This window comes from Breoghania sp., assembly GCF_963674635.1.
GTDB lineage: Bacteria > Pseudomonadota > Alphaproteobacteria > Rhizobiales > Stappiaceae > Breoghania.
This window is the reverse complement of the sequence record NZ_OY771475.1, coordinates 3,094,856-3,151,980: the sequence shown is the minus strand read 5'-3', so window position 1 is coordinate 3,151,980 and position 57,125 is coordinate 3,094,856. Positions and strand designations below refer to the sequence as shown.

The window sequence follows — 57,125 nt, the reverse complement described above, 5'->3', positions numbered from 1 at the left end:
GCGGGTTTTTCCGGCGGATGGCGTGCGCCAGACGTCTCCCAGACAAGGGCTGCGCGAAATCCCGCCCAGGGCCCGAAGCGGGAATGCGCCAGCACCCCGACCGGGCTTGGCGAAAAGCCGCCCGCCCGCATCGCCCACTGCTGAAAAGGCTGAAAGGGGCGTTCGAAGGGAAAGACGGCCCCCATCTCGAAATGGGCGGCGATGGCGGTGATGCAGCGCCGCGTGTAGCGATCCAGCGGATCGCGCGCTCCGTCGCGGGCCTCGGGCGCGGCGGTGAATGCCTCCCACATCGCCCCGCCCGCATTGCCGACAAGGATGAGGAACCCGCTGCCGCCAGTCGGGTCGCAGGCTGGAAGGCCCGCCACGCCGCTTGTCTTCGAGGCATCGAAAGCGAACCCGCCAAGGATCAGGAACCCGTCCCGGCTCAGCGCCTTGCGCAGATCCTCCATGTCGATGCCCGCCATCGCGTCCGTATCCGTGTCCTTGCCGATTCGGTCTTGCCCTTGCCTGTCTGTCACGGGCGTGCTTAATGGGTGTCACCCGAGCGCAACAACACGTGGCAAAACGCCATGAAGTGATTCGCGTTTTCGGTGTCAGGCGGTGTTTCGATTGCGCCAGCTTTCGGAATTGTAGAGAGTATCCGCCAATTCCGGGCAACAATTTGAGGCCAGTGCGGTGATTTATTCCGATTGTATTCACGCGGCGTCTGCCGTGTCTGCGCATTCTGCAAACGCTTCTGTCTCTGCAGGTGCTCCTTCGGGCAAGCGGATCGCCACAGCAGTTCTGGCCCTGGCCCTGCTTTCCGGGGCCTCACCGGCCCTTGCGGCCGACTATTACGGGTCTTCCCCGGTCGATAGCCGCAGCTTCGCGCCCTACAACGAAGTGCGCGGCGGCGTCTATTTCCACGACACGATGGACCGGGAATCCGGTGTCGACATCAACGCCGAGATCCTGATGCGCTGGGGCGCGCTGGCCTTCAAGACGCCGTTCCTTGACACCCAGTCGATGCTGCGTCCGCATATTGGCGGCAATCTGAACACCTCCGGCGACACTTCGATCCTCTATGCGGGCTACACCCTGTCCATCGACCTGACGGATTACCTGTTTGTCGAAGGCTCCTTCGGCGGCATGGTCCATAACGGCAACACCGAGGCGGGTCAGGGCGGTCTGGCGCTGGGCTGCAACGTGATGTTCCACGAATCCGCCTCCGTCGGCTACCGCATCAATCAGGCCTGGAACCTGTCGGCCATCATCGAGCACTCGTCGAACAACGGCTATTGCTCCGACAATGACGGCCTGACCAATGTCGGCGTCCGCCTCGGCTACGCCTTCTGATCCAGCCGGGTTTTCCGGTAAAACTGAAATCGATGGACGCCGCGGATCAGGAGATGCGCGGCGTTTTTGTTTGCGTTGGGGTTGAGCCAAACGCCAACGCCGCCTGTCAGACATCCGAGCCTCAAGGTGCACGATGGTACCCCCTCTCCCATGGGGAGAGGGCTGGGGTGAGGGGTTGGGATCTCTCGTGGATACGGAGACGCTGACACCCCTCACCCGTCGCTTGCGCGCCGACCTCTCCCCATGGGAGAGGTTCTGGGCCGGTGTCTTCTTCGTGGCAGCCCATCGAGGGTCCGCATTTCGCGAAGACACCCGTTTCGACGCCCATCCTCCCCATCCCCCGCGATGCGCTCCCTCTCCCAAGGGGAGAGGGCTGGGGTGAGGGGTTGGGATCTCTCGCGGATACGGAGACGCTGACACCCCTCACCCGTCGCTTGCGCGCCGACCTCTCCCCATGGGAGAGGTTATGGGCCGGTGTCTTCTTCGTGGCAGCCCATCGAGGGTCCGCATTCCGCGAAGACACCCGTTTCAACGCCCATCCTGCGCACCCCCCGCGATGCGCCCCCTCTCCCATGGGGAGAGGGTTGGGGTGAGGGGATGGGATCTCTCGTGGATACGGTGGGCCTGACACCCCTCACCCGTCGCTTGCGCGCCGACCTCTCCCCATGGGAGAGGTTCCGGGCCGGGTTTTTCTTCGTGGCAGTCCATCGAGGATCCGCATTCCGCGAAGACACCCGTTTCAACGGCCACGCCTCCCCATCCCCCGCGATGCGCCCCCTCTCCCATGGGGAGAGGGCTGGGGTGAGGGGTTGGGATCTCTCGGCGAAGCTGCACGGATGCGCGCCTTCTCCGCCCGTCTAGCGCGGCAACAGTTGCCACGTATCGAGATCGAGGATCACGGAGGGATCGTATTTGCCCTCCGCATCCTTGTCGGGGAAATCGGTGCAAGGCCGGTCGACGGTCGCCACCGTGCGGATGCGCAGTGCGCCCACATCGTCGCGGCCCGCGATCACCGATTTGTCGAGCACCTCCGACCAGGCGAACACGGTGCCGCCCGCAAACAGCGGCGCGACGTGGCGTCCGCCATTGATCGCCGCCACATGGAAGGCGGAGGAAAGCCCGTTATAGGAAAGCGCGCGGGCAAGGCTGATGACGTGGCCGCCATAGATCAGTCGCCGCCCGAAGCGGCCCTGACCTTCGGTGTACTGGTTGAAATGGACTTTGGCGGTGTTCTGGTAGAGCCGGGTGGCGAGCATGTGGTCGCTCTCCTCCACGGTCATGCCATCCACGTGGTCGATCTTCTCGCCCACCTTGTAATCGTCGAAGCGGTGCGGGCTGCCTGCCAGATCGGCGTCCCATTCGCCCGTGTCGAGCAGCGGCACCGCATCGCCCAGCGCATCCGCCTCCAGCGCTTCGGGCAATTCGGGAACGACCGGCTCCGGCGCGGGCGAGGCCTCGTCCCGCTTGCGCACCATCACCCAGCGCACATAGTCCAGCACCTCCGTGCCGTCGGACTTGTAGCCGGTGGAGCGCACATAGACGACGCCGGTCTTGCCCGAGGACGTCTCCTTCAGGCCGATGACTTCGGAAACTGATGACAGCGTGTCGCCGGGATAGACGGGGGCCAGGAAGCGCCCGCCCGCATAGCCCAGATTGGCGACCGCGTTGAGCGAGATGTCCGGCACGGTCTTGCCGAAGACGATGTGGAAGACGAGCATGTCGTCGAGCGGCCCTTGCGGGTAGCCGAGGCTCTGCGCGAAGGCATCGGAGGACTGGACCGCGAAGCGGGGCCCGTAAAGCGCGGTGTAGAGCGCGGCATCGCCCGCCGTCACCGTGCGCGGGGTTGCGTGTTTGATGACCTGCCCGAGCCGGAAGTCCTCAAAGAAGTTGCCCGCATTGGTTTTGCCCGCCATTTTTCACTCCCGTTGGCCGGTTTCCTCAAGGGCGATTTAGAGCCTGTGCAGCCAGGTTGCGCAAGGGGACCTTTGTCGAGGCGACAAGGCGTACCGAACGCTGGCTTGCGCGCCTTTCCCCCTGCAATGAAAGGGGCTAGCCTGCCGCGCCAGGACACCATCGAAGAGGGCGTTATGAGCCGTCAGGAAGTGCTCGTCATCGGGCCGATCATGCCGTTTGTCGTGGAAAGGCTGAAGCAGCACCACGATGTGGTGGAATGCGAGAACGAAGCCGACAGCGCGGCGTTTCTCGCCCGCGAGGGCGGCCGGTTCCGGGCGGTTGCGGTGGGCCTTCATGGCCTGTCGGCCAAAACCATCGCCGCGCTGCCGAAGCTTGAGATCATCGCCTCCTTCGGCGTCGGCTATGACGCGGTCGATGTGGCGGCGGCGGCCAGGGCGGGCGTGGTCGTGACCCATACGCCCGGTGTTTTGACAGAAGAGGTCGCCGACACCGCGCTTGGCCTCATGCTGATGACGGTTCGCGAGTTGAGTGCGGCCGAACGTCACCTGCGCGAGGGGCGCTGGCAGAGCGAGGGCAATTACCGGCTGAGTGACGGTTCTCTCACCGGTGCGGTGCTGGGCATTGTCGGGCTGGGCCGCATCGGCAAGGCGATCGCAAAGCGCGCCGAAGCCTGCGGCATGAAGATCCACTATCACGGACGCCATCGTCAGGCCGATACCGCCTATCCCTACCACGAAACGGTGGTCGATCTGGCGCGCGCCGCCGATGTCGTGATGGTGGTTGCCCCGGGAGGGGCGCAAACCCGCCACCTCATCAATGCCGATGTTCTGGCCGCCCTCGGCCCGCACGGCTACCTGATCAATATCGGTCGCGGCTCGGTGGTCGATGAAGCGGCGCTGGTCGCCGCTCTGCGGGAAGGCGTGATCCGGGCGGCCGGGCTCGATGTGTTCGACGACGAACCCAATGTGCCGTCGGACCTGATCGACCTGCCCAATGCGGTGCTGCTGCCCCATGTGGGCTCCGCGTCGCGCGCGACCCGTCAGGCGATGGGCCAGCTTGTCGTCGACAATATCTGCGCCTGGCTGGCGGGCAAGCCGCCGCTGACGCCGGTTCCGGAAACGCCCGTTCCCGATCGAAGCTGAGACGGACCTGCCCTATCGGAATTGGTCAAGAGGCGGCGAACAGGGTAAGACTGTTCTACCCCGCCTGCCGGAATGCTCTCTGCCTGCCTCTGCCGAGGATGGCTCTTACAGGAATGCCCTCTATGAACTGGATAGACCTCGCAACCTTCGCCGCGGCGCTGTTTGTTGCCGCGATTGCTCCCGGACCGGGCATCGCGGCCATTGTCGGCCGCGTTCTGGTGCGTGGGCGCAAGGGGGCGGCGGCCCTGTGCTGCGGCATGATGCTGGGCGATGCGATCTGGTTGTCACTTGCCGTCTTCGGCCTTGCCTTCATCGCGAACACCTTTGCGTCGGTCTTCCTGGTGGTCCGTTATGCGGGCGCGCTGTACCTTCTCTATCTGGGATGGAAAATGTGGACGGCCCCGGTGGGCGTCACCTCCTTGCCCACACCGGCGGCGGAGCGTCCCGGGCGCCTGTTTCTGGGCGGCATCGCCGTCACGCTGGGCAATCCCAAGTCGATTGTCTTCTACCTGGCGCTGATGCCGAACCTGTTCGACCTGAAGCGCATAACGCCGCTGGCCTATACGGAGCTCATCCTCATCATCTTCGTGGTTCTGAGCCTGGTCTTCGGCGGATATGTGCTGCTCGCGCATTGGGCGCGCGGGCTGTTCGCGAGCCCCAAGGCGATCAGCCGTCTCAACCGGTCCGTCGGGGCGATCATGGCGGGGGCTGCGGCAATGATCGCGACGCGCTGAAGCGCGGAAACATTGCGGGCCATGATCGAGGGTCGGGCGCGCTGCACTGGACCGGGCTGAAGAACGCCGCCGCGGCGCTTGCGGCGGTCAGGGGGCCGCTGCTTTCGCTCTCGTGCATTCACAGGGAAAATCCCACGGGTTCTCCTCATGTTGAATGCGCGCGAGAAGCCCTTATAAGCTAACCAAACCACTCAATTTGCAGGTCGCTGATTCGTATGAACGATACTCCGAAGAACGGCAATGGCGCAGAAGAGTACGGCGCAGATTCCATCAAGGTTCTCAAGGGCCTGGATGCCGTGCGCAAGCGTCCTGGAATGTATATCGGCGACACGGACGACGGCTCGGGCCTGCATCACATGGTCTATGAGGTGGTCGACAACGCCATTGACGAGGCGCTCGCGGGCTACGCGGACCTCGTATCGGTGATGTTGAATGCCGATGGATCGGTCACCGTGAAGGACAATGGTCGCGGTATCCCCACCGAAATGCACGAGGAAGGCGTTTCGGCGGCCGAGGTCATCATGACGCAGCTCCATGCGGGCGGTAAGTTCGACCAGAATTCCTACAAGGTCTCCGGCGGTCTGCACGGCGTGGGCGTTTCGGTGGTGAACGCGCTGTCCACCATGCTGAAGCTGCGCATCCATCGCGGCGGCTCCGTCCATGAGATGACGTTTACCCACGGTGTGGCCGATGCGCCGCTCAAGGTTGTGGGCGATGCGGAGGGCAAGACCGGCACCGAGGTCACGTTCTTGCCCTCGCCGGAAACCTTCACCAAGCTGGACTTCGATTTCGCCACGCTGGAGCATCGGTTGCGCGAGCTGGCCTTCCTCAATTCCGGCGTACGCATTCTGCTCTCTGATCGTCGCGGCGTGGAGCCGGTGGATGTCGAGCTGCATTACGAGGGCGGTCTTGAGGCCTTCGTGCGCTATATCGATCGCGCCAAGCATCCGCTGATCGAGAACCCCGTCGTCATGATGACGGAGAAGGACGGCATCACGGTTGAAGCCGCGCTGTGGTGGAACGACAGCTACCACGAGCAGGTTCTGTGCTTCACCAACAACATCCCGCAGCGCGACGGCGGCACCCATCTGGCCGGTTTCCGCGGCGCGCTGACCCGTCAGGTCACGGGCTATGCGGATCGCTCCGGCCTGACCAAGAAGGAAAAGGTCGGCTTGAGCGGCGATGACTGCCGCGAGGGCCTGACCTGCGTTCTGTCCGTCAAGGTGCCGGACCCCAAGTTCTCCTCCCAGACCAAGGACAAGCTGGTCTCCTCCGAGGTGCGCCCGGTGGTGGAGAACGCGGTCAATCAGGCGCTTGCCGAGTGGTTCGAAGAGAACCCGGCTCCCGCCAAGATCATCGTTTCCAAGGTCGTGGAAGCCGCGGCGGCCCGCGAGGCCGCGCGCAAGGCCCGCGACCTGACCCGGCGCAAGGGCGCGCTCGACGTCGCCTCCCTGCCGGGCAAGCTGGCGGACTGTCAGGAACGCGACCCGACAAAGGCCGAACTGTTCCTGGTGGAGGGTGACTCGGCCGGTGGCTCCGCAAAGCAGGGCCGCCACCGTGAAAATCAGGCCGTGCTGCCGCTGCGAGGCAAGATCCTCAACGTGGAGCGCGCGCGCTTCGACAAGATGCTCTCGTCCAATGAAATCGGCACGATGATCACCGCGCTCGGCACGGGCATCGGCAAGGAAGAGTTCAACGTCGAGAAGCTGCGCTACCACAAGATCATCATCATGACGGACGCCGACGTCGACGGCGCCCATATCCGCACGCTTCTGCTCACCTTCTTCTTCCGTCAGATGCCGGATCTGGTGGAACGCGGGCACATCTATATTGCCCAGCCGCCGCTCTACAAGGTCAAGCGCGGCAACTCCGAGCAGTACCTGAAGGACGAGGCCGCACTGGTCGACTTCCTCATCAATTCCGGTCTGGAAGACACCAGCCTGACCCTGCATAGCGGCGAGGTTCGCCTGGGGGCGGATCTGCGCGAGGTCGTGGATACCGCGCGCGCCATCACCAACGTGCTGGACGGTCTGCATGCGCGCTACGATCGCAACGCGGTGGAACAGGCGGCAATTGCGGGCGCGCTGTCGCCGGTCATTCTGGACGATCAGGAAAAGGCCCGCGAGGCAGCCGCCTATATCGCCCGCCGCCTCGACATTCTGGCCGAGGAATTCGAGAAGGGCTGGGAAGGCGAGGCGCGTGAGGACGGGTCTCTGGTCTTCACCCGCACACTGCGCGGCGTGAAGGAAGTGGCGACCATCGACGCCGCTCTTCTGGATTCCGCCGATGCCCGCAAGCTCAATGGGTACCACGCCCATCTGTCGGAAGTGTATGGCAAGGCCGCCATGCTGAAGCGCAAGGACACGGTTACGCCCATTCGGGGCCCGCGCGCGCTGTTCAACTCGCTTCTGGCCTTTGGCCGCAAGGGCCTCTCGCTCCAGCGCTACAAGGGGCTGGGCGAGATGAACCCCGAGCAGCTTTGGGAAACCACGCTCGATCCGAATGTGCGCTCGCTGCTTCAGGTCAAGGTGCGCGAGGCGGATGCCGCCGACGACATCTTCACCAAGCTGATGGGCGACGAGGTGGAGCCACGCCGCGACTTCATCCAGGAAAACGCGCTGAGCGTGGCGAACCTGGACGTGTGATGAGGCTGCGGGTGAGCGCCAGGCCGGACAGAGTCCATCCCGGCCCCCGCCTGCCCGTGCCTTCAGGTTCTTCCGCCCGGCGTGAGAATGGCGAAGGAGGCAAACGCCTTCGCCGCTGGCATCGCTCTGGCGGATCGACAGGCCTTTCAAGGCGCGACCGCTCGCTTGCGCAAAAGCGGTCAACATGGGACAGGCCATGATCCGCGAATTGTCCGCCCCCGTTTCCGGTGGCGCGCCCGATCCGACCATGTCGCGCGTCGGGACCCCTGCATTCAGAGCCGATATCCAGGGCATGCGCGCCATCGCGGCGCTTGCCGTGCTGCTCTTCCATTTCAAGCTCCTGGGGGCGGTGGGCGGCTTTGTCGGGGTTGATGTCTTCTTCGTCCTGTCGGGCTATCTGATCACGCAGATCCTCAGCGCCGGGCGTGGGGGATACGAACAGGGCGGTTTCCCGAAAGGCTATTTCTTCGGCTTCTACGCCAAGCGGTTGCGGCGCATCGTTCCCGCCTATCTGGTCGTCGTCCTCGTGACGCTTGTTGCCGGCGGCTTCATTCTGCTGCCCCATGACTATGCCCGCCTGGGAAGTTCCGGCTTCGCCGCGTTGGGGTTTTGGTCCAACGAGTTCTTCAATGCCGAGGCCGACTATTTCGACACCGCCTCCGCCTTCAAGCCCCTGCTGCACACCTGGTCGCTCAGCGTCGAAATCCAGTTCTACCTCTTGGCTCCGCTCATCATGGCGGCCGGGCTTTCGTTGCCCGCGCGCTTTCGGTTCAAGGCGGCGATCCTCGCGTTTGCGAGTATTTTCATCCTCAGCGCGGTTCTGTCGGTTGGCGATCCGTCCGTTGCCTTCTACAGCGTCTTTTCCCGTCTCTGGCAATTCGCCGCCGGGGCGGGCGCGGCGCTTGTGCAGATGCGCGGTGGTCTCCGGATCCGCTCCGCCGGGGTCTCCCGCTCCCTCGATGGGCTGGCGGTGCTTGCCCTGTTCGCATTGCCGTTTCTGCTCGTGCCCTCCATGACATGGCCGGTGCCGGGCGCGTTGCTTCCCACGGTGGCGGTGGCATGGCTGCTCGCAAACCGGGCCCCGTCGCGTTTGGCCGTCGTCGTCCTCGGCCATCCGGTGTTGCAATGGATCGGGGCGATTTCCTACAGCCTCTATCTGGTTCATTGGCCGCTTCTCGTCCTCTATCGGCATTATGCCTTTCTGGAGCCGGGGCTTTTCGGCCGCGTGGGCCTTTTCGCGCTGTGTTTCCCGCTCGCCTATCTGCTTTATGCTTACGTGGAAGTGCCGTTCCGCCGTCCGTCCGCCGGACGCAGGGAACTGCGCCAGCTGGCAGTGGGCGCCTTCATCCTGTGCGCCACGGGCGCCGGGGCCTGGGCGCTGTCGCATTCCGGCGGGTTTCCCCAGCGCTGGCCGATCGAGACGCAGGGGCTGCTTGCCGCGGACAAGCCGACGCCCGCACGCCTGTCGCATGATCGCGACTGTCCGGCGGGCGAAAGTGCCTGCGCTGCCCGCCCAACGCCCCCGGTCACCGTCGCGCTTTGGGGGGATTCTCATGCAGGCGCGCTGTCGGCGGCGCTGGAGGCTGCGGCCCACAGGCAAGGCCTGGGCTTTCGCAGGTTCATCCAGGATGGTTGCCCGCCCCTGATCAATGTCTTCGTGAAAAACGGGCTCTTGTCCCAGCCAAAGGCGAAGTGTCTTCGCAATGGTCGCCCTGTTCTGGACGCCATATTGGCGGATCCGAAGATCCACACCGTCGTGATGGTCGCGCGCTGGACGATCTATGCCAACGGCACGCGGTTTGGTGAGGAAAGCGGCTCGGATCTCTATCTGACGCAGGAGCGCTGGGGCTGGTTGAGCTTTCAGCAGAACCAAAGGGTGTTTTCGCAGGCGCTGAGCGAGACGGTTTCGGCCCTCACTGCGGCGGGCAAGCGGGTTCTGCTTGTCGGGCAGGTGCCTGAATTCGGGTTCGATGCGAACCGCTGCCAGCTCATGGCGCGCGCCTGGAACCGCTCAAGGGCGGCCTGCGACATCCCCCGCGCGGTCGTGGAGACCCGCCGTGCGGCGAGCGAAGCGATGCTCGCGAGCCGGACGCAAGACGATCCGGGCGTCTCGCTTGTCGATCCGCTGCCGCTTTTCTGCGACGAAACCGGCTGCCATTCCGCCGGAAAGGCGCATATCTACTATCACGATGACGATCACCTCTCGCGCTCCGGGGCGATCCGGCTCGTCGATGCGTTCGAGAAACGCCTGTCGCAGATGCCGTGACAGGCAGACGGCGGCCGGTCCGTCTCAAGGCCCCGTTTTTCGCCGGGCAGGGTGCGTTTGGATTGGCGTTGCCAGTGCCGGGTCAAGTTGCCGCTCTTACATTGCGGATATGCCAGCATATTTACTATCGTGACCGCGCGCGCAGTTGGGCTTAAGCTCTCAGTCTCGCGACGGATCCTGCATGCGCGCCAAAAGGTGCCGCAACGGTATGCGTCGAAGGTCTGCGACAATCCATCGGATGTCGCAAGTGTGTTTCGTGGTCCAGACAGAAAGTCTGGCGCATCCGATCGGGTCTGCGGAGGGGAGTTGCAGGCTTTTGGTGTTCGGATGCTCAAGAGGAGGCATCAACATGCGCGTCGTCTTGCGTAATCCGCTGTTCCGCCTGCTGGCGATCAACTGGCTGGCGGGGCTCGCCGTCACGCTCCTGCTCGTGGGCGGGATCTATCTGACCGATCCGGCGGGGCTCTGGACGCTGATCGCGCGCTCGCAGATGCCTATGGTGCCGATTGCCATGCTGTTCTTCGGCTTCCTCATCACCTTCACCAGCGCCGCTATGGGCACGGCCATCATGTCCATGCCGTCCGACGACAAGCCCGGCGGGGGCCGTCGGATGCGCATCTCCCGCGCCGAGCCGGTGCCGATCCCGGTGCGCGCCAACACCACGCAGCGCCGTCGCCACTGAACAAGGCGCGTTTTCCCGACCTCCCGGGACCCGCGAGGACGGGCGTTCCTGCGAACGCCCGTTTTCTTTTGCTCAAGCCTTGCGCTTCTCAGGGCAGCGCGAAGACGGTTCCGTCAAAGAGCTTGCGCGCCGTGCGCACAATGCCCGAGCGCACCGGCACGGGCACGCCGTTCATCTCCTGCGTCTCGATTTCCACGCCGAGCTTGCCGGTCGGGTGTTCGATATCCGCGCGAAGCGGATTGTCGCCCGTCCCGGTCGCCACCTCCGCCGCCGTGGTGCCCGGAATGAGGGCGGCTGCGGCAATCGTGGCTGCTGCCAGAACGCCGATGGTCTGGTGCACCCGATGCGGAATGAAGGAGCGCGTGGCAATGAGCCCGCCCTCGCGCGCAGGCGAGACAAGGCACATCTTCGGTACGGTCTTCTTCTCCACATCGCCAAGGTTCATCAACGGTCCGCACTGAAGCCGGATCGTCTCAAGCCGCGCCTTCAGCTGCGCATTCTCCTCAAGCTCCGCGACCGTCTCCGCGCCGGAAAGCCCAAGATCTACAGCCTTGATGACGACATTGGGCATGCCGTTGTCGATCATCGTGACCGGCACGCCGTCGATCACATCGACCGCATTGCCGGTGGGCAGCAGCGCCCCGCACTGGGCGCCCGCGGTCTCGAAATAGTTCTGGATGATCGGCGCATGGGTGCCCGGGACACCGTCGATGGCGGCGGACCCTTCATAGGCGACCTCGCCGCCCGGCGTGCACACATCGAGATCGGCGCGGCTGTCGGAGTTCACCATGTAGACGCTGACCGTGGTGACGCCGTCTTGCGGTGCCACCAGCCCGCGCTCGATGGCGAAGGGCCCGATACCGGCAAGGATGTTGCCGCAGTTCTGTGCGTCGGAAACCTCCGGCTTGTCGGGTGTGACCTGCAGGAACAGGTAATCGACATCGATGCCTTCGCGGGTTGAGGGCGAGACGACGGCCACCTTGGAGGTCAGCGGATGCGCGCCGCCGATGCCGTCGATCTGGCGCGGATCGGGCGACCCCATGATTTTCAGCAAAAGCGCATCGCGGGTCTCGCGGTCGTCCGGCAGGTCGGATTTCAGGAAATAGGCCCCCTTGGACGTGCCGCCGCGCAGCAACATGCAGGGAATGGAAATCTGGCTCGTCACTTGAAATGTCCTTCCGAGAAATGCCCGCGCCGGGGACGTGAGGATAGGTCCGGAGCACCCACGAGAGATCCCATCCCCTCACCCCACCCCTCTCCCCATGGGAGAGGGGGTCACATCGTGGTCCTTGCGACCATTTCCGTCACCGCCGGGATGGCGTTCGAGGTGGCGTCATATCCAAAGCCCCTGCCGGCCCCAAACCCGGCCCATCACCTCTCCCTGTTGGGAGAGGTCGGACCGAAGGTCCGGGTGAGGGGGCAGAACCTTCCGTATCCACGAACGCCCGCGCCCCTAAAGCTCTTCCGGCCAGTAGAGCCGCATCGGATTGTCCACCAGCAGCTTCTTCAAAAGCTCCGGTGTCGGCGCGATCTGGCCGACGAGATCGACCAACTGCCCGTCATCCGGCACCCACTTCTTCATGTTGGGATGCGGCCAGTCGGTGCCCCACAGGACCTGATCGGGGAAGGTCTCCACCAGATGCCGGGCCTGCGCCACGCAATCGGCAAAGGGCGGGCCGTCATGGGAAAGCCGCTCGCTGCCCGAAACCTTCACCCAGATGTCCTTGCGCTTCGACAAGAGCCCTTCAAGCAGCTTCATGCCAGGCTGGTCGAGCCCCAGCGCGGGGTCGACCCGGCCCATGTGATCGATCACCACCGGCACCGGCACGGTCTCGATGATGGGTGCAAGGTCGTGGATCTTTTCCGTGTCGAAATAGATGACCACGTGCCAGCCCAAGGCGCCGTAGCGCTTGGAGAGCGTATCCATGGCGGCCAATGCCGCGTCCGAGCCCAGATGCTTGACGAAATTGAAGCGCGAGCCCCGCACGCCTGCGGCGTCCAGACGTTTCAGCTCCTCATCCGTCACATCCGGCTTCACCATGGCGATGCCGCGATAGCGGCCCTTGCCCCATTCCAGCGCATCGACGAGCGCCGCGTTGTCCGTGCCGTGGCAGCTCGCCTGCACGATCACCGCGCGTTCAAAGCCCAGATGGGCCTGAAGCTCCGCCAGCTTCTCCTTCGGCGCATCGACTGGCGTATAGGTTCGTGTCGGCGAGAAGGGGAAGGTGGCCGCGGGCCCGAAGACATGGCAATGGGCATCGACCGCGCCCGCCGGCAGCGTGATGTCCGGCTTTTTGGGATTGGGGTGGAATGCGAGATACTCGGCACTCATGACCGCACGGGCTCCTTGTGGTGGGTTCGGGAGGAAAGCCGGGCGAAGACGACCACCGCGCCGCAAAGTGCCAGGCCGGCCAGGCGGATGGCGAGCGAGCGGGGATCGGTGTCCGGCATGGAGGTGGGCCACAGCAACAGGACCGCGCCAGCGATCAGCATCGCGCGATAGAAAATGTTGAGCGGCACCATCAGCCAGCCGGTGAACGCGGTCGCCAGCGCCGTCACGCCGATGACGGCGGCCGTCGTCTGAAGGATGATGGAAGCGGGCGAGCCGATCAGCAACAGGCCCGGCGAGTAGATGAAGACGAAGGGGATGATCAGCTTCACGAAGCCGAGACGGATCGATTCGAACGCCGTCTCGTTGGCCCCGGCCCCCGCAATGCTCGCCCCCGCATAGGCGGCCAGCGCCACCGGCGGCGTGATGGCGGAAATCAGGCCGTAATAGAAGATGAACATGTGGCCTGCGATGAGCGGCAGGCCGAAGCCTTCAAGCGCGGGCGCGACGAGGATCGCCAACAAGAGGTAGGCGGCCGAGGTCGGCAGACCGAGTCCCAGCACGAAGGAGGCGAACATGGTGAAGATCAGCACCAGGAACATGCTGTCGCCGCCCACATCGAGAATGAGGCTGGAGATCTGGAGTGCCAGGCCCGTCAGCGTCAGAACGCCGATCAGCACGCCCGCGGTGGCAACCGCGGCGACCACCGACAACGTGTTGCGCACGGTCTCCGTGGTGGTGAGCAGCAGGTCCATGGGCGAAATGCGCGTCGCCTTCGTCATCGGCATGATGATGAGCGCGGTCGCGATCGCGAAGACCACCGATTTCATCGGCGTGTAGCCATAGATCAGGAAGCCGACGAGCACGACCAGCGGGGCCAGCATGTAGCCGCGCGAGGTCAGCACGTGGAGGACGGAGGGAACATCCTCGTCCTGCGCGCGCGCCATGTTGAACTTGCCCGCCTCAAGCCGCACCGCGACCAGCAGCGCCAGAACGTAGAGAAGCGCCGGGATCAGCGCCGCCATGGCGATGGTGACATAGGGAATGCCGGTCATCTCCGCCATCAGGAAGGCGGCGGCGCCCATGACGGGCGGCATGATCTGACCGGCGGAAGAGGCCGCCGCCTCAATGGCGCCCGCCGTCTTGGGCCGGTAGCCCGCCCGCTTCATCAGCGGAATGGTGAAGGTGCCGGTGGTCACCACGCCGGCAACGGCAGACCCGTTGATGGAGGAAAACAGCGTGGAGGAGACGACGGCGGTCAGCGCCGGACCGCCCTGCACGCGGCCGGTGAGCGCATGGGCGAGATCGACGAAGGTCTGGCCAAGGCCGGACTTCATCAGGAGAACGCCCAGGAAGGAGAACAGGAAGATATATTGCGCGGCGACGCCCATCGGGATGCCGAAGACGCCTTCGGTGCGCAGGAACAGGTTGGAGGCCAGCCGCCCCGTGGAATAGCCGGAATGGCCGTATTCGCCGGGGATCAGGTAGCCCAGATAGGCATAGGCCAGCGCCAGCACGGAGATCGCCACCATGGTGCGCCCGATATAGGCGCGCGCCAGAACCAGCACGATCACGATGGTGGCGACGAAGAGCGTCTTGTCCATGTCGTTGGCGATCGCGCCGCGGCGGATGATCTGGTGGTAATTCTCGTAGAGATAGGGCCCCGGCAGCATGGCGGCGATCGCCAGCAGATAGAGCACGGCGCGCACAAGCGGCAGGCGCGTGTTGGAGGCGATGACCAGAAGGCCCGCTGCCGCCATCATCGAGAAGAACATCGAGCGCAGAAGCAGCGCGGTCAGTCCCCCGAAATAGGATGTGTAAAGCAGCATCCCCGTGACGGCGAGGCCGAGGACGGCGACCACCAGCGCGACGACGGTCTTTTCGGCGCCGTCAATCCTGGCCTTGGGCAGAACCTGTGAGGCGAATTTTTCCATGTGAGCTCCGCTCGGGCACACGACAGGCGTTTGCGTTGAACCGTCCGGATCGGCGGTCCGCCTGGTGTCGAACATGCTGCCTGCCGACGTCGGCGTCGGAGGGCGAAGACCATGCTCGTGCATTCGATGGGAAAGCGCTTTCGCCGGGCCCCGCCCCGGCGTCTTCCGGGCCGGGCCTCATTCGGGCGAAACGCCTTGATGCAAGCAGAGAGCGGACGGCGGCAACCTCAGGGGCGCCGCCGCCGCCGACAGAAAGCGCGTATCTATTTCGCTTCGTCGAAATAGCGCTTGGCGCCGGGATGCAGCGCGATCGGCGCCTTCGGTCCCTTGGCAACCGAGATCAGCTTGGCCATCGGATGCACGGCCCCCAGCGTTTCCAGATTGTCGAACAGGGTCTTGGTGACCTTGTAGATGACCTCTTCATCCGCATCGTTGGAGGTGAACAGGATCGCCGGGTCCGCCAGCTGCGCGGTATCGCCATCCGTGCCGCGATAGGTGCCGCCGGGCAGCGTGTCGATCGCATAGAAGGGGAACTCCTTCAGCAGATCGGCGAGCTTTTCCTCATCGACGGGAACGAAGGAGACCTCCTCGGAGGTGGCCAGCTCGATCAGTGCGGAGGCCGGGATGCCGGCCAGCACCATCGTCGCATCCAGATTGCCGTCCTTCATCGCGTTGGTCGCTTCCGAGTAGGACAGGTACTGGATGTTGGACGGGTTGTAGGCGTCATAGGCCTTGAGCAGACGCTCGGCGATGACCGAGGCGTTGGAGCCCGGAGGGCCGACGCTGATGCGCTTGTCCTTCAGGTCCGCGACCGATTTCACATCCGCGCTCTTCAGCGCGGCGACCTGCAGCATGGCCGGGTAGAGATAGGCGATCGCGGCCACGTTCTGCTTTTCCTCAAACGGGTCCGACCCGTTGGCGCTCGCAAACAGCACCGAGGCGGAGGAAAAGCCCATCGTCATCTCGCCCATGGAGACGCGGCGAATGTTCTCGATGGAAGCACCGGTCACCTCGGCCTTCGCCGTGATGCCTTCAGCCTTCTTGTTCAAGACGTCGGCCATGCCCGCGCCCACGGCGTAGAACACGCCACCGGTGCCACCGGTGCCGATTGCGACACGGTCCGTCGCATGCGCAGCGCCAACGGCCAGACTTGCGGCCATGAGCGAAGAAAGGATGAGCTTTTTCATTTGGAACCTCCCGGGTTCGACACAGTGTGAACGGGCTTTGGCCCGCGTTATGGTCGCTTCGCTTGCCGATCTCCCGACCGTCCCGAAGGGGCGGCCGGAAGAGCCGGATCAGATGTATTTCAGCCCCTTCTGGGCCAGTCTTTCGCGCATTCCATAGATGTCGAGGCCAAGTTCTCCCGCGGCCAGACGTGCGCGCTTGGACGTTTCATTCGCCTCGCGCTTGCGGGACTTGTCCAGTGCAACTTCAGCATGTTCTCGGGCAACAACGCAAACACCGTCATCATCGGCGACAATGACGTCACCCGGACAGATGGCAGCACCGGCGCAAACGATGGGGATATTTACCGAGCCCAGCGTCTCCTTGACGGTCCCTTGCGCGAAGATCGCGCTGGACCAGACCGGAAAGCCCATTTCGGTGAGATCGCGCACGTCGCGCACACCCGCATCGATGATGAGGCCGCGCACGCCGCGGGCCATCAGCGAGGTGGCGAGAAGGTCGCCGAAATAGCCCGCGTTGGACGGGGAGGTCGGCGCGACGACGAGAATGTCGCCGGGCTGACACTGTTCCACCGCCACATGGATCATCCAGTTGTCGGCGGGCGGAATGGAGACGGTCACGGCCGAGCCCGCAATGCGCGCGCCGGAATAGATCGGGCGCATCCGCGCATCCAGAAGGCCGACACGCCCTTGCGCTTCATGCACGGTCGCCACGCCGCATTCGGCCAGCCCGTCAATCACGGCGGGGTCGGCGCGTTCGATGGTCTGTACGACGACATGTTCGCCGATTTCAGGTCGGTAAGTCGCCATGTGTCAGAGCTCCGAAACCATGCGCGGGAAGATCGACTGGTAGCCCTCGCCATATTCCACGTTCTTGCCGCCTGCCTGACCGCCGGTATTGCGCTTGGCCTGCACACCGCGCTGCTTGGCGACGCGGGTATAGTACTCCCACAGGTGCTCCTGACCCTGCATGCACTGGATCGCGGCGTATTTCCTGTCCCAGACCTCGGTGATGTCGAGGAGCACGTCTGGCTTCCAGCCGCATTGTTCCGTCTGGTGCGGCTCGAACAGATAGACCTGCGGTGCGCCGAGGATCTTCTCGCCCGGATTGTGCCCCCAGGCCTGCGCGATCATCCGGCACTCGATGGTCATCCGGGTCGCTGCCGGGTGGTCGGTGTTGTAGGGGTCTTCCAGCGAATGGGAGAGAATGAATTTCGGCTGCACCTTGCGCATCACGTCGACGAGCCGGAACTTGGCCTCATCGGTGATGCCGAGCGGATAATCGCCGATATCGAAGAACTGGATGTCGGCTGCGCCCAGCGCGCTTGCCGCCGCTTCCGCTTCCTTGCGGCGCTCGGTCTTGACGTGGTCGAGCGTACAGCCTTCCTTCTTCCAAAGCTTGGCGCTCTCGCCGCGTTCGCCATAGGACAGGCACACGATGGTGACGTCATAGCCCTTGGCGGCATGCAGCGCGATGGCGCCGCCGGCGCGCCACACGAAATCGGCGGAATGCGCGCTGACAACAAGGGCGGTTGGTTTCGTCTGGCTCACGGCGTTGATCTCCCTTCCCGATGGACCGGCCCAGATGGCCGGACAGTCCGGTTCTTATTTTACGGGCCTCGTTCTCCGACCCTCGGTGCGCGCCGTCCTATTCACGTTCGACCACACCGAAAACCGGAGCCCGGCGGTTGCCGGATCCCGCATCCTCGCGTGAACCATGCGCCAAGGCGTCGCAGGCGGCCAGTCGGAATCACCTCGCGAATGATAAGTTCTTGCTATAGGCTTCCGATCTCTCTTGTGGCTTCGGACATCCAGCCTTGAGCGAATTGCCGAATATTCATCACCTCAGGGCCTTCGCCCTGGCCGCACGACTGAACTCCGTCCACCGTGCGGCCGCCGCCGCGCATCTGTCGCAGCCAGCCGTGACGCAGGCACTCGCCCGATTGGAAAAGCGTTACGGCTGTCGATTTTTCGAGCGCCGCTCAACCGGCGTTTATCCGACCGAGCTTGGTGAAATCATGCTCGCGCGCGTGGAGCGCGCACTGGACCTGATCGCCGACGCCGCGCGACGGCTGGCGGAGAATGTCCGGCGCACTTCCAGCCGGAAGCCCGGCGCGATCGACCGGCTTGCCACAACGGCCCAGTTGCGCGCTCTGGTGGCCATCGCGCGCACCGGCGGCTATTCGGCGGCCGCGCGCGAACTGGGGCTGGCCCAGCCCTCCGTTCACCGCGCCGCGCGCGACCTGGAACGCATCGCGGATGTGCCACTTTTCGACCGCATCAGCCAGGGCGTGGCGCTCACCGCGCAGGGGCGGATGCTCGCCCTGCGCGCGGCGCTGGCCTTTCGCGAGATCGAGGCGGCCACGGACGATCTTGAGGAGGCCAAGGGCCTCGTGCGCGGTCGGCTGACCATCGGCACCCTGCCCCTCATCCGCACCGAGATCCTGCCCGATGCGGTGACAGAGCTCAGTAAGCTCTATCCGCAGGCCTCCATCCGCATTGATGACGGCTCCTATTCCAGCCAGTTGCAGGCGTTGCGCATGGGCGAGATCGATCTTCTGGTGGGCGCCTTGCGTCAGCCGGCCCCCGCAGATGACGTGGAGGAGGTGGCGCTTTTTGAAGACACGCTCGCCGTCATCGTGCGGGCGGGCCATCCGCTTCACGGCAAGCAGACGATCACGCGCGAGGAGCTGCGGGCCTTTCCGTGGATCGTGCCGCGCGAGGGCACACCGACGCGGGACTATTTCGAAAAGGCGATCGGTCATGACGGGGCCTCCGGCCTTATCGAGACCCCCTCTCTGGTCGCCTTGCGCGGGTTGCTTCTCAAGAGCGATCGCCTCGCCATCGTTTCCCCGCGACAGGTGACCTATGAGGTGCGCGCCGGGCTCTTGACGGCGCTTCCCGTCGATTTCAGCGGCCTTGCCCGCCCCATCGGCCTGACCTTGCGCAAGAACTGGCGGCCGACCGGCCTTCAGGCGGCCTTCGTGAAGATCCTGCGCGGCATGGCCGTCTAGGCCTGGCCGGGCATATTTCCCATTGGCGGCGATGCCGTTACGCTTTGCCGTCGCGGCCTCACCTGCTATATCGCGGCTCAAGAAAGAGCCTGCGAAGAAAGATTGGGAACCGCCATGTCTGATATGCGTCTGGTCGTCGTGGGAGCGGGAGGCCGCATGGGCCGCCAGCTCGTGCGCACCGTCACCGAAATGCCGGGTGTCACCTTGAGTGGCGCGATCGAGCGGGCGGGCTCGGACCTGCTCGGACAGGATGCCGGTGTGCTGGCCGGTGTCGGCGAACTGGGTGTCCCGTTGACCGACGATCCGCTCAAGGCCTTCATCGAAGCCGAAGGCGTGCTGGATTTCACCCTTCCCGACGCCACCGTCGCCTTTGCCGAACTGACCGCGCAGGCGCGCATCGTCCATGTCATCGGCACCACCGGTCTGGATGACGAGAAACAGGCCAAGATCGAGGCCGCCGCCCGCCACGCGGCGATCGTCAAGTCCGGCAACATGAGCCTCGGCGTGAACCTTCTGGCGGAGCTGGTGCGCAGTGCGGCGCGCGCGCTCGATGAGGATTTCGACATCGAGATCGTGGAAATGCACCACCGCCACAAGGTGGATGCGCCCTCCGGCACCGCGCTTCTTCTGGGCGAGGCGGCGGCTGACGGGCGCGAGATCCCGCTTTCCGAGCGTTCGGTGCGTGTGCGCGACGGTCATACCGGCCCGCGCCCCGTCGGCGATATCGGCTTTGCGACCCTGCGCGGCGGTTCCGTCGTCGGCGATCACACGGTGATCATGGCGGGCGAAGGCGAGCGCATCGAACTGACCCACCGGGCGGGGGACCGTGCGATCTTCGCGCGCGGCGCGGTGAAGGCCGCCTTGTGGGCGCGCCGGCAGAAGCCCGGTCTCTACTCCATGGCCGATGTTCTCGGCCTTTGACGTCAACGTCCTGAAGCAATCAGGCAACGGATCAATTCGGAGCGCATGATGGAACGTCTTTTGGTACTGGTCCGCCACGGGCAGAGCGAGTGGAACCTCAAGAACCTCTTCACCGGCTGGAAGGACCCCGACCTGACGGAACAGGGTGTGGAAGAGGCGGTGAAGGCCGGCAAGCGGCTGAAGGAGATGGGGCTGACCTTCGACATCGCCTTCACCTCCGTGCTCACCCGCGCCCAGCACACCGAGGCGCTGATCCTGGAACAGCTCGGCCAGACCGGGCTGACCAGCATTCGCGATCAGGCGCTGAACGAGCGTGATTACGGCGATCTGACGGGGCTTAACAAGGATGACGCGCGCAAGAAATGGGGCGACGAGCAGGTCCACATCTGGCGCCGGTCCTTCGACGTGCCCCCTCCCGGCGGTGAAAGCCTGAAAATGACGGCGGAGCGTGTGCTGCCCTATTTCGACGCCAAGATCATGCCGGAAGTCATGAAGGGCCAGCGCGTTCTGGTGACCGCGCACGGCAATTCGCTGCGCTCGCTCATCATGCAGCTTGAGAACCTGTCGCCGGAAGAGATCCTGAAGCGCGAACTGGGCACGGGCGTGCCCATCGTCTACCGCTTCAACGAGGACGGCTCCATCGCCTCGGTGGAAGATCTCGCCGCCTGAGCCTGGGCGAGAGCTGACGAAAACATTTGCGGCCGCCCTCGGGCGGCCGCTTTCGTATCCGGACAGGCGTTTCCCGCCTCGGTTCAGGCGCCGTCGGTTCAGGCGCCGGCAACACCCGCCGCGCGCAGTTCCACCAAAAGCGCCTCGGCCAGTTTTTCACGCGCCCCCGCCGCGTAAGGCACCGCGTCGCCCGAGCCCCAGACCGGCTTGTCCCAAGCCGCATCGCCCTCAAAGCGCGCAACCACATGAACATGAAGCTGGCGCACCACGTTGCCGAGCGCGCCCACATTGAGCTTGTCGCAACCCGTGACCGCCTGGAGCGCCTTGGAGACGGTCGCGATCTCTTCCATCAGCACGCCGCGCTGCGAGGCCTCCAGATCGATGATCTCGGCGAGATCGGCCTTGCGCGGCACCATCAACACCCACGGGAAACGCGCATCCTTCATCAGGCGCAGCGTACAAAGCGTCAGCTCGGCCAGCGGCACGCTGTCGCCTTCAAGACGGGGATCGAGGACAAAGGCGTCGGACATGATGTCTCCGGTTGTTTTCAGGGGCAGCCGTCAGGTTGCGCCGCGGCGGCACGGCGCGCGCGAGGGCTGATTTCAGCGAAATTGCCGAGGATGCGGCAAGGTTGTCGAGGGTTATGCCCCTGCGATGTGGGTTATCGACGTGTTGCCCCTTGCCAAACCCCGTCCCCATCCTGATATAACGGGCTCGGGAGGTTGGCTAGTGGACGCGCCACTCGCCAACCGGGTCAGGTCCGGAAGGAAGCAGCCCCAACGAGTATCGGCACGGGTCACCGTGTCCAACCTCCCACCCTCATCCCGCGTTTGGCCTGCCGGAACGACGCAAGGCGGTTCCTGGTGTGGCGCGCGGGCTTTGCATTTCTTCGCACGGCGCGCGATCGCTTGCAAAGCCGGCCGCGGTGCCTGCCCGGTACGGATGAAGGCGCGATGGTCAAGTGGATGGCGATTTCGGCCACGTGGATGGCGTTTTGACCAGCGACGGTGAAAACACCCCCGCAGGCCAGCCCGCGCCGCAGGCTTCCGGCGCCTATCGGGTTCTGGCGCGCAAATACCGTCCCAGCAATTTCGACGATCTCATCGGTCAGGAACCGATGGTGCGTACGCTGTCCAATGCGTTCGAGACGGGACGCATCGCGCAGGGCTGGATTCTGACCGGCGTGCGCGGCGTGGGCAAGACCACCACCGCCCGCATTCTCGCCCGTGCGCTGAATTTCGAGATCCCCGGCGAGGTCGACCAACCCTCCATCCACCTTGATCGGCTCGGCACCCATTGTCAGGCCATCATGGAAGGCCGCCATGTCGACGTGATCGAGATGGACGCCGCCTCCCATACCGGCATCGCCGATATTCGCGAGATCACAGACGCTGCGCGCTACCGCCCGGTTTCCGCGCGCTACAAGGTCTACATCATCGACGAAGTGCACATGCTCTCCAACGCGGCCTTCAACGGGCTGCTGAAAACACTGGAAGAGCCGCCCGAGCACGTGAAGTTCATTTTCGCGACCACCGAAATCCGCAAGGTGCCGGTCACGGTCCTGTCGCGCTGCCAGCGGTTCGATTTGCGCCGCATCGAGGCGGGAACGCTCGTCACCCATCTGAAACGCATCGCAGACGCGGAAGATGTCGAGATCGAGGACGCCGCGCTCGCGCTTGTGGCGCGCGCCGCCGAAGGGTCCGTGCGTGATGCCATGTCGCTGCTCGATCAGGCCATGGCGCATGGCGCGGGCAAGATCACGGCGGAAGACCTGCGCTCCATGCTGGGGCTGGCCGATCGCGCTCGTGTGATCGATCTCTTCGAGCACGTCATGAAGGGCGATGCCGCAAACGCGCTGGCCGAATTGCGCGCCCAGTATGATATCGGCGCGGACCCGGCGGTCGTGCTGACGGATTTCGCCGATTTCGTCCATCTGGTGACCCGGCTCAAGATCGTGCCGGATGCCGGTGACGACGCGTCGGTCACCGAAATGGAGCGCCAGCGCGGCGCGGCCTTTGCAAACGATCTCTCCATGCGGGTCCTGAACCGCGCCTGGCAGATGCTTCTGAAGGCGATCCCCGAGGTGCAGAACGCGCCCAAGCCCCTTGCGGCTGCCGACATGGCGCTGGTGCGGCTTTGCTATGCGGCTGACCTTCCCACCCCGGATGAAGCCCTGAAGCGCCTGGCCGAAGGCGGCGTCTCGGCCCCGGCGGCCCCGGCGGGATCCGGGTCTGGCGGCGGGTCTGGCGGCGGCGCTGCGATGGCGCAGGGTGCGGGCGGTTCGGTGAACGCACAGGCAAGCCAGCCCATGCCCGGCGGTGCGCCGGTTCCCACCTCCGGCCCGCGGCTTCATGCGGTCGCTGGCGGTCGCGCCATGATGGAAGCGCAGGCAGAGCCCTATCGACAGGGCATGAGCGAGGCCCCGCAGCCCTTGCAGACGCCGCAAGCGACGCCCGACCAGCAGCCGGGCCCGCACTATGAAAGCGGTCTGCGTTCGCTTGAAGATGTCGCCGCGCTCGCGGCGCGCAATCGCGATCTGACGCTGAAATTCGCCATCGAGCGCCAGATGCGCCTCATCCGCTTCGAGCCGGGCCGCATCGAGGTGGTGATCGATCAGGGCGCGCCGGGCGATCTTGCCGGTCAGCTTGGCCGCAAGCTCGGCGAGTGGACGAACGAGCGCTGGATCGTGGTGGTGGTGCGCTCCGAGAACCCTCCTGAGACGATTTTCGAGCGTCGCGAGGCTGTGCAGGCCCGCATCGTCTCCGACGCCATGGCCGATCCGGCGGTGAGCGCGGTGCTGGAGGCGTTTCCCGGTGCAAAGGTCGTGGACGTGCGCGTCACCGAGGATGCGGCGGTCGACGAGGCCGCGCCACACCCGGACGAGGATCCGACGCTGGCCGCCGAACTTGACGATGACGACGCGGATGACGATCTCTCTTTCTGAGCCGCAGGTCACGTCGCTGCCACAACATCACGCAAGACATGTCCCGACAGGGCATTTCATCGGGAAACGGGAAGGTCAGATACCATGGACATTATGAAGATGATGAAGCAGGCCAAGCAGCTGCAGGCGCAGATGGGCAACCTGCAGGAAGAGATCGGCTCGCTTGAGGTGAGCGGCAGCTCCGGGGGCGGTCTCGTCACCATCGTCATGTCCGGCAAGGGCGAATTGAAGAGCCTCAAGATCGATCCCTCGCTCGTCAAGGAAGACGAAGTGGAGATCCTCGAAGACCTGGTGATCGCCGCCCACAACGATGCCAAGGCCAAGGCCGAGGCCGCCATGCAGGAAAAGACCCAGGAGATGATGTCCGGCATGGGCCTTCCCGCGGGCATGAAGCTGCCGTTCTGAACTGGCGCCGATCCGCGCCGCGCCCCGAAAGAGCATGCCGTCCATGAGCAGCCGCAAAGTCGCCGGTCCTGAAATCGAGACGCTGATCCAGCTTCTGGCGCGCCTGCCGGGGCTGGGCCCGCGGTCCGCGCGCCGTGCGGCCCTTCACCTGATCCAGAAGAAGGACCAGCTCTTCGCCCCGCTGACCAGGGCGATGGAAGTGGCGTTGGAGGAAGTGCGGGTCTGCGGCACCTGCGGCAACATCGATACCAGCGATCCCTGCACCATCTGCGCCGATCCGCGCCGCGAGCCGGGCACCATCGTGGTCGTTGAGGATGTCTCCGACCTGTGGGCGCTGGAGCGCGCCGCCGCCATCAATGCGCGCTATCATGTCCTGGGCGGCACACTCTCGCCGCTGGACGGCGTGACGCCGGAAGACCTCAACATCGCAGGTCTGGTCGACCGCGTGCGCGCTGGCGGCGTCAAGGAGGTCATTCTTGCGGTCAACGCCACCGTGGAAGGCCAGACGACGGCCCATTACGTGACCGACCAGCTCGCCGGCCTCGGCGTCACGGTCACCCGCCTGGCCCATGGTGTGCCGGTCGGCGGTGAGCTCGATTACCTCGACGAAGGTACGCTCACGCAAGCGCTCAAGGCCCGCACGCCTTTCTAGCCTGCCTCGCTCCGCAAGCAGCCGGGAACAGGCGCCCATGTGCGGGGCCGGTTATCGTGTAGGGCCATCGAAGAATGGCAACGGTCTTCGCAGGGTCCTGATCGCGAGCACATAGTAAAAAATACGAATAAATTTTGGCGTCAGCATTGTTGAGAGACATAGTCTCCGCTGATTCACATTATATGAACTATCAATTGTGTATATGTGAATAATACATACATCTGGATATGTATGTCTCGATTGTTCCACGCACTGTCTGACGAGAGCGCGCCAATAATGAATGTGGATCAGAGGCTGACCGTTCTTATCGCAGACGATTCAAGCGTTTTGCGCAAGAAATTGCGCGAATTTCTTGTCGGGATTACGCCGGATATGGAGATCCTGGAGGTCGAAAACGGCAACCTGGCTCTAAAGGCGATCATCGACCATCGGATCGATATCGTTTTTCTCGATATCAATATGCCGGAGCTTTCCGGCCTGCACGCGCTTCATCTGCTCAAGAAGAAGGGCGACAGCATTTTCGTGGTCCTGATGTCGGGAAATGCCGATGAGACGGTGATCCGGGCGGGGAACGAGCTGGGCTCCTATGACTTCCTCGAAAAACCGTTCAGCTCCGACCGGGTGCGCCAGGTCCTGCGCGCCTATTCGAACCTCTCCGCGCGCAAGAAGGTCCTGATTGTCGATGATTCCGCGACCGTGCGAAAGATCATCTACCGGGTTCTCGGCCATTGTCGCTTCGACATGCTGATCAGTGAAGTCAACAGCGGCAAGGAAGCTCTGGCGCTGATGCGCGGCACGCATCCCGACATCATCTTTCTCGACTATCACATGCCAGATCTCAACGGCGTGGAAGCGGCCCATTGCATCCGCGCGGCAAGCCCGCTTGTGAAGATCGTGATGATCTCTTCCAAGGATCTCTCTGGGCAGAAATCGGAATGCCGGGATGCGGGCATCTTCTGTCTGGTCAAGAAGCCCTTCTTTCCTAAGGAGGTCGATTTCATCCTGCATCGACTCTATGGACTGAACATGCCGCAGTCTCTGGAACAGACGCCTAACCTGACCCTCCTCTAGAGGGATCCCTGTGCGCTGAGGCGCGCCAGAAAGAAAACCGAGCTACATATATGTCCGACAAGTCGCCCATCGTCCTTATCACCGATGATTCTCAGACCCTTCGCAAGATCTTGCGCAAGGCCCTTCTTGAGGTGTCTCCGGGCGCGACAGTTTTTGAAGCAAGCGACGGCAAGGAGGCGTTGAGAGCCCTCAGGGAGCATGAGGTCGATATCGTCTTTCTCGACGTGAACATGCCGGAAATGTCTGGCCTCGACGTGCTGGAGCTGCTGCGCAGCAAGGGCAGCAACGTGTTCGTCACGCTGATGTCGACGGAAGCGGATCAGGCCGTGATGAAGGCAGGCAGCGAGCTGGGCTCCTACGATTTTCTCAAGAAGCCCTTCACGTCGGAACAGATCGCCACGATCCTGAGTAGCCACGAAAGCCTGTCGACGCGCAAGAATGTGCTGATCGTCGACGATTCCCCGACCATCCGCCGCATCATCTACAAGGTTCTATCGAATTGCCGGTTCGACATGCTGGTGAGCGAGGTCGAGGGCGGCAAGGAGGCGCTGGAGCTCATGCACGGTACGCGGCCGGACATCGTGTTCCTCGACTACAACATGCCCGGCCTCGATGGCATTCAGGCCGCCCAGCGTCTCAGGGCGGAGAACCCCGGCATCAAGATGGTGATGATCTCCTCGCAGGACCTGTCCGAGCATATCGACGCCTGTCGCAGGTCCGGCATCTTCGCGCTCCTGAAAAAGCCGTTCTTCGCCAACGAGGTCGATTTCGTCCTCCACCGGCTCTACGGCCTCAACATGCCCCAGTCGCTGGAACAGACGCCAAACGTCACGCTCCTGAACGACTAGAGCTGCGAGCGGTCCGCTAGTCCGCGACCACGCCGTCCGGCGCTGTCTCGATGCGGAAGGCGGCCGCCATCAGCGCGCGGGTGTAGTCGGTCTGCGGATGGTCGAAGATCGCCTGCGCCGTACCCGCCTCCACCACCTTGCCCTCGCGCATGACGATCACGTCATTGGCGAGCGCGCGCACCACCTTCAGATCGTGGCTGATGAAGAGATAGGCGAGGTCGTGCTTCTTCTGCAGATTGCGCAAGAGATCGACGACCTGCGCCTGCACACTCATGTCGAGCGCGGAGGTCGGCTCGTCGAGCATCACGAATTTCGGCTCCAGCACCATGGCGCGGGCCACCGAGATGCGCTGGCGCTGCCCGCCGGAAAACTCGTGCGGATAGCGATGGCGTGAGGCGGCATCGAGGCCGACCTCCTCAAGCGCCTGACAGACCCGCCTGTCGCGCTCGCTCGCACTGATGCCGGGGAAGTGGACCAGCAGTCCCTCGCCCACGATATCGGCCACCGACATGCGCGGACTGAGCGAGCCGAAGGGATCCTGGAAGACGATCTGCATGTCGCGCCTCAGTGGACGCATCTCCTGCCACGACTTTTCCTGGATCTCCTTGCCGAGAAACGCGATGCGCCCCCTGGAGGAGATCATGCGCAACAAGGCCAGCCCCAGCGTGGTCTTGCCGGACCCGGATTCGCCCACGACCCCCAGCGTCTGTCCCTCGCGCACGGCGATGTCGATCCCGTCCACCGCCTTGATGTGGCCGACGGTCTTGCGCATCAGCCCGCGCCGGATCGGGAACCACACCTTCAGATCATCCGCCTGCACGACCACCGGTCGGGTCGTGTCCCGCTCGGGCGGCGCGCCTTTCGGCTCGGCGGCGAGCAGATGCCGCGTATAGGGGTGTTCGGGCGTCTCGAAAATCCGCTCCGTCGGCCCCTGTTCCACGATCTCGCCCTCCGTCATCACGCAGACCCGGTCGGAGATCTTGCGCACGATGCCCAGATCATGGGTGATGAACAGCAGCGCCATGCCGCGCTCTTCCTGAAGCTCCTTCAAAAGCTTCAGGATCTGCGCCTGCACGGTGACGTCGAGCGCGGTGGTCGGTTCGTCCGCGATCAGCAGGTCCGGTTCGTTGGCGAGCGCCATGGCGATCATCACGCGCTGGCGCTGGCCGCCGGAAAGCTGGTGCGGATAGCTCTTCAACCGGCTTTCCGGATTGCGGATGCCCACCTGATCGAGCAGCTCCAGCGTGCGCGCCCGGGCCTTGGTGTCGCTCATGCCACTATGCAGCTTGAGCACTTCCATGATCTGCCGTTCCACCTGATGCAGCGGATTGAGCGAGGTCATCGGCTCCTGGAAGATCATCGCCACCCGGTTGCCGCGAATGCCCCGCAACGTCTGGTCGGAGGCGGTGAGCAGGTCCTGCCCCTCGAACAGGATCTCACCGGAGGGGTGCGAAGCTGCCGGATAGCCGAGCAACTTCAGCACCGAAAGCGCGGTCACCGATTTGCCGGATCCGCTCTCGCCCACAAGCGCCAGCGTCTCGCCCGGCGCGATCTCGAACGACACGTTGCGCACCGCATGGGTGACAGTGCCGCCTTGCGCGAAATCGACGGAGAGATCCTTCACCTGAAGCAGCGGGGCCGGATGGTGGGGTGTCATGGTCATGGCTGCCTCACTTGAACGTCTTGCGCGGATCGAAGGCGTCACGCACCGCTTCACCGATGAAGATCAGCAGGCTCAGCATGAGCGAGATGGTGATGAACCCGGAAATGCCAAGCCACGGGGCCTGAAGGTTGTCCTTGCCCTGTTTCAAAAGCTCGCCCAGCGAGGGGGAGCCGGGGGGCAGGCCGAAGCCGAGGAAATCGAGCGACGTCAGCGTGGAGATCGAGCCGTTCAGGATGAAGGGCAGGAAGGTCAGCGTCGCCACCATGGCGTTGGGCAGAAGGTGGCGGAACATGATGGTGCGGTTGGAAACGCCGAGCGCGCGCGCCGCGTTCACATATTCGAAATTGCGCCCGCGCAGGAATTCCGCGCGCACGACACCCACCAGCGCCACCCAGGAGAAGGCCAGCAGGATCCCGCAAAGAACCCAGAAATTCGGCACCAGCACCGAGGAGATGATCAGGATCAGATAAAGCTGCGGCATGGAGGTCCAGATCTCGATCACCCGCTGGAAACCGAGATCGATCCAGCCGCCGTAATAGCCTTGCACGGCGCCGGCCGAGACGCCGATCACGGAGGACAGAAGCGTCAGCACCAGCCCGAAGAGGACCGACAGCCGGAAGCCGTAGATGAGCCGGGCCAGCACGTCGCGGCCCTGATCGTCCGTGCCCAGCCAGTTCCAGTTGCCGAGGGTGCAATTGGGGTCCGCCGCGCCTTGCGGATATTGCTGGCAGCGCGTTTCGGTGTCGAATTTCCAGGAGGGCGGCGCCGGTGCGGGCGTGGGAATGGCTGTGTTCACCGTGCCGTAGGCATAGCGGATCGGCGGCCAGAGCATCCAGCCATTGGCGTTGATCTCTTCCTGGATATAGGGATCGCGATAATCGGTCACCGCGAGGAACCCGCCGAATTTCTCCTCCGGGTAATCGATCAGAACCGGGCTCAGGATCTCGCCCTTGTAGGAAACGAGGATCGGCCGGTCATTGGCGATGACATTGGCAAAGAGCGACAGGATGAAGAGCGTGAGGAAGATCCACAGCGCCCAGAATCCGCGCCGGTTCGCCTTGAAGCTGGCAAGGCGGCGCTGGTTGAGCGGCGACAGCTGAAAGCGCGGCGGCGGCGCATCGGTCGCGGCGGCGGAGGCGTTCCTCGGGTCCTTGTTTTGCTGATCCATGGCTCAGACCTCCCGGCTTTCGAAATCGATGCGCGGATCGATCCACGTATAGGTGAGGTCGGAAATGAGCGTCACGAAGAGGCTCAGCAGCGAGAAGATGTAGAGCGTTGCGAAGACCACCGGATAGTCGCGGGTCAGCACCGCTTCATAGGACAGAAGCCCGATGCCGTTCAGCGAGAAGATCGTCTCGATGAGCAGCGAACCGGCGAAGAAGGACGTGATGAACGCGCCGGGAAAACCTGCGATCACGATCAGCATGGCATTGCGGAAAACGTGCCCGTAAAGCACCCGGCGCTCGGTCAGCCCCTTGGCGCGCGCGGTCACCACATATTGCTTGCGGATCTCGTCGAGGAAGGAATTCTTGGTCAGAAGCGTGGTGGTGGCGAAGGCAGACAGCGCCATGGCGGTCAGGGGCAGCGCCAGATGCCAGAAATAATCCACGATCCGCGCACCCCAGGACAGGCTGTCCCAGTTGTCGGAGGTGAGCCCGCGAAGCGGAAAGATGTCCCAGTAGGAGCCGCCCGCAAACAGCACGATCAGCAGCACCGCGAAGAGAAAGCCCGGAATGGCGTAGCCGACAATGATGACGGCGGAGGTCCAGACATCGAAACGCGAGCCGTCCTTGACCGCCTTGCGCACCCCCAGCGGAATGGAGATGCCATAGGAAAGAAGGGTCATCCAAAGGCCAAGCGAAATGGAGACAGGGAGTTTTTCCTTGATCAGGTCGATGACCGAGATGTCGCGGAAATAGCTCTCGCCGAAATCGAATCTCGCATAGTTCCACAACATCTCGCCGAAACGGGTGAGGGGGGGCTTGTCGAAGCCGAACTGCTTTTCAAGACTGGCGATGAATTCCGGGTCGAGCCCCTGGGCGCCGCGATAGCCGGAATTGGCCGCTTCCCCGCCCCCGGCTGCTTGCGGCTGCTGGCCACCGAAATCGCCGCCGCCGCCGGAAATACGCGCTGTCGCGGAAACGTCGGTCCCCTGAAGCTTGGCGATGATCTGCTCCACCGGTCCGCCGGGGGCGAACTGGATGATGGCGAAATTGATCGCCATGATCCCGATGATGGTCGGGATCATCAGGAGCAGACGTCGAAGAATATAGGCGCCCATCGCGATGAATCTCGTCTGGTGCTCGGGTCCGGAACATGCGGACCCACGTTTCGTGAAAAGCCTGAGGCGGAACGTTCGGCGCGCTCAGTCCGATCTGCCGATTCGTTTTGCCTTTTCAGGGTCGTACCACCATGTGGTCTCGACCGGAAAATCATATGCCGGGATCGGTTCCGCATATCCGAATTGATCCCAATAGGCGACCGTGTGGGTCGACTTGAACCAGTTCGGCACCCAGTAGTGGCCCGCCCGCAGCACGCGGTCGAGCGCGCGCGCGGCGGTGGTCATCGCCTCGCGGCTCTCGGCATGAATCACCTTCTCGATCAGCGCATCGACGGCCGGGCTGGCAATGCCCGCGAGATTGGCGCTTCCCTCTGTCTTGGCCGCGCGACTGCCCCAGAACTGGCGAATGCCCTCGCCCGGCGTGGACGCCATCGCATAACGCCGCGCCGTCACGTCGAAATCGAACGTGTTGAGGCGTGCCTGAAATTGCGAGGAATCGACCTGCCGGAACTGCGCATCAATGCCGAGCAGCGCCAGCCTGTTGGCATAGGGCTGGATCACCCGCCCGAAAATCGGTCCATTGGCGAGAAACTCGATCGTCAGCGGCTCGCCGTCCGCCGAGACAAGCCTTTTGCCGTCCCGTATCCATCCGGCTTCCTTCAAAAGATCATGCGCCTTGCGCAACGCGGCGCGGTCGCGGCCCGACCCGTCGGTCTTCGGCGATACCCACACCTCCTCAAAGACCTCATCGGGAACCTGTCCGCGGAAAAGCTCAAGAAGGCGCAATTCGTCCGGCGAGGGTTTTCCCGTCGCCATCATGTCGGAGTTCTGGAAGTAGGATTGGGTTCGCTCATAGAGCCCATAGAACAGGTTTTCGTTGGTCCATTCGAAGTCGAAGGCGAGCCCGACGGCCTGGCGGGTCCGCGGATCGGAGAACTTCTTGCGCCGTGTGTTGAAGAACCAGCCCTGTGTGCCCGCAAGGCGATTGTCGGGGAAGGTCGCCCTGATGACACGTCCCTGGCGGATGGCAGGAAAATCGTAGCCCGTTGCCCATGTCTTGGAGGTGAATTCCTCGCGGAAGGTGATCTTGCCCTTCTTGAAGGCCTCGAACGCGATGTCGCGCTCGCGGAAGAACTCCAGGCGGAGCGTGTCGAAATTGAAGGCCCCGCGCGAGACCGGCAGGTCCTTTGCCCACCAGTCGGACACGCGCTCATATTCGATGGAACGCCCCGCATCGACCTCGCCCACCCGGTAAGGTCCGGAGCCAAGCGGCGGGGCCAGCGTCGACTGGGTGAAGTCGTTCACCGTGTAAAAGGCCTTGGAAAGGATCGGCAGGCCAGCCACGATCAGCGGAAGCTGGCGGCTATGTGTGCCTGAAAAGCGCACCTGGAGCGTGTGCGCGTCCACCGCGGCAGCGCTTTCCAGCTCGCGGATCGTCTGCGTGATCGCCGGATGGCCTTTTTCCTTCAGGAGCATCAGCGAGAAGGCGACGTCGTCCGCCGTCAGCGGCGATCCGTCATGAAACCGCGCTTCTGGCCGCAGCCGGAAGGTATAGACATTGCGGTCCTCGGAGATGGCGACGCTTTCCGCCACCAGCCCGTACATGGCGTCCGGCTCGTCGAGCGCGCGCACCATCAGCGTGTCGAAACACAGCTCCATGCGCGGCGGGGCGTTTCCCTTCAAAATGAAGGTGTTGAGCGTGTCGAAGGTCAGCGGGTTCTGGTTATAGGCCCAGGACGGCGCATTGAACACCATCCTGCCGCCTTTCGGCGCGTCCGGATCGAGATAGTCGAAATGGCTGAAGTCGGGTCCGTATTTCAGATCGCCGAAGACAGACAAGCCATGTCGCGGTCCGGTATCGGTGTCGGCAGCAGCCCCGGGTGCGGTCTGTGCGAGCGCCTTCGGCAGGCGCAGCAGCGGGCTGAGGGCTGCGCCGGCCCCCCAGGCCAGCACGTCACGTCGGTTGACGCCGCCGCTCATGGCTGCTCCCCCGTCTTGGCGGCCTTCGCCGCGTCCCACCACCAGATCTGGGGAAAGCCGTGGGTGTATTGGGGCATGTTCTGCGGATGCGAGAACCGGTCCCAGCGCGCCGTGCGGAAGAGATCGACATACCACTGCGGCACCACATAATAATGGGCGAGCAGCACCCGGTCGAGCGCCTTGGTGGCGGCGATCAGGTCCTCGCGGGTATCTGCGAAGATCACCTTGTCGATCAGCGCATCGACGCCCTTGTCACGAATGCCGGCATAGTTGCGAGACTGATTGCGTCCGGCAGCTTCCGAGCCCCAGAAGTCGCGCTGTTCGTTGCCGGGAGAGAGCGATTGGCCCCAGGCCAGCGTCGTCATCTCGAAATCGCGGTTGCGGATACGGTTGATATATTGCGGCGTGTCCAGAACCCGGAAGGACATCTCGATGCCGATGCGCTTGAGGTTGTTGGCAAACGGCAGGACGAAACGTTCAGAATTCGGATCGTGGTCGATGAAGTCGATGGTCAGCGGCTCGCCCGTTTTCAGGTTCACCATCTGGCGGCCCTTCAGGCCGTAGCCCGCTTCCTTTAGAAGGTTCACCGCCTTTTTCAGGTTGGCGCGCATGGCGCCGGTGCTGCCGCCCACGGGGTTTTCGTAAGGCGTGGTGAACACGGAGGCCGGGACCAGGTCGCGCACGGATTCCAGGATTTCCAGTTCCTTGCCCTGCGGCAAGCCGGAGGAAGCGAGCTCCGTGCCCGCGAAGTAGCTCGCGATGCGCTTGTACTGGCCATAAAAGGTGGTGCGATTGACGGTCTCGAAATCGAAGGCGTAATTCAGCGCCTCGCGCACACGCTCATCGGAGAACTTCGGCAACCGCAGGTTCATGACGAAGGCCTGCATCCGCCCGACCGCCTTGTCCGGGAAGGTCTCCAGAATCACCTTGCCTTCGGAGCGAGCCGGGAAATCGTAGCCCGTCGCCCAATTCTTGGCGCTGTTCTCGGAGCGGAAATCATACTGGTCGCCCTTGAAGGCCTCCAGAACCACGGTGGAATCGCGATAGGAATCGTAGCGGATCGTGTCGAAATTGTTGGTGCCCTTGCGCACCGGAAGGTCGGCCGCCCAGTAGTCCTTCACCCGCTCATAGGTGATGGAGCGGTTAACATCGAAGGAGGCGATCCGGTAAGGGCCGGAGCCGAGCGGCGGTTCCAGTGTGCCCTTTGAAATGTCGCGTTTCTCGCCCTTGTCGTTCGTGCCCTCCCACCAGTGTTTCGGCAGGATCGGGAGTTGACCCATGATGTGGGGCAGCTCGCGGTTGTTCTTCACATCGAAGGAAAAGCGCACCACGTCGTCGCCCGTCTTCTCCGCCTTGACCACGTTGCGATAGTAGAAACGCTGGGAAGGGTTGATCTCCACCAGCTTCTCGAAGCTCCAGATCACGTCATCCGCCGTGATCGGTTCCCCGTCATGCCAGCGCGCGGCCGGGTTAAGGCGGAATTCGACCCACGAATCATCTGCCGGATGGCGTGTGGCCTCCGCGATCAGCCCGTATTCGGCCGAAATGTTCAACTCGTCGAGCGAACTTTCCATCAGCTGATCGAGCGTGTTTCCGATGCCCGGCGCCGGGTTGCCGCGCGGCAGGATCGGGTTGAACGTGTCGAAACCGCCCTGCGAGGACAGCCGCACCGAGCCGCCCTTGGGGGCATCGGGGTTCACATAGTCGAAATGGTCGTCATCGGGGCCGTATTTCGGTGTTCCGGTCAGCGCGGTGGCGTATTGCCACTGCGGCTCCTCCTTGGCGGACATGTCGGATTGCGCCTGTCCCTGCGCCTGCGCGCCGAGGACGAGGGTGGGCGCGATTATGAGCGCGGCAATGAAAGAGCGGATGAACGGTCCAGACATCGAGCCTCGTCAGCTTTGAAGATGGTGCGTGGCGAACAACATGAACGACATACTAGGCCACGGTTCGCCAGATACCGCAAATTACGATCATTTCATCATTTGGCCGGGGGGTGGATATCGGCCCGGATGTGCCGGAGCGCGGGCGGCCTTGCCCCCGCATTCGCGAAGCCGCCCGTCCATGCCGGATACGAAAAAGCCGGGCGCGATGGCCCGGCTTTCGGATCTCTTGGTGCAAGGGCCGCGCTACTGGGCCGGGGCTTCCGCCGGGGCCGCTTCGGCAGGCGCGTCCGCCGGGGCTGCGTCCGCAGGCGCTTCCGCGCTTTCCGCGGCGGCTTCCGGTTCCGGCAGCGGCAGCGGGTTGTCGGACAGCGAGTGCAGGTAGACGATCAGGTTCGCGCGGTCATCCGGCTTGGAAAGGCCGGCAAAGGCCATGGCGGTGCCGGGAATGTGGTCCTTCGGCTTCGTGACGAATTCGTCCAGCTGCTCGTAGGTCCATTCCGGGTGCTCTTCGGCGAAGGCCAGCATGGCGTTGGAGTACTTGAAGCCTTCATGCGCGCCGGGCTTGCGGCCAACCACGTCCCACAGATTGGGGCCGACCTTGTTGGCGCCGCCATTGTCGAAGGTGTGGCAGGCCACGCACTTCTTGGTGACCTTTTCGCCCGCTCCGATATCGGCCTCGGCAAGCCGCACAGCAAGCGGAACCACCTTTTCCGCTTCGGCAGCCGCGCCTTCCGCTGCGCCATCCGCGGTGGCCACCGCAATCGGATAGCCCGGCGTTTCCGGCGCTTCATGGTCGAAGATGATGTCGGAGGACACTCCGAGCGCCATGAGGACGAGAAGGGCGAGCAAGACCGCACCGGCGATCTTGTTCAGCTCGAAGCTATTCATGTCGGCCATTCCTCCATTCGACCCGCTGCGGGCAAGCGACCGGAAGCAACCCTCCCCGGCGCTGTCAGCATTTTTGTCCAAAGTCGCCGGAAACTACAAACTTTTTGACGTCGCTGTCCATAGGTATAAAACATCGAGTTCCTGCGTTCCCGGTCAACGCGCCGATCCGCGTGCAAGCCTCCGGCTTTTGCCGCTCCGGCCCAATGCCCGTTACGCCCAGACGCCGGAGCGCCCGCCGCGGCCGCCCTCCTTTTCGGAAGCGGCCCCGGGGCTCCATGACCCTTGACCCCGATCGACGGGGAGCCGGCCTCCATGGCCGCCCTCCGGTCGATTTCCGGTGCCGACCCGGGAGCCTGTGCCTGATGCCCGCCTATTCTGACTCTTCAAACCGCCGCTCCCGCGTTCTTGTGGTCATTCCGGCGCGTATGGAATCGACCCGGCTTCCCGGCAAGCCGCTGGCCGATATCGACGGCAAGCCGATGATCGTGCAGGTTCTGGAGCGCGCCCGCGAGGCCGATATCGGCCCCGTGGTGGTCGCCGCCGACGATGCCCGCATCATCACCGTGGTGGAAGCCGCAGGCGGACGCGCCGTCATGACCCGCAAGGACCACGCCTCCGGCTCCGACCGGGTGCGCGAGGCGGTGCAGATCGCCGATCCCGATTGCGATCTCATCCTCAACCTGCAGGGCGACGTGCCGCTGATCGATCCGTTGTCCTTGCGGGCGGCGATCGACCCGCTCAAGGACAGAAACGTCGATATCGGAACGATCATGACCGAAATTCGCGACGAGGAAGGCCGCGTCGATCCCGGTTTCGTCAAGGCGGTCACCACGCCGCTGGGCGGAGATCGTCACCGCGCGCTCTATTTCACGCGCGCCACCGCGCCCTATGGCGACGGCCCGCTCTATCAGCATATCGGCGTCTATGCGTGGCGTCGCGCGGCGCTGGAAAAGTTCGTCGCCCTGCCCTCGTCGACGTTGGAAAAGCGCGAGAAGCTGGAGCAGCTTCGTGCGCTTGAAGCGGGCATGCGCATAGATGTGAGCCTCGTTCCGGCAACGCCGATGGATGTGAACACGCCCGTGGATCTTGAACGTGTGCGTGCCGCCTTCGCCAGGATGGCGCATGAAGCCGAAAAAGCCTGACCCGCAACCGTATCAAGACGTTTTCCAGGACCAAGCCGAGTATGTCGAATATGAAGAAGATCGTGTTTCAGGGCGAGCCGGGTGCGAATTCGCACATGGCGTGTCGCGATGTTTATCCCGATTACGAATCGGTGCCCTGCGCCACGTTCGAAGACTGCTTTCATGCGCTTGAGTCCGGCGAAGCCGAACTGGGCATGATCCCGGTTGAGAACTCGGTCGCCGGTCGCGTGGCCGATATCCACCATCTCCTGCCGCGTTCCAACCTGCATATCATCGGCGAATATTTCATGCCGATCCGCTTCCAGCTGATGGCGCCTCCCGGCGCCACCATCGAGGGGCTGACGAGCGTGCAGAGCCATATCATGGCGCTCGGCCAGTGCCGCAAGATGATCCGCCGCCTCGGCCTGAATGCGGTTGTCGGCGCGGATACCGCCGGTTCCGCCCGCCAGATCGCCGAGCGCGGTGACCTGACCGCCGCGGCGCTTGCCCCCGATCTCGCCGCGGAGGCCTATGGTCTTGAGATCCTCGCCCGCGACGTGGAGGATGCCGCGCACAACACCACGCGCTTCCTCATCCTGTCGCGCGAGGCGCTGAGTGCCGCCGACAATGGCCAGCCGGTCATCACCACCATGGTCTTCCGGGTGCGCAACGTGCCCGCCGCGCTCTACAAGGCGCTGGGCGGTTTCGCGACCAACAATGTCAACATGACCAAGCTGGAATCCTACCAGCTGGAGGGCCAGTTCTTCGCCTCCATGTTCTATGCCGATGTGGAAGGCCATCCGGACGAGCCGAATGTCGCGCTGGCGCTTGAGGAACTGAAATTCTTCTGCGCCGAATACAAGATGCTGGGCGTTTATCGCGCCAGCCCCTTCCGCGAGAAGATCAAAGAGCCGGAGGCGAACCGCGCCTTGCGGCCGACCCCCGGGATCTGAAGATCCGGCCTGTGATATCGGGTCCCTCCCGACAGGCCGACCCGGCGCGCGGATCCCGATCCGCGCGTCCAAAAAGACTGCCGACAAAACTTCGACTTTCCGAAATCGAACCAACGGACCTTTGAATGACCGATCTGACCTATGACGTTCTTGGCATCGGCAACGCCATTGCCGATGTCTTCGCCCATGTGGAGGACGATTTCCTCGTCAACGAGAAGCTGGTGAAGGGGTCCATGCGCCTCGTTGATACGCAGGAGGCGGAACGTCTCTACGGAAAGATGGGGTCGGCGGTGCGCATGTCCGGCGGCAGCGCGGGCAACACCATTGCGGGGCTCTCCTCGCTGGGCGGTGTCGCGGCCTATATCGGCAAGGTCGCCGACGATGAACTCGGCAAGGCCTATGCGCATGACATGCGTGGCATCGGGGCGCATTTCGACACCGCGCCGCTTGTCGGCGGCAATCCCACCGCGCGCTCCATGATCCTGATCACGCCGGATGGCGAGCGCACCATGAACACCTATCTGGGTGCTTGCACCGAGCTTGGGCCTGACGATATCGACGCCGATGTCGTGACCCGCTCCGCCATCACCTACATGGAAGGCTATCTGTGGGATCCCCCGGCTGCGAAGGAAGCCTTCCGCCGCGCCATGAAGCTTGCCCACGATGCGGACCGCAAGACCGCGCTGACGCTTTCCGACAGCTTCTGCGTCGACCGGTACCGCGAGGAATTTCGCGAGCTGATCCGCACCGGTGCCGTTGATATCGTGTTCGCCAACGAGCATGAGATCAAGGCGCTCTATGAGACCTCCGACATCCAGACCGCGGTCGATGCGGTGCGCCAGGACGCGAAGCTCGCCACCATCACGCTGTCGGAAAAGGGCGCGCTGACGGTCACCCGCGAAGAGAGCTTCCAGGTGCGCGCGAACCCGGTTGACGAAGTGGTGGACCTGACGGGCGCGGGCGATCTCTATGCCGCCGGTTTCCTGTTCGGTCTGGCGCGCAACTATCCGCTGGCGCGCTGCGCGGAACTGGGCTGCATGGCAGCGGCGGAAGTGATCGGGCATGTCGGCGCGCGGCCCGAGACCACCTTGAAGAACCTCGCGGCCCAGAACGGTTTCGACGTCTGAGCACGACTGCGAGGCCCGAAACGGTCTGAAATCACCTCAATGATTTGAAATCAAACCGGGGGCCTTCCTCTTTCAAAGGCCCCCGGTTGCCAACCGGAGCACCCGACCCGATGTCCGCCGACCGCCCACCCGCCTATTGCGACAATGCGCTTGATCGCGCCGCCGAGCGCCGCGACGATGTTGCTTGGCTGGCGGAGCAGAAAGCGCGCAAGGATGCGGTCTTCATCCTGCTGGCCGGGGACAGGCCGGTCGTCGCCATTGATGGCGAGGCGCTCAGGATCCGCCATGGCGCGGGGCTGGCGAAAAGCCTTGGCGCCTCTGAAGAGACCATGCTGCTCGGTCTTGAACGGGCCGAGGAGGGAACGCGCCCGGTCTTTTGTGCGCAGGTGTCCGCGGCGGTCGAAGAGATCGAGGCCGACATCGAGGCGGCGAGTTCATCCGCGCTGAAGCTCATAGATCTGCGCTCGCTGGCCATGCAGGGCACGTTGCCGGATGGCGATACCGGGCTTCTGGCGCAGGCCCGCTCGCTCTCCCACTGGCACGCAACCCATCGTTTCTGCTCGCGCTGCGGGCATGAAACCACCATGGCGCAGGCCGGGTATCGTCGCGATTGCCCCGCCTGTTCGGCCCCCCATTTTCCGCGCACCGACCCGGTCGTCATCATGCTGATCGCGGAAGGTGACATGGCGCTTCTGGGCCGCCCGCACCGGCTGGCGGAAGGCGTCTACACCACGCTTGCCGGGTTCATGGAGCCGGGCGAGACCATCGAGCAGGCGGTGCGGCGCGAGGTGAAGGAGGAAGCGGGTGTTGCGGTTGGTCCCGTGCGCCTCCTCGCCAACCAGCCCTGGCCCTTCCCCGCCTCCCTGATGCTGGGCTGCGAAGGCGAGGCGGCAAGCCGCGAGATCCGGCTCGGCGATGACGAACTGGAAGATTGCCGCTGGTTTGCGCGCGAAGAGGTTCGCCAGATGCTGGAAGGCCGCCATCCGGGCGGACTGAGGGTTCCTCCGCCCATTTCCATCGCCCACTGGCTTATCCGCCGCTGGGTCCATGATGGCGCGCCGTCGGCCACCGATTGATGCCGGGTTTGATCCCCGCCCTGTGCGCCCGGCGCCCAGTGTATCGGCGCGCGGCTGGAACGGCTTGTTCCGGCGGGCGCTCCTGCGCTAGATAGCACGCCTCACATATTCCGAGCCGGGCTGCGCTGTCGCGAGCGGTCGCGCGGGGCGCCGGGCGATGCAGATCCAGGACACATCCCCCGATGAGCCAGAACACTTCGCGCGTCACGCCTGAAGCCGCCACCCGCTATTGCGTTGACCTTTTGCTTCACGCGGGCCTGCCGGAGGCGGATGCGCACACGGTTGCGCGTTGTCTCGTCCATGCGGATCTGCGCGGCGTTCATACCCATGGCATCACGCGGATGCAGGTTTACATGGAGCGTCTTGCGGACGGCCTCATCAATCCGCGCCCGGACATGGTCGTCACGAAGCCGACCCCGGTTGCCGCCCATGTGGATGGCGACAATGCGCTCGGTTTCGTCAGCGCCACCCGCGCCATGGACGAGGCGATCGCCATGGCTGGCGAATTTGGCCTCGCGCTGGTCGCCGTCAACCATTCCAATCACTATGGCATGGCCGCGTCCTACATCATTCAGGCAGCCGAAGCGGGCTTCATGTCGTTTGCCTTCTCCAATGCGCCCTCCGCCATGCCCGCATGGGGCGGACGCGAGCCGCTCTTGGGCACCTCGCCGTTTGCCGCGGGTGCGCCAATCGGCGAAGGCGTCGCGCCTTTCGTTCTGGATTTCACCCCTGCAATCACCACCCGCGGCGCGCTGCGCCGGGCGGTCCATCTAGGCAAGCCGATCCCGGAAGGTCTCGCGCTCGACAAGGAAGGCCGCCCGACCACCGATCCCAAGGCCGCCTTCGAGGGCGTGGTGCTGCCCATGGGCGGGCCGAAGGGCTCCGGCCTCGCCATGCTGATGGATGTGATGGCGGGGGTCTTTTCCGGTGCGGGCCATGCCGGGGGCGTGGCGGACCTTTACGGCGGCACACGCCCGCAGGATGTGGGCCACATGTTCATGGTCATCCGTCCGGGTCTCTTCATGACCACGGAAGATTTCCTTGCCCGCATGGATGTCTTGAAAAAGGCCGTCCACGACTTGCCGCGCGCCGAAGGTTTCGACGAGGTGCTGATGCCGGGGGAACGTGGCGCGCGCACAGAGGCGCGCTACCGCTCCGAGGGCATTCCCTTCACCGAAGAGGACATCGCCTTCCTCAACAAGACGGCGGCCCAGTTCGGCACGTCGGACATCGAGCTTCAGGGCTGAGAAACAAAGGCTGGCTGGCGGCCCTCAGGCCGCCCCGGAGGTTGAACCAAAAAGCTGGCGTCCCTCAGGCCGCCCCGGAGGCTGAACAAAGAACTGGCGGCCCTCAGGCCGCCAGATCCGCCACCACTGCATCCAGCACGAAGAAACCGTCGCGGGTGGCGCGCACGCGCGATCCCTCCATCTTCTCCACCATGCCGTGGGAGATGAGATCATTGAGGCGGCGCGGGTCGAGGCGGCGGCCGGAAAGCTTCTCGTAGCGATCCAGATCGACACCCTCCACAAGCCGCAGGCCCATGATCAGGTATTCGTCGCCCTGCTCTTCCATGGTCAGGACCTGATCCTCGATCATGCCATGGCCGTGTTCTTCCACGCGGGCAAGCCATGTCTCGGGGTGAAGCTCGGTCGCGGTCGCCCGCTTGCCGTTGCCCCCCGTCAGACGGCCATGGGCCCCCGGTCCCACGCCCACATAGTCGCCATAGCGCCAGTAGACGAGGTTGTGGCGGCATTCCGCACCGGGAACCGCGTGGTTGGAAATCTCGTAGGCCGGCATGCCATGGGCTTCGCAGGTCGACAGCGTCACCTCATAGAGATCGGCGGCCGCATCCGGGTCCGGCGGCACGAGCTTGCCCGCCTCGTAGAGCTTGAAGAAGGGCGTGTCGTGCTCGATGGTGAGCTGGTAGAGCGACAGGTGATCGGCGGCGAGAGCGATGGCGCGTTCCAGCTCCGCGCTCCACGCCTCGGGCGTCTGTCCGGGGCGCGCATAGATCAGGTCGAAGGAAAGCCGCGGGAAAGTCTCGCGCGCCATCTCGATGGCCTTGAGCGCGGTGTCCACATCGTGCAGGCGGCCCAGAAAACGCAGATCCGCATCGTTGAGCGCCTGAACGCCGAGCGAGACCCGGTTGACGCCCGCCGCCCGGTAACCCCGGAAGCGTTCGGCCTCCACGCTGGAGGGATTGGCCTCCATGGAGATTTCCACGTCCGGCGCAATCGACCAGTTCTTCGCCACCGATCCGAGGATCGCTTCCACCGTTTCCGGCTTCATCAGCGAGGGCGTGCCGCCGCCGAAAAAGATGGAGGTGACCGTGCGGCCCTTGGTTTGCTGGGCAAACAGCGCAAGTTCGCTCGCAAAGGCGCGCGCAAAGCGCTCCTGATCGATCGCCTGATGGCGAACATGGGAATTGAAGTCGCAATAGGGGCACTTGGCCGCGCAGAACGGCCAATGGATATAGATGCCAAATCCCGGATCAACTTGCGTCATGAGGCGCGCGGGGGCTCCAGACAGGTGTCGGCGAAAAGCTTGAAGGCGCGGGCGCGATGCGACAGCGGATTGTTGTCGCCCGACGTCCAGCCGTGCTTTTCCTCCGCACTCATTTCACCGAATGTGCGCGCGTGGCCTTCCGGCTGGAAGGCGGGATCGTAGCCGAACCCCTGCTCGCCGCGCGGCGGCCACACCATCGTGCCCGCGATCTCGCCGCGAAAGGTCTCCACATGACCGTCGGGCCAGGCAAGGCACAGCGCGCAGACAAAGCGCGCGGTGCGGTCGTCATTGCCCTTGGCCGCGGCTTGCGTGAGTTTGTCTTCCACGTCGCGCATGGCCTTGGCGAAATCCTTGTCCGGCCCCGCCCAGCGGGCGGAATAGATGCCCGGATCGCCGCCCAGCGCATCGACGGAAAGCCCGGAATCGTCGGCCAGAGCCGGCAATCCGGACGCTTCGGCCGAAGCCCGTGCCTTCAGTTCGGAATTGGCTTCAAACGTCGTGCCCGTTTCCTCCGGCTCCGGCAGGCCCAGTTCGGAGGCGGAAACCACCTCCATCCCGAAGGGCTCCACCAGCGCGCGGATTTCCCTCAGCTTGCCCGCATTGTGGCTGGCAAGCACGAGGCGTCCGGGGCTGAGCGTACGGCGGGTCATTGAACAGGCCTCAAAGGATCGCCATCTTCTGAAGGTCGACCAGACGGCCGATGCCGCCCTGTGCGAGGCCCAGAAGCTGGTTGAATTCATCGACGGAGAAGGGCGAGCCTTCCGCCGTGCCCTGGATTTCGACGAGACCGCCGGACCCGGTCATGACGAAATTGGCGTCCGTGTCCGCGTCGCTGTCCTCAAGGTAATCGAGGTCGAGCACCGGCGTGCCGGAATAGATGCCGCAGGAAATGGCGGCGACGTGGTCCTTCAGGACCGGCTTGGTGATCATGTCGCGCGCGCGCATCCACTCGATGCAGTCGTTGAGCGCGACCCATGCCCCGGTGATGGAGGCCGTGCGCGTGCCGCCATCGGCCTGGATGACGTCGCAATCAACGGAGATCTGGCGCTCGCCGAGGGCTTCCAGATCGACAACGGCGCGCAGCGAGCGGCCGATGAGACGCTGGATTTCCTGCGTGCGGCCGGACTGCTTGCCGGCAGAGGCCTCGCGGCGCATGCGCTCGCCGGTGGCGCGCGGCAGCATGCCGTATTCGGCGGTCACCCAGCCGCGGTTCTGGCCGCGCAGCCAGGGCGGAACGCGCTCTTCGAGGCTCGCCGTGCACAGCACGTGCGTGTCGCCGAATTTGACCAGGCACGAGCCTTCAGCGTGCTTGGAGACACGGCGTTCGAGGGTCACCGGCCGCAACTCGTCGGCAGCGCGTTTGGAAGGTCGCATGAATGGTCTCCGTCTGGGCCCGCGCCGATCTTCGGCATTCGTGGTCGGTCACGTCTGGCATCTGGCGACAGGCGGCGTCCGGTCGACGGCCTGTCCAACAGGCAGCCTTGTAGCCGCGCGAGACGAGGCGCGTAAAGGGCTCTTGCCCACTTGTCGGTGTTTGGGCCTAAATATCCTTGAACCGGCAAAGGCTGGAACAGGATCGATTCGAACCGGAACGAAGAATGCAGGACGTGAACAAGCCTTCCATCGCGATCTCGAGCCTCGGCGGAAGCCTGCGCGATCTGGATGACCGCTCGCGCGAGATCTTCCGCTCCATCGTGGAATCCTATCTTGAAACGGGCGAGCCGGTGGGCTCGCGCAACGTCTCGCGCCTGTTGCCGATCAACCTGTCGGCGGCCTCGGTGCGCAATGTCATGTCGGACCTGGAGCATCTGGGCCTGATCTTTGCCCCCCACACCTCCGCCGGGCGCCTGCCCACCGAACTGGGCCTGCGCTTCTTCGTCGATGCGCTTCTGGAAGTGGGCGACGTGACGCGCGACGAGCGCGAGGCGATCGAGGCGCGGGTCAAGGCGTCGGGCGACATGCGCGGCGTGGAACAGGTGCTCACCGAGGCGAGCCAGATGCTCTCCGGCCTGTCCCATGGCGCGGGCGTGGTGCTGACCCACAAGTCCGACACCCGCATGAAGCACATCGAATTCGTCCGCCTTGAACCGACCAAGGCACTGGTCGTGCTGGTGGCGGAGGATGGCACGGTCGAAAACCGCATCATCGATCTGCCCGACGGGCTTCCGGCTTCCGCGCTCATGGAGGCGTCCAATTATCTGAACGCCCATATTCGCGGTCGCACGCTGGCGGAATCGCGCCGCACCATGGAAAAGGCCAAGGAGGAAAGCCAGGCGGAGATCGACGAGCTGACCCGCAAGCTGGTCGATGCCGGGCTTGCCACATGGGCGGGCAGCGAAACGGGCAGCCGTGACACGCTGATCGTGCGCGGGCGCTCCAACCTGCTCGATGCCGCCGCTTCGGAAGACATGGAACGCATCCGCATGCTGTTCGATGATCTTGAGAGCAAGCGCGAGCTGATCCAGCTTCTGGGGGCCGCGGAGCGGGGCGACGGTGTGCGCATCTTCATCGGATCGGAAAACAAGCTCTTTTCCATGTCCGGCTCCTCGCTGATCGTCTCGCCCTACCGCGACAAGGAGCAGCGTATCGTCGGCGTGCTGGGTGTCATAGGACCGACCCGGGTGAACTACGCGCGGGTGATTCCCATGGTCGACTACACCGCCAGGGTGGTCTCCCGGCTGCTCGGATAGGACATGTCATGACAGGCACTTGTGAAAGGCCTGCCGGCGGCAAGCTGGCAGGCGAAGAGCTGGAACGCTATGCGCGTCACATTGTGCTGCGCGATGTCGGCGGGCCGGGGCAACAGCGCCTGAAGGCGGCGCGTGTACTGATCGTGGGCGCGGGCGGGCTCGGTGCGCCGCTGATCCAGTATCTGGCCGCCGCCGGTGTCGGCACCATCGGCGTCGTCGATGACGACACCGTTTCGCTGTCAAACCTTCAGCGCCAGATCATCCACGATACCGCAGCGGTGGGCATGCCCAAGGTGGAAAGCGCGCAAGCCTCCGTGGCCCGGCTCAATCCGCATGTGACGGTGGAGACGCACAACATACGCATCACGCCGGAAAATGCGGTGGAGCTGATTTCCGCCTATGACATCGTCGCCGACGGCTCGGACAATTTCGCCACCCGCTACGGCGTCTCGGATGCCTGTTTCCACGCGAAACGCACATTGGTGACGGCGGCCATCGGCCAGTTCGACGGCTCCCTCACCACGCTGAAACCGCATCTGACGGATGCGGATGGCAATCCCAACCCGACCTATCGCTGCCTGTTCCCGAACCAGCCGCCGGAGGGCCTTCTGCCCACCTGTGCGCAAGCCGGTGTTCTCGGCGCGCTTCCCGGCATCATCGGCACCATGCAGGCCATGGAAGTGATCAAGGAGATCGTCGGCTTCGGTGAAGATCTGGTGGGCCGTCTCGTTCTCTACGATGCGCGCTCCACGCGCATGGAGACGATCCGCTACAAGTGGTCGGCGAAAAACCCGCTCAATGGCGAGGGCGCGACCGGGGGCGCCTAGCTCCGCAAAACCTGCCTTGCGCGCCATGCCTTGACGTGATGCAGTCACGATACCTTCATGCACCGGTGCTAGGACGGTGGCCATGGCGTTCAACTACAAGAAGAGCATCACCTTTCGGCTGGCCCAGACAGCCAAGGCCTGCCGGGCCCGCTCCGGTGCGCATCTCTCGCGCATCGGGCTGCACCCGGGACAGGAAGCGGTGCTGAAGGTTCTGGCCGACAGCGACGGGCTGTCGATGAGCGAACTTGCCCTGTCGCTGGGCGTCCAGCCGCCCACCGTCACCAAGATGATCACCCGCATGTCGGCACAAGACCTGGTGGAACGCCGCGCCGCGGCAAATGACGGGCGTCTTGCCCGCGTCTATCTCACCGAAACCGGCCTTGCCCGCGTGGAGCTGATCGACCGGGCGTGGAAGCGGCTGGAAAAGGAAGCTCTGGCCGATTTCGACGACAAGGACCGCAAGCGTCTGCGCAAGCTCCTGCGCCTCCTGGAACGCAATCTTGCCGCCAGTGCCGCCCATGACGTGGCGCTCGATGCCGAGATCGATGCGGAAGACGCCGCTGTCTCGCGCGATGAGGCGACCGCACCCGAAGCCTTGGGCGAACCGGCCGAATAACGCCCCGTTTCCCCGCAAGACCGATGGCCACTTGCGGATCCCCCTTCGCAAAAGCTAACTTGATAACAATTACCATGCATCAGCCGCGTGTCTGGGCCGTCAAGTCATGCGGACGTGCCATGGCTCAGCGGCCTCGCGTGCTTTAGTCTTGCGCGCTCGCGACCCGAAAGCCCGACACAGGGCGACGGCGGGTCTGGGCCTTTCTCCAGCAATCACGGACCCACATGACGGGCGATACCCGAAAACCCGGCCGCGCGGCGGTCGATGTCGACAGGGCGCAGGATTTCACGCCGGAACAGATCAAGGCGCGCCTTGCTGGCATCCTGCTGATCGTCGTGACCGTTGCGTTCTTCTCCGTGCTCGACACCACGGCCAAATATCTGAGCCAGGAGTTGCCCACGCTTCAGGTCGTCTGGTTCCGCTTCACCAGCCATTTCGTGATGGCGATCTTCTTCTTCCGGGTCTGGAAGCGCCGCCACATCCTGCATACGAAGCGCCCGGTTCTGCAGGTCGTGCGTTCGCTGGGCCTGCTGGGCACCACGATCTTCAACTTCATGGCGCTGCGCTATCTCCAGCTTTCCGACACCGTCACCATCATGTTTGCCGGGCCCCTTCTGGTCACGGCGCTTGCCGGGCCGGTGCTGGGCGAATGGGCCGGGCGGCGGCGCTGGACGGCGATCGGCGTCGGTTTCCTTGGCGTGCTGATCGTCACGCGCCCCGGACTTGGCGGGCTGCATTGGGCGGTCAGCCTCTCTCTGGCGGCGATGATCTGCTACGCCGTTTATGCACTGACGACGCGCATCCTGACGGAAACGGACTCCGTCGATGGCATGTTGCTCATTTCCGGCGCCGTCGCATCCCTCGCCATGACCCCGGTCGTGGTCACGGTCTGGGAGACGCCGCAATCGCTTGGCACCTGGGCGCTTCTGTGTTCCACCGGCTTCTTCGGCGGTTTCGGCCACTGGCTTCTCACCAAGGCCCACGCCATCGTGCCCGCGCCGGTGCTCGCGCCTTTCTTCTACAGCCAGATCGTCTGGATGGTCGCTCTGGGCTACATCGTCTTTGGCGATGTTCCCGGCTTCACAACCATCCTCGGCGCGTCCGTCATTGTTGGGTCCGGCCTCTACCTCCTCTATCGCGAACGCCAGCTCAATCGCTCCTCCGCGCCCGTTCCAAAGGCTTGACAAGGGAGCTTTCCGGGCTTGCCCGCGCCTTTTCGCGTCAAAGCGTCTGGGGGTCGGTGCTTTCCTTTGGTCGCCCGCCGCGCGACAGTGACCTTTGAACCGCGGTCCCGCCGCGATCGATGATCAGGAGCGTTGGAGGGCGCGAAGGCCCCCGGGACATGGAGCAATGCCGGACAACCGCATGCGGGCCCGTGCCGAACGGGCGAGGGAACACAGAAACGGTCGCCGCAAGCGGCGGCTGACGCTGGCAAACCTTGCGGAGAGGCTGGGCGTCTCCACCGCCACGATCTCCCTCGCCCTGCGCGACTCCCCCCTCGTTGCGCAGGCGACGCGCGAGCGCGTGAAAGAGGCGGCCACAGAGGCGGGCTACATCTACAACCGCTCCGCCGCCGCCCTTCGCACCGCACGCTCCAACGTGGTCGGCGTCGCCGTTCACGACATCCTCAATCCCTATTTCGCCTCGATCTTCCGCGCGCTTGAAGATGCGCTGGGCGAAAACGACCAGATCGTCTTCATCTGCAATCATCAAGACGACATCGACCGCCAGCGCAGTTTCGTGCAGTCGCTGCTGCAGCACCGCGCCGACGGGGTGGTGCTGTGCCCCTCGGTGGGAACGCAGGCCGACGAGATCAATCGGCTGGTGGAGGCGGGCTTGCCGGTCGCGCTCATCTGTCGCGACGTGGAGGGCGCGCGCGCGCCGGTCGTACGCGGCGATGATCGCAAGGGAACGCGCATGGCCGTGCGCCATCTCATCGCGATGGGGCATCGCCGGATCGCCTTTCTGGGCGGCAGGCGGCAGACCTCCACCGGGCGGGACCGGCTGGAAGGGTGGCGCGATGCGCTGGCGGAAGCGGGCGTCGATCCGCGTTCCCAGCTCGATGTGCCTGAATTGATGACCCGCGAGGACGGGTTCGCCATGGCCCCGATCCTCATGCAGCGCGCGCCGCGCCCGAGCGCCGTCATGTGTTTCAACGACATGATCGCCCGTGGTCTGGTGGAGGGCCTGCGCAGGCATGGTCTTGAAGCGGGCCGCGATATCGCTGTCGTCGGCTATGACGATGCGCTCGACGCGGCCACCTCCACGCCGTCGCTGACCACGGTCAACAGCGGTGGTCCGCAGATCGGCGAACGGGCGGCGGAGGTCATCCTGTCGCTGATCGCGGCACGGGATGAGGAGACTGCGCCCGCGATGGAGCGCACCATCATCGCCCCGCATCTCGTGGCGCGTGAAAGCACCGCGCATGCCTGTCCGGCAGACGGGGACGGCATTGAAAACGAAGAGGAGTGAGGCCGCGGACGCCTGAGACGTCCGCGGTTCGTGCCCTTTGGGACAGGCCTAGAGGATGAGCCGCATATGCGGCTCGCCATCGGAGGTTTTCGACGTGCTCACGCCCGCCGCATCGACGGTGGTGCGCACCCTCTTGCGGAAAGACGAGAAGCTGTCGAAGGTCACGACATCGACGGGCTCGTCGAAATCGATCTCCACCGCATAGCGCGCCGGGGTGCCCATCATGTGCACGGAGAGGACCTGCCCGAGGAAGGGCTGGCCAAGATAGGTGCCGCGCACCGTCTGGCCGATCTCCACCGGCGCGCAGGTTCGGCGCGCCTCCTCGCGTGGCGGTCCGTTGCCGATGGTCGCGTGGAAGGTGTTCCAGTCGCGGTATCCGTGCTGATGGGCGACGATTTCCAGCGACCGCCCATGGGAAAGGTCGGTGCCGGATGCGGCCATGTCGGCGCGCAGGCGTTTCGCCTGACGCTTGGCCTCGTCAAGTGTTGGAATGATTCCGTTCATCGCAAGCCTCGATTCAGTCCGAGCATGCGGTTCAAGGGACGGGGCTCGCATTGCCGTCGCACCGCCAATTCGGACATTCGTGGCAGCGGAACGAGAAATCGGAAGGACTTCACCATCGGCATATGCGCCGTCGCGAGCAGCTGGGGCCTTCCACCCGGCGCTCCAGATAGGTACGCATCGGTCGATTGTCAAATCACGGGTTGTGACGACGCGCGGCAGGATCTGTTGCGCGGGCTGGACCTTTGGGCCGGATTGGTCTTTATCTGGCCCCGACGCAACGCCCGAATTTCGAAAAAGGATCCGCCCCATGAAGCTCTACGGCATCGCCAACTGCGACACGGTGAAGAAGGCCCGCCGCTTCCTCCAGGATGCGGGTGTCGAATACGAGTTTCACGACTACAAGAAGAAGGGCGTCGACGAGGTGGCCCTGCGCGCGCAGGTGGCGGAATTCGGCTGGGAGAAGCTCCTGAACCGGCGCGGCACCACCTGGCGCAAGCAGCCCGACGAGGTCAAGGACGCGGTCACCAACGAGGAAACGGCCATCGCCCTGATGCTGGCCGAACCCTCCATCATCAAGCGTCCGGTGGTCGAGGCCGAGGGCCTGCGGCTCCTTGGCTTCGATCTGACCGCCTGGGAGATCGCGCTTGAATCCGGCACACTGAAATAGCCGCCAGCACCATGACCCAGGATCCCCATTCCGCAGCCACCATCGCCGTGATCGGCGCAGGCCCCGCCGGGCTCATCGCGGCCGAAAGGCTGGCTGAGGCCGGTCATTCCGTCACCGTCCATGACCGCCTCGCTTCGCCCGCGCGCCGGTTTCTCATGGCCGGGCGCGGTGGGCTGAACCTCACCCATGCGGAGGATCTGGAAACCTTCCTGACCCGCTATGGGGCGGCCCGTGCGGTGCTTGAACCCGCCATCCGCGCCTTCCCGCCCGAGGCGCTTCGCGCCTGGGCGGACGGGCTCGGGGCGGAGACCTTTGTCGGCTCCTCCCATCGCGTCTTTCCAAAGGCCATGAAGGCCTCGCCGCTGCTTAGGGCCTGGCTTTCCAGGCTTGGGGAGCTTGGCGTCACGTTGCTTGCCCGCCATCGCTGGACGGGCTGGACCGACGATGGCGCGCTTGTCTTTGAAACCCCGCAAGGCGCGGTCACCCGAACCGCCGACGCCACCCTTCTGGCGCTGGGTGGGCTCAGCTGGCCAAAGCTCGGCGCGGATCCCGCATGGCCGGGGCTGATCGAGCGGGCCGGTGTCGCCGTGACCCCGATCCGGCCCTCCAATTGCGGCTTTCTCACAAGCTGGTCGCCGGTTCTGGTGGAGCGGTTCGCCGGAACCCCGCTCAAGACCGTCGGCCTCTCCTTCGGCTCCCATGCCGCGCGGGGCGATGTCATGATCACCGCCACCGGTATCGAGGGCGTTCCGGTCTACGCGCTTTCCGCCGTCTTGCGGGAGGCGATCGAGGCGCAGGGCGCGGCCGAGCTTCTGATCGACCTCCGGCCCGACACGCCGCTTGAGCGCCTTCAGGAACGCCTCGCCCGTCCGCGCGGTCACCAGTCGGTCTCCAACTTCCTGCGCAAGGCGGCGGGGCTCTCGCCGCTCGCCATCGCGGTGCTGCGCGATGCCTGCGCCCAGAAAGACGGCTCGCTTCCCTCCGATGCCGCCGAGCTCGCCCGCCTCATCAAGGCCTGCCCGCTTCGTCTCACCGCAACCGCCGGTCTGGAGCGCGCCATTTCAAGTGCCGGTGGCATCGCGCTTGCCGGGCTTGACGGGAACATGATGCTCGCCGACAGGCCGGGGATATTCTGTGCAGGCGAGATGCTCGACTGGGAGGCCCCGACGGGGGGATATCTTCTCCAGGCGAGCTTTGCCACGGGGGTGGCGGCGGCCGCGGGGATCGACCGTTTTCTTCAAAAGAAAAGCCTTATGACTCAATGATCGGATTGAAGGCGTTCGAAAGTCCTTTCGAACGCCTTCGAAACGGATGCTTGAAACGCCTTCTGGCTCAGGATTCCCCGTCCGTCGGGATCTTCAGGACCCGCCCGCAATGCTTGCAGTGGATGGCGTCCGGGTCGTGCCGGTTCAACCCGCAATCGGGGCAGGTGAAGGGGTATTTGCTTGGCCGGAAGATGGTCTGGACGAGGCGCAGGAACAGGGTCACCCCGATCACCATGATGGCCACCGTCAGGAGCCGCCCGAACGTGTCTTTGACCGTGATGTCGCCGAACCCGGTGGTGGTCAGCGTCGTCACCGTGAAATAGAGCGCATCGACATAGGTGTTGATGTTCTCGTTGTGCTGGGCCTCCGCCACGAAGACGATCGCGGTCACGATGAAGACGAAGACGAAGAGATTGACCGCTGACTGGATCACCTCCTCGTTGCGCTTGAACCAGATCCAGTTGCGCCGGAGATCGCGCAGCACGTGATAGGAGCGCAACAGCCGCAACATCCTGAGAATGCGCAGGAAACCCAGATTGTCGATGAAGTTTGCCGCAAGCAGCGAGAGGATCACGATGAGATCGGCGATGGTGGTCAGTTCCAGCGCGGTCTTCAATGGCCGCACCACGATCAACAGCCGCGTCACGTAATCGACGATCAGCACCACCGCGATCGCGAGATCGGTCAGATGCATGGTCGGCTGTTCCGGGATCATCGACGAGACGATGAAATAGAGCACCGTCACGATGTCGAAGATGACCATGCCGGTTCGAAAGATCCGCGACGTGCGGCCATCCCCGAAATAGAGATGGCGCAGCGCCATGCGGGTCGGGCCGAACCGTCCGCGCCCGTTGGTCAGCTCGTCATGCGCGTCCTGTTCGCTGCCGGTTTCACTCGTCCCCTGGCTCACGCCTGTCTCCGTCCTGTGGTCCGTTTCCAGGCTGACGATAGATCATCTCCACCGGCCCCTTGATATGAATGTCGTGCTGGCGATAGGGCAGGCCGACGCCCGCCTCGTGCAAAGCTTCCCAAAGGGCCATGAGCACCTCGCCCTTGACGTTGACCACCCCCTTGCCGGGATCGTCGATCCAGAAGCGCAGCAGGAAATCGACCGACGATTCGCCGAATGCCGTCAGATGGCAGACCGGTGCCGGATCGTCCTCCACCCGCGCAACGCTCGCGGCCGCCCGTGCGGCCAGCTCCCGAACTTGCGCCGGATCCGCATCGTAGGCCACCCCGAACGGCACATCGAGCCGCACCTTGTTGTCGGAATAGGTCCAGTTGATCACCTGATTGGTGATCAGGTCCTCGTTGGGAATGAGGTATTCCCGCGCGTCCCGCGTCACCACCGACACATAGCGCGCGCCCAGCGAGGTGATCGAACCATAGGTCTCGCCCACCGAAATCACGTCACCCGGCTTGATCGACTTGTCGATGAGCAGAATGACGCCGGAAACGAGGTTGGAGACCACCTTTTGCAGGCCGAACCCGAGCCCGAGCCCGACCGCGCCGGAAAAGACCGTGATGGTCGTGAGATCGAAACCGATGGTCTGAAGGCCCAGCACCGCGGCAAGCATGAACAGCGCGATACGGGTGAGTTTCCCCGCCAGAACCTTCATGGAGGGCGAGAGGTCCTTTTCGCGCTCCATGCGCCGTTCCGCGGCCCGGCTGAGCCAGCCCGCCATCCACATGAGGAGGGTCAAGGTCACCACGGCCTTGACGACCAGCAGCAGCGAGATGCGCAGCGAGCCGACCTGAACCGCCAGGGCGTCCATCAGAACAATGGCCTGCGGCGTCAGGTCGAGCAGCGTGAGCGCGGCGAAGGCCCAGCCGCCGAGCGCCACGATTCTGGCCGCGAGACGGTTGCGGATGATGCGTGAGGAAATGGAGATGACGAGCCAGACGGCGGCGAGATTGCCCACCACCAGGATCAGGTAGCTGCGGCTCGGCCACGTCACCTCGCGCATGACGACCACGACGGCCCATGTGATCGCAACGAAGATGATGACCCTGAGACGGCGCAGCACAAGCGCCAGAAAGCGCATCCGGCGAATGGACGTCTCCTGCGCGCGCACCCAGTTTTCCAGGTGCGGCTCGGCCCGCAGGGCCCCGTAATGGGCAACCGCGAAGGCAAGGATCAGGATCACGAGCTGCAGGATGCCGGAAGGCTGGATGAGCGCGCGCAGCGACAGCACCAGTTGAGGAACCGTGCTCTCGATCGCCTTGACGAATTCCTCCCAGGTGAACATGCGCCGCTCGTCCTCCCCGCCTCGCCCGGCCCGACTTTCGGGCGATCGCCTCGCGTTAGTTTAGGCCATTGCGCGAAAAAGCGAAAACGCCGTGCTCCGCGGAACGTTCCCTCGGCACGCCAGGGGCGGCACGGACGATGGCGACGGGAAAGGGCCGCGGCGTCGGCGGCGCGGTTTTCGCAAAATCACGGCCATGCGCCCTCAAGCCAGGCCGCCTCTCGCAACCGATTGCTTTGATGACTAGACTTGTCGCGGGGGAGGTTGCCGGGAGATGGGCAAGGGGAGCGATCGGATGAACGGTCAGGAAAAGGCGTCGCCGGATCTTAAGCAAGGCAGGGCGGGCGCTGCGGTGCCTTCGGGGGGAACGGTCGCGCAAAGGGCCCGGCTTTATGCCGGACTTGTGCTCTTTGTCTTCATTCTCTCGCATTTCCTCAATCATGCTCTGGGCAATGTCTCGCTCGCCGTGATGCAGGCCGGTCAGGACCTGCGCTATGAGGTCTGGTCCTCGCGGCCGGGCCAGATCCTGCTTTACGGCGCGCTGGCGGTTCACGTCGTGTTGGCCTTGATCAAGCTGGCGCGGCGGCGCACATGGCGCATGCCCGTCTGGGAAGCGGCGCAGATCCTGCTCGGCCTTTCCATCACCTGCCTCCTGATCAAGCACATCGTGGCCACGCGTCTGGCGATGGATGTCTTTCACACCAATGTCGATTACCGTCACGAATTGACGGCGCTTTGGGACAACAGCGTGTTCTGGCAATCGGCGCTGCTTGTGATCGTGTGGGGCCATGCGATCATCGGCCTGCATTACTGGCTGCGGCTGCGACGCTGGTATCGCGCGCTGCGCGGCTGGCTTGCGGCGGCGGCGTTGCTGGTGCCCACGCTGGCGCTGACCGGCTGGATCAACGCTGCCCGCCTTTTGGCCGAAACCGGCCGTCTCGGGCTCAACAACACGGCTTCTGAACGGGCCGTCCTCGCTGACTGGATGTATCAGGGCCGGTGGGGCCTCGTCGTGGTTCTGGGCACCATCGCACTGGTGATCCTCGCGCGGCGCGTGGCGGACAGGTTCGGCAAAGGCTTCACCATCACCTATCCCGACGGGCGGCAGGTGCGTTCGCGCCCCGGCCCGACGCTTCTGGAAATCAGCCGCGCCAACGGCCTGCCGCATCTATCCGTTTGCGGCGGGCGGGCGCGGTGTTCAACCTGCCGCACCCGCATTCTCGCCGGAGGAGACAGGCTCGCCAGCCCCTCCACAGCCGAGCGGACCGTGCTCGCCCGTATCCGGGCAGGCAACGACATTCGCCTGGCCTGTCAGATCCGCCCGCAATCGGATCTGGAGATCGAGCCGATGCTGGCCAGCCGTCGGGATTTTGGAAAACGATTGCAGCCCACCGATGATCTCTATCGCTGGGGCGTGGAACGCCCGGTAAGCGTGATGTTTGTCGATCTGCGCGGCTTCACGGCCCTGTCGGAAGGCCGCCTTCCCTATGATGTGGTCTTCATCCTGAACCGCTATCTGGAAGGTGCGGGCGAGGCGATCCGCAAGGCCGGTGGCCTGGTCGACAAGGTCATGGGCGACGGCATCATGGCGCTGTTCGGGATCGACAAGGACGCCCGGCAAGGCGCGCGCGATGCCCTGCAGGCGGTGCTTTCGCTGGCGCAGGCGCTGGAACGCGCCAATGCCGATCTCGTAGCCCAGCTCGACACGCCCCTGCGGCTCGGTATCGGTCTTCACACCGGCCCGGCAATCCTGGGACGGATCGGCCTTGCGGGGGCGGCGGGGGCCGCCGCGCAGCTGACCGCCCTTGGCGATACGGTCAATGTCGCAAGCCGTCTGGAGGGTGCATCCAAGGACCTCGGCGGCTTTGCCGTCATCTCAAACAGCACGCTTGAAGCGGCGGGGATCGAGGGGCTCGCCCTCGCGGGCATCGGCGAGGACCCTGTTCCCGCCACCCCCCATGCGGTTGGCCTGCGCGGCCGCACCGAGCCGCTGGAAGTGTGGGCGGTGCGCGATCCGGTCGTGCTGGTCGCAGCCCTTCAGGCGTCCGAAGTCGGGGGTGCAATTGGAGAGGAGGTTGCGTCCGTCTGACGGCGCCTTGCCCTCGGGATTATTGTCTAATTGATCAAATATGCGCCACGCCCCCCTCCCGATTGCCTCCATGGCAGGCGGGAGGCGGTCGCTAACCCCCTGAAGGGCCTCAATTGTCATCGCAAACAAGGTTCAGACTGGACCTGCCACTTCTGAGGCGACAAGATGCCTTCAAGGGCTCATGGCCCGCCGGGATGGAGGTCGGTGTGAATTGACCTTCGACCACGGCGGGCGGGATCGAAGCGGGAGCGAAGGGAGACGAACCGGTCCTTTTCGATGTCGAGCCGCGAAATAAGCGACCGCGAAGCAAGAATGGTGAAAACGCCAGCTTTGCGGATCGTGAGGAATACGGGAACAGAACTGTCATCCTGCCATGGGAGAACCGGGACATGCGCATCCGCAATGCCGCCCTCGTGACCGGTCTGGCCGCTGCTCTGCTCGCAGCCGCGCCGGCCAGCGCCAAGACCTTCAAATACGCCTTCCAGGGCGTGCTCAGCACGCTGGAGCCTTATGCGCTCAACGAGACCTTCACGCTGGGCACGCTCGGCAATGTCTACGAGGGGCTGATCTATCGCGACAAGGATCTGAAGATCCAGCCTGCGCTTGCCGAAAGCTGGGAAATCCTCTCCCCCACCAAGTGGCGCTTCCACTTGCGCAAGGGCGTGAAGTTCCACAATGGCGGCGATTTCAACGCCGATGACGTGGTGTTTTCCGCCGACCGCGTGCGCGCGAAGGGCTCCGACCTCACCAGCTATCTCGGCGCGGATGTGAAGGTCGTCAAGGTCGATGACTACACGGTCGATTTCGAACTGAGCAGCCCCAACCCGATCCTGCATTACCAGTGGGAGTTCTGGTACATCGTCGACAAGGAGTGGACCGAGGAGCATGACGCGGTGGCGATCACCTCCGCCTCCGACACCAGTCCGAACTATGCCGCGCTCAATGCCAATGGCACGGGACCTTACGCGATTGTCAGCCACGAGGCCGGCGTCAAGACGGTGTTTGAGAAGAACGCCGGCTATTGGGGCTCGCTTGAAGGCAATGTGGATCGGGTGGAGCTGACCCCCATCGCCCAGGACGCGACCCGCGTGGCGGCGCTTCTTTCCGGCGAGATGGACATGGTCTACCCGGTGCCGGTTCAGGACATTCCGCGCGTCGATGCCAACGAGGGCACCCGCGCCCTGACCGGTCCGGAACTGCGCACGATCTTCCTCGGCATGGACCAGCGCCGCGACGAGCTGAAATATTCCAACGTCAAGGGAAAGAACCCCTTCAAGGACGTTCGCGTGCGCAAGGCCTTCTATCAGGCCATCGACGAGAACGTGATCGTCAAGAAGGTGATGCGCGGCCTCGCGACGCCGTCGGCCCTGATGATCTCGCCGTTCATGTTCGATCGCGCCGGTGAATTCGAACGCTACCCCTATGATCCCAAGGCGGCCAAGGCGCTGCTGGCGGAAGCGGGCTATCCGGACGGGTTCGAGGTGGGCATGGACTGCCCGAACGACCGCTATGTGAACGACGAGGCGATCTGCCAGGCGGTCACGTCCTATCTGGCGCGCGTCGGCATCAAGGTGGATCTG

The 57,125-nt window shown here is 64.2% G+C and carries 49 protein-coding genes and 1 other RNA gene (2 of these 50 running past the window's edge); 29 read left to right on the top strand and 21 right to left on the bottom strand.

The genetic code is table 11. The features are described 5' to 3' along the window. A protein-coding gene (locus tag ABGM93_RS13715) for a hypothetical protein (RefSeq protein WP_321500292.1) crosses the window boundary here: on the bottom strand, window positions 1-464 show its 5' portion. The gene continues 283 nt to the left of window position 1, outside the view; 464 of the gene's 747 nt are visible here — the first part of the coding sequence; its start codon is at window positions 462-464; its stop codon lies beyond the left edge, outside the window. A 247-nt stretch (window positions 465-711) separates the two neighbouring features. On the opposite strand from ABGM93_RS13715, the gene ABGM93_RS13710 reads away from it, so the two are divergent. Beyond that, on the top strand, window positions 712-1,335 hold the full coding sequence (locus ABGM93_RS13710; RefSeq protein WP_321500290.1) for an acyloxyacyl hydrolase: 624 nt from the start codon (window positions 712-714) through the stop codon (window positions 1,333-1,335). An 857-nt stretch (window positions 1,336-2,192) separates the two neighbouring features. Here ABGM93_RS13710 and ABGM93_RS13705 read toward each other — a convergent pair. Then, window positions 2,193-3,248 (bottom strand): MaoC family dehydratase, encoded by a 1,056-nt coding sequence (locus ABGM93_RS13705; RefSeq protein ID WP_321332734.1) that lies wholly within the window; start codon window positions 3,246-3,248, stop codon window positions 2,193-2,195. A gap of 174 nt (window positions 3,249-3,422) precedes the next feature. Here ABGM93_RS13705 and ABGM93_RS13700 point away from each other — a divergent pair, with 174 nt between their 5' ends. From ABGM93_RS13700 to ABGM93_RS13680, 5 genes are all read left to right on the top strand, one after another. Beyond that, window positions 3,423-4,391: a 2-hydroxyacid dehydrogenase gene (locus tag ABGM93_RS13700; protein WP_321500288.1), complete on the top strand. Its 969-nt coding sequence runs from the start codon at window positions 3,423-3,425 to the stop codon at window positions 4,389-4,391. A gap of 122 nt (window positions 4,392-4,513) precedes the next feature. After that, window positions 4,514-5,125, top strand: coding sequence for a LysE family translocator (locus tag ABGM93_RS13695; protein ID WP_319774832.1), 612 nt, complete (start codon window positions 4,514-4,516; stop codon window positions 5,123-5,125). Window positions 5,126-5,340: 215 nt separating this feature from the next. Then, entirely contained in the window at window positions 5,341-7,770 is a 2,430-nt protein-coding gene (gyrB, locus tag ABGM93_RS13690; protein ID WP_321500285.1) for a DNA topoisomerase (ATP-hydrolyzing) subunit B, read from the top strand. Between the two features lie 196 nt (window positions 7,771-7,966). Further along, entirely contained in the window at window positions 7,967-10,036 is a 2,070-nt protein-coding gene (locus tag ABGM93_RS13685) for an acyltransferase family protein (RefSeq protein WP_321500283.1), read from the top strand. Window positions 10,037-10,385: 349 nt separating this feature from the next. Beyond that, the gene (locus tag ABGM93_RS13680; RefSeq protein WP_321332727.1) at window positions 10,386-10,718 is read left to right on the top strand and encodes a hypothetical protein; all 333 of its coding nucleotides are present in this window, start codon (window positions 10,386-10,388) and stop codon (window positions 10,716-10,718) included. Between the two features lie 88 nt (window positions 10,719-10,806). Here ABGM93_RS13680 and ABGM93_RS13675 read toward each other — a convergent pair whose 3' ends face one another. From ABGM93_RS13675 to ABGM93_RS13650, 6 genes are all read right to left on the bottom strand, one after another. Next, window positions 10,807-11,856, bottom strand: coding sequence for a 4-oxalomesaconate tautomerase (locus ABGM93_RS13675; RefSeq protein WP_321505900.1), 1,050 nt, complete (start codon window positions 11,854-11,856; stop codon window positions 10,807-10,809). A 315-nt stretch (window positions 11,857-12,171) separates the two neighbouring features. After that, the gene (locus tag ABGM93_RS13670; protein ID WP_319774837.1) at window positions 12,172-13,050 is read right to left on the bottom strand and encodes an amidohydrolase family protein; all 879 of its coding nucleotides are present in this window, start codon (window positions 13,048-13,050) and stop codon (window positions 12,172-12,174) included. Next, window positions 13,047-14,981, bottom strand: coding sequence for a TRAP transporter fused permease subunit (locus ABGM93_RS13665; RefSeq protein ID WP_321500281.1), 1,935 nt, complete (start codon window positions 14,979-14,981; stop codon window positions 13,047-13,049). The genes ABGM93_RS13670 and ABGM93_RS13665 overlap by 4 nt, the downstream gene beginning before the upstream one ends. A gap of 263 nt (window positions 14,982-15,244) precedes the next feature. Next, window positions 15,245-16,168 (bottom strand): TAXI family TRAP transporter solute-binding subunit, encoded by a 924-nt coding sequence (locus ABGM93_RS13660; protein WP_321500278.1) that lies wholly within the window; start codon window positions 16,166-16,168, stop codon window positions 15,245-15,247. A gap of 108 nt (window positions 16,169-16,276) precedes the next feature. Next, window positions 16,277-16,975, bottom strand: coding sequence for a 4-carboxy-4-hydroxy-2-oxoadipate aldolase/oxaloacetate decarboxylase (locus tag ABGM93_RS13655; protein WP_319774840.1), 699 nt, complete (start codon window positions 16,973-16,975; stop codon window positions 16,277-16,279). 3 nt (window positions 16,976-16,978) lie between these two features. Continuing rightward, window positions 16,979-17,716: a PIG-L deacetylase family protein gene (locus tag ABGM93_RS13650; RefSeq protein ID WP_321500276.1), complete on the bottom strand. Its 738-nt coding sequence runs from the start codon at window positions 17,714-17,716 to the stop codon at window positions 16,979-16,981. Between the two features lie 266 nt (window positions 17,717-17,982). Here ABGM93_RS13650 and ABGM93_RS13645 point away from each other — a divergent pair, with 266 nt between their 5' ends. The 3 genes from ABGM93_RS13645 (at window position 17,983) to ABGM93_RS13635 (ending at window position 20,769) form a co-directional block, all read left to right on the top strand. Continuing rightward, window positions 17,983-19,179: a LysR family transcriptional regulator gene (locus tag ABGM93_RS13645; protein WP_321332717.1), complete on the top strand. Its 1,197-nt coding sequence runs from the start codon at window positions 17,983-17,985 to the stop codon at window positions 19,177-19,179. A 114-nt stretch (window positions 19,180-19,293) separates the two neighbouring features. Then, window positions 19,294-20,100, top strand: a complete 807-nt coding sequence (dapB, locus tag ABGM93_RS13640) for a 4-hydroxy-tetrahydrodipicolinate reductase (protein WP_321500273.1) — start codon at window positions 19,294-19,296, stop codon at window positions 20,098-20,100. A 45-nt stretch (window positions 20,101-20,145) separates the two neighbouring features. Beyond that, window positions 20,146-20,769 carry a 2,3-bisphosphoglycerate-dependent phosphoglycerate mutase gene (locus ABGM93_RS13635; RefSeq protein ID WP_321332712.1) on the top strand — a complete coding sequence of 208 codons (624 nt, stop codon included), beginning with the start codon at window positions 20,146-20,148 and terminating at the stop codon, window positions 20,767-20,769. Between the two features lie 98 nt (window positions 20,770-20,867). On the opposite strand, the gene ABGM93_RS13630 is transcribed toward ABGM93_RS13635, so the two are convergent. Continuing rightward, on the bottom strand, window positions 20,868-21,299 hold the full coding sequence (locus tag ABGM93_RS13630) for an HIT family protein (RefSeq protein ID WP_321332710.1): 432 nt from the start codon (window positions 21,297-21,299) through the stop codon (window positions 20,868-20,870). 188 nt (window positions 21,300-21,487) lie between these two features. Here ABGM93_RS13630 and ffs point away from each other — a divergent pair. The 6 genes from ffs to ABGM93_RS13600 all read left to right on the top strand — a co-directional run bounded on the left by ffs (window position 21,488) and on the right by ABGM93_RS13600 (window position 26,689). After that, window positions 21,488-21,585, top strand: an RNA gene (gene ffs / locus ABGM93_RS13625) — signal recognition particle sRNA small type. Between the two features lie 178 nt (window positions 21,586-21,763). Then, window positions 21,764-23,713 carry a DNA polymerase III subunit gamma/tau gene (locus tag ABGM93_RS13620; RefSeq protein ID WP_321505898.1) on the top strand — a complete coding sequence of 650 codons (1,950 nt, stop codon included), beginning with the start codon at window positions 21,764-21,766 and terminating at the stop codon, window positions 23,711-23,713. Between the two features lie 84 nt (window positions 23,714-23,797). Next, window positions 23,798-24,118 (top strand): YbaB/EbfC family nucleoid-associated protein, encoded by a 321-nt coding sequence (locus tag ABGM93_RS13615; RefSeq protein ID WP_319774846.1) that lies wholly within the window; start codon window positions 23,798-23,800, stop codon window positions 24,116-24,118. 43 nt (window positions 24,119-24,161) lie between these two features. Next, window positions 24,162-24,770, top strand: a complete 609-nt coding sequence (recR, locus tag ABGM93_RS13610) for a recombination mediator RecR (protein ID WP_319774847.1) — start codon at window positions 24,162-24,164, stop codon at window positions 24,768-24,770. Between the two features lie 276 nt (window positions 24,771-25,046). Then, on the top strand, window positions 25,047-25,841 hold the full coding sequence (locus tag ABGM93_RS13605) for a response regulator (protein WP_321500271.1): 795 nt from the start codon (window positions 25,047-25,049) through the stop codon (window positions 25,839-25,841). A gap of 50 nt (window positions 25,842-25,891) precedes the next feature. Further along, window positions 25,892-26,689 carry a response regulator gene (locus ABGM93_RS13600; protein ID WP_321500269.1) on the top strand — a complete coding sequence of 266 codons (798 nt, stop codon included), beginning with the start codon at window positions 25,892-25,894 and terminating at the stop codon, window positions 26,687-26,689. Window positions 26,690-26,705: 16 nt separating this feature from the next. Here ABGM93_RS13600 and ABGM93_RS13595 read toward each other — a convergent pair whose 3' ends face one another. The 6 genes from ABGM93_RS13595 to ABGM93_RS13570 form a co-directional block, all read right to left on the bottom strand. Further along, window positions 26,706-28,346 (bottom strand): ABC transporter ATP-binding protein, encoded by a 1,641-nt coding sequence (locus ABGM93_RS13595; protein ID WP_321505896.1) that lies wholly within the window; start codon window positions 28,344-28,346, stop codon window positions 26,706-26,708. Window positions 28,347-28,359: 13 nt separating this feature from the next. Further along, entirely contained in the window at window positions 28,360-29,520 is a 1,161-nt protein-coding gene (locus ABGM93_RS13590) for an ABC transporter permease (RefSeq protein WP_319774850.1), read from the bottom strand. A 3-nt stretch (window positions 29,521-29,523) separates the two neighbouring features. Further along, a complete protein-coding gene (locus ABGM93_RS13585) occupies window positions 29,524-30,633 on the bottom strand; it encodes a microcin C ABC transporter permease YejB (protein ID WP_321500267.1) in 1,110 nt (369 codons plus the stop codon). Between the two features lie 84 nt (window positions 30,634-30,717). Next, a complete protein-coding gene (locus tag ABGM93_RS13580) occupies window positions 30,718-32,613 on the bottom strand; it encodes an extracellular solute-binding protein (RefSeq protein ID WP_321500265.1) in 1,896 nt (631 codons plus the stop codon). Further along, entirely contained in the window at window positions 32,610-34,499 is a 1,890-nt protein-coding gene (locus ABGM93_RS13575; protein WP_321500263.1) for an extracellular solute-binding protein, read from the bottom strand. Before ABGM93_RS13575 ends, ABGM93_RS13580 begins: the two co-directional genes overlap by 4 nt. A 243-nt stretch (window positions 34,500-34,742) precedes the next feature. Then, window positions 34,743-35,387 (bottom strand): cytochrome c family protein, encoded by a 645-nt coding sequence (locus tag ABGM93_RS13570; protein ID WP_321500261.1) that lies wholly within the window; start codon window positions 35,385-35,387, stop codon window positions 34,743-34,745. A gap of 362 nt (window positions 35,388-35,749) precedes the next feature. Here ABGM93_RS13570 and ABGM93_RS13565 point away from each other — a divergent pair, with 362 nt between their 5' ends. The 5 genes from ABGM93_RS13565 (at window position 35,750) to ABGM93_RS13545 (ending at window position 40,911) form a co-directional block, all read left to right on the top strand. Next, on the top strand, window positions 35,750-36,529 hold the full coding sequence (locus tag ABGM93_RS13565; protein WP_321500259.1) for a 3-deoxy-manno-octulosonate cytidylyltransferase: 780 nt from the start codon (window positions 35,750-35,752) through the stop codon (window positions 36,527-36,529). Between the two features lie 41 nt (window positions 36,530-36,570). Further along, window positions 36,571-37,461, top strand: coding sequence for a prephenate dehydratase (locus ABGM93_RS13560; RefSeq protein WP_321500257.1), 891 nt, complete (start codon window positions 36,571-36,573; stop codon window positions 37,459-37,461). 125 nt (window positions 37,462-37,586) lie between these two features. Continuing rightward, entirely contained in the window at window positions 37,587-38,588 is a 1,002-nt protein-coding gene (locus ABGM93_RS13555; RefSeq protein WP_321500255.1) for an adenosine kinase, read from the top strand. A gap of 110 nt (window positions 38,589-38,698) precedes the next feature. Beyond that, window positions 38,699-39,664 (top strand): NAD(+) diphosphatase, encoded by a 966-nt coding sequence (gene nudC, locus ABGM93_RS13550; RefSeq protein ID WP_321500253.1) that lies wholly within the window; start codon window positions 38,699-38,701, stop codon window positions 39,662-39,664. 182 nt (window positions 39,665-39,846) lie between these two features. Further along, entirely contained in the window at window positions 39,847-40,911 is a 1,065-nt protein-coding gene (locus ABGM93_RS13545) for an Ldh family oxidoreductase (RefSeq protein WP_321500251.1), read from the top strand. A 103-nt stretch (window positions 40,912-41,014) separates the two neighbouring features. On the opposite strand, the gene hemW is transcribed toward ABGM93_RS13545, so the two are convergent. From hemW to rph, 3 genes are read right to left on the bottom strand one after another with little or no spacing between them, the layout of a single operon-like run. Further along, a complete protein-coding gene (hemW, locus tag ABGM93_RS13540; protein ID WP_321500249.1) occupies window positions 41,015-42,169 on the bottom strand; it encodes a radical SAM family heme chaperone HemW in 1,155 nt (384 codons plus the stop codon). Then, window positions 42,166-42,819: an RdgB/HAM1 family non-canonical purine NTP pyrophosphatase gene (rdgB, locus tag ABGM93_RS13535; protein ID WP_321500247.1), complete on the bottom strand. Its 654-nt coding sequence runs from the start codon at window positions 42,817-42,819 to the stop codon at window positions 42,166-42,168. The genes hemW and rdgB overlap by 4 nt, the downstream gene beginning before the upstream one ends. 10 nt (window positions 42,820-42,829) lie before the next feature. Next, the gene (rph, locus tag ABGM93_RS13530; RefSeq protein ID WP_319774861.1) at window positions 42,830-43,543 is read right to left on the bottom strand and encodes a ribonuclease PH; all 714 of its coding nucleotides are present in this window, start codon (window positions 43,541-43,543) and stop codon (window positions 42,830-42,832) included. A gap of 224 nt (window positions 43,544-43,767) precedes the next feature. On the opposite strand from rph, the gene hrcA reads away from it, so the two are divergent. From hrcA to ABGM93_RS13505, 5 genes are all read left to right on the top strand, one after another. Continuing rightward, complete coding sequence (gene hrcA / locus ABGM93_RS13525; protein WP_319774862.1) at window positions 43,768-44,859, top strand: heat-inducible transcriptional repressor HrcA; 1,092 nt, start codon at window positions 43,768-43,770, stop codon at window positions 44,857-44,859. Between the two features lie 8 nt (window positions 44,860-44,867). Beyond that, complete coding sequence (locus tag ABGM93_RS13520; RefSeq protein ID WP_321500242.1) at window positions 44,868-45,686, top strand: molybdopterin-synthase adenylyltransferase MoeB; 819 nt, start codon at window positions 44,868-44,870, stop codon at window positions 45,684-45,686. Between the two features lie 82 nt (window positions 45,687-45,768). After that, window positions 45,769-46,302, top strand: a complete 534-nt coding sequence (locus tag ABGM93_RS13515) for a MarR family transcriptional regulator (RefSeq protein ID WP_321500240.1) — start codon at window positions 45,769-45,771, stop codon at window positions 46,300-46,302. A 224-nt stretch (window positions 46,303-46,526) separates the two neighbouring features. Further along, the gene (locus ABGM93_RS13510) at window positions 46,527-47,486 is read left to right on the top strand and encodes a DMT family transporter (RefSeq protein WP_321500238.1); all 960 of its coding nucleotides are present in this window, start codon (window positions 46,527-46,529) and stop codon (window positions 47,484-47,486) included. A 166-nt stretch (window positions 47,487-47,652) separates the two neighbouring features. Then, a complete protein-coding gene (locus ABGM93_RS13505) occupies window positions 47,653-48,774 on the top strand; it encodes a LacI family DNA-binding transcriptional regulator (RefSeq protein ID WP_321500235.1) in 1,122 nt (373 codons plus the stop codon). Window positions 48,775-48,822: 48 nt separating this feature from the next. Here ABGM93_RS13505 and ABGM93_RS13500 read toward each other — a convergent pair whose 3' ends face one another. Next, window positions 48,823-49,278 carry a glyoxalase superfamily protein gene (locus tag ABGM93_RS13500; RefSeq protein WP_321500233.1) on the bottom strand — a complete coding sequence of 152 codons (456 nt, stop codon included), beginning with the start codon at window positions 49,276-49,278 and terminating at the stop codon, window positions 48,823-48,825. A 307-nt stretch (window positions 49,279-49,585) separates the two neighbouring features. Between ABGM93_RS13500 and ABGM93_RS13495 the strand changes: the two genes are divergently transcribed. Together ABGM93_RS13495 and ABGM93_RS13490 are read left to right on the top strand one after the other, a co-directional pair. Then, window positions 49,586-49,945 (top strand): ArsC family reductase, encoded by a 360-nt coding sequence (locus ABGM93_RS13495; RefSeq protein ID WP_321500231.1) that lies wholly within the window; start codon window positions 49,586-49,588, stop codon window positions 49,943-49,945. An 11-nt stretch (window positions 49,946-49,956) separates the two neighbouring features. Then, a complete protein-coding gene (locus tag ABGM93_RS13490; protein ID WP_321500229.1) occupies window positions 49,957-51,210 on the top strand; it encodes a TIGR03862 family flavoprotein in 1,254 nt (417 codons plus the stop codon). A gap of 67 nt (window positions 51,211-51,277) precedes the next feature. On the opposite strand, the gene ABGM93_RS13485 is transcribed toward ABGM93_RS13490, so the two are convergent. Beyond that, entirely contained in the window at window positions 51,278-52,120 is an 843-nt protein-coding gene (locus tag ABGM93_RS13485; RefSeq protein ID WP_321500226.1) for an ion channel, read from the bottom strand. Next, window positions 52,101-53,459, bottom strand: coding sequence for a mechanosensitive ion channel domain-containing protein (locus ABGM93_RS13480; RefSeq protein WP_321500224.1), 1,359 nt, complete (start codon window positions 53,457-53,459; stop codon window positions 52,101-52,103). The genes ABGM93_RS13485 and ABGM93_RS13480 overlap by 20 nt, the downstream gene beginning before the upstream one ends. A gap of 292 nt (window positions 53,460-53,751) precedes the next feature. Between ABGM93_RS13480 and ABGM93_RS13475 the strand changes: the two genes are divergently transcribed. Together ABGM93_RS13475 and ABGM93_RS13470 are read left to right on the top strand one after the other, a co-directional pair. Then, window positions 53,752-55,545 (top strand): adenylate/guanylate cyclase domain-containing protein, encoded by a 1,794-nt coding sequence (locus tag ABGM93_RS13475; protein ID WP_321500221.1) that lies wholly within the window; start codon window positions 53,752-53,754, stop codon window positions 55,543-55,545. A gap of 389 nt (window positions 55,546-55,934) precedes the next feature. Next, window positions 55,935-57,125 carry the 5' portion of an ABC transporter substrate-binding protein gene (locus tag ABGM93_RS13470; RefSeq protein ID WP_321500219.1) on the top strand. It continues 399 nt past the right edge of the window, so only the first 1,191 of its 1,590 coding nucleotides appear in the window; it begins with the start codon at window positions 55,935-55,937; the stop codon falls past the right edge of the window.

What these genes read in the sequence shown, in the direction of transcription:
- ABGM93_RS13705 (WP_321332734.1), bottom strand. Translation starts at nt 3,248, where the DNA reads ATGGCGGGCAAAACCAATGCGGGCAACTTCTTTGAGGACTTCCGGCTC.
- ABGM93_RS13700 (WP_321500288.1), top strand. Translation starts at nt 3,423, where the DNA reads ATGAGCCGTCAGGAAGTGCTCGTCATCGGGCCGATCATGCCGTTTGTC.
- ABGM93_RS13695 (WP_319774832.1), top strand. Translation starts at nt 4,514, where the DNA reads ATGAACTGGATAGACCTCGCAACCTTCGCCGCGGCGCTGTTTGTTGCC.
- gyrB (WP_321500285.1), top strand. Translation starts at nt 5,341, where the DNA reads ATGAACGATACTCCGAAGAACGGCAATGGCGCAGAAGAGTACGGCGCA.
- ABGM93_RS13685 (WP_321500283.1), top strand. Translation starts at nt 7,967, where the DNA reads ATGATCCGCGAATTGTCCGCCCCCGTTTCCGGTGGCGCGCCCGATCCG.
- ABGM93_RS13680 (WP_321332727.1), top strand. Translation starts at nt 10,386, where the DNA reads ATGCGCGTCGTCTTGCGTAATCCGCTGTTCCGCCTGCTGGCGATCAAC.
- ABGM93_RS13675 (WP_321505900.1), bottom strand. Translation starts at nt 11,856, where the DNA reads ATGTTGCTGCGCGGCGGCACGTCCAAGGGGGCCTATTTCCTGAAATCC.
- ABGM93_RS13670 (WP_319774837.1), bottom strand. Translation starts at nt 13,050, where the DNA reads ATGAGTGCCGAGTATCTCGCATTCCACCCCAATCCCAAAAAGCCGGAC.
- ABGM93_RS13665 (WP_321500281.1), bottom strand. Translation starts at nt 14,981, where the DNA reads ATGGAAAAATTCGCCTCACAGGTTCTGCCCAAGGCCAGGATTGACGGC.
- ABGM93_RS13660 (WP_321500278.1), bottom strand. Translation starts at nt 16,168, where the DNA reads ATGAAAAAGCTCATCCTTTCTTCGCTCATGGCCGCAAGTCTGGCCGTT.
- ABGM93_RS13655 (WP_319774840.1), bottom strand. Translation starts at nt 16,975, where the DNA reads ATGGCGACTTACCGACCTGAAATCGGCGAACATGTCGTCGTACAGACC.
- dapB (WP_321500273.1), top strand. Translation starts at nt 19,294, where the DNA reads ATGTCTGATATGCGTCTGGTCGTCGTGGGAGCGGGAGGCCGCATGGGC.
- ABGM93_RS13635 (WP_321332712.1), top strand. Translation starts at nt 20,146, where the DNA reads ATGATGGAACGTCTTTTGGTACTGGTCCGCCACGGGCAGAGCGAGTGG.
- ABGM93_RS13630 (WP_321332710.1), bottom strand. Translation starts at nt 21,299, where the DNA reads ATGTCCGACGCCTTTGTCCTCGATCCCCGTCTTGAAGGCGACAGCGTG.
- ABGM93_RS13615 (WP_319774846.1), top strand. Translation starts at nt 23,798, where the DNA reads ATGGACATTATGAAGATGATGAAGCAGGCCAAGCAGCTGCAGGCGCAG.
- recR (WP_319774847.1), top strand. Translation starts at nt 24,162, where the DNA reads ATGAGCAGCCGCAAAGTCGCCGGTCCTGAAATCGAGACGCTGATCCAG.
- ABGM93_RS13605 (WP_321500271.1), top strand. Translation starts at nt 25,047, where the DNA reads ATGAATGTGGATCAGAGGCTGACCGTTCTTATCGCAGACGATTCAAGC.
- ABGM93_RS13600 (WP_321500269.1), top strand. Translation starts at nt 25,892, where the DNA reads ATGTCCGACAAGTCGCCCATCGTCCTTATCACCGATGATTCTCAGACC.
- ABGM93_RS13595 (WP_321505896.1), bottom strand. Translation starts at nt 28,346, where the DNA reads ATGACACCCCACCATCCGGCCCCGCTGCTTCAGGTGAAGGATCTCTCC.
- ABGM93_RS13590 (WP_319774850.1), bottom strand. Translation starts at nt 29,520, where the DNA reads ATGGATCAGCAAAACAAGGACCCGAGGAACGCCTCCGCCGCCGCGACC.
- ABGM93_RS13585 (WP_321500267.1), bottom strand. Translation starts at nt 30,633, where the DNA reads ATGGGCGCCTATATTCTTCGACGTCTGCTCCTGATGATCCCGACCATC.
- ABGM93_RS13580 (WP_321500265.1), bottom strand. Translation starts at nt 32,613, where the DNA reads ATGAGCGGCGGCGTCAACCGACGTGACGTGCTGGCCTGGGGGGCCGGC.
- ABGM93_RS13575 (WP_321500263.1), bottom strand. Translation starts at nt 34,499, where the DNA reads ATGTCTGGACCGTTCATCCGCTCTTTCATTGCCGCGCTCATAATCGCG.
- ABGM93_RS13570 (WP_321500261.1), bottom strand. Translation starts at nt 35,387, where the DNA reads ATGAATAGCTTCGAGCTGAACAAGATCGCCGGTGCGGTCTTGCTCGCC.
- ABGM93_RS13565 (WP_321500259.1), top strand. Translation starts at nt 35,750, where the DNA reads ATGCCCGCCTATTCTGACTCTTCAAACCGCCGCTCCCGCGTTCTTGTG.
- ABGM93_RS13560 (WP_321500257.1), top strand. Translation starts at nt 36,571, where the DNA reads ATGTCGAATATGAAGAAGATCGTGTTTCAGGGCGAGCCGGGTGCGAAT.
- ABGM93_RS13555 (WP_321500255.1), top strand. Translation starts at nt 37,587, where the DNA reads ATGACCGATCTGACCTATGACGTTCTTGGCATCGGCAACGCCATTGCC.
- nudC (WP_321500253.1), top strand. Translation starts at nt 38,699, where the DNA reads ATGTCCGCCGACCGCCCACCCGCCTATTGCGACAATGCGCTTGATCGC.
- ABGM93_RS13545 (WP_321500251.1), top strand. Translation starts at nt 39,847, where the DNA reads ATGAGCCAGAACACTTCGCGCGTCACGCCTGAAGCCGCCACCCGCTAT.
- hemW (WP_321500249.1), bottom strand. Translation starts at nt 42,169, where the DNA reads ATGACGCAAGTTGATCCGGGATTTGGCATCTATATCCATTGGCCGTTC.
- rdgB (WP_321500247.1), bottom strand. Translation starts at nt 42,819, where the DNA reads ATGACCCGCCGTACGCTCAGCCCCGGACGCCTCGTGCTTGCCAGCCAC.
- rph (WP_319774861.1), bottom strand. Translation starts at nt 43,543, where the DNA reads ATGCGACCTTCCAAACGCGCTGCCGACGAGTTGCGGCCGGTGACCCTC.
- hrcA (WP_319774862.1), top strand. Translation starts at nt 43,768, where the DNA reads ATGCAGGACGTGAACAAGCCTTCCATCGCGATCTCGAGCCTCGGCGGA.
- ABGM93_RS13520 (WP_321500242.1), top strand. Translation starts at nt 44,868, where the DNA reads ATGACAGGCACTTGTGAAAGGCCTGCCGGCGGCAAGCTGGCAGGCGAA.
- ABGM93_RS13515 (WP_321500240.1), top strand. Translation starts at nt 45,769, where the DNA reads ATGGCGTTCAACTACAAGAAGAGCATCACCTTTCGGCTGGCCCAGACA.
- ABGM93_RS13510 (WP_321500238.1), top strand. Translation starts at nt 46,527, where the DNA reads ATGACGGGCGATACCCGAAAACCCGGCCGCGCGGCGGTCGATGTCGAC.
- ABGM93_RS13505 (WP_321500235.1), top strand. Translation starts at nt 47,653, where the DNA reads ATGCCGGACAACCGCATGCGGGCCCGTGCCGAACGGGCGAGGGAACAC.
- ABGM93_RS13500 (WP_321500233.1), bottom strand. Translation starts at nt 49,278, where the DNA reads ATGAACGGAATCATTCCAACACTTGACGAGGCCAAGCGTCAGGCGAAA.
- ABGM93_RS13495 (WP_321500231.1), top strand. Translation starts at nt 49,586, where the DNA reads ATGAAGCTCTACGGCATCGCCAACTGCGACACGGTGAAGAAGGCCCGC.
- ABGM93_RS13490 (WP_321500229.1), top strand. Translation starts at nt 49,957, where the DNA reads ATGACCCAGGATCCCCATTCCGCAGCCACCATCGCCGTGATCGGCGCA.
- ABGM93_RS13480 (WP_321500224.1), bottom strand. Translation starts at nt 53,459, where the DNA reads ATGTTCACCTGGGAGGAATTCGTCAAGGCGATCGAGAGCACGGTTCCT.
- ABGM93_RS13475 (WP_321500221.1), top strand. Translation starts at nt 53,752, where the DNA reads ATGAACGGTCAGGAAAAGGCGTCGCCGGATCTTAAGCAAGGCAGGGCG.